Source organism: Phytohabitans kaempferiae (genome assembly GCF_042433955.1).
Lineage (GTDB): Bacteria > Actinomycetota > Actinomycetes > Mycobacteriales > Micromonosporaceae > Phytohabitans > Phytohabitans kaempferiae.
Genome location: NZ_JBHLUH010000077.1, coordinates 227479 through 283800, shown reverse-complemented (window position 1 = coordinate 283800; position 56322 = coordinate 227479). Strand labels below are relative to the sequence as shown.

At 70.5% G+C, this 56322-nt stretch carries 49 protein-coding genes, 3 tRNA genes and 2 pseudogenes (1 of these 54 only partly in view); 23 read left to right on the top strand and 31 right to left on the bottom strand.

What is annotated here, in order from left to right; translation table 11 throughout:
- The 4 genes in view from ACFFIA_RS36080 to ACFFIA_RS36065 are tightly spaced (each overlapping or abutting the next) and all read left to right on the top strand, a layout consistent with a single transcriptional unit that may run on beyond the window.
- On the top strand, positions 1-629 hold the 3' portion of the coding sequence (locus tag ACFFIA_RS36080; RefSeq protein ID WP_377260172.1) for an SWIM zinc finger family protein. 2230 nt of this gene lie to the left of the window's left edge; the window shows 629 of its 2859 coding nt (coding positions 2231-2859); the start codon falls outside the window, past its left edge; it ends in the stop codon at positions 627-629.
- Positions 626-1687, top strand: a complete 1062-nt coding sequence (locus tag ACFFIA_RS36075) for an ATP-binding protein (protein WP_377260170.1) — start codon at positions 626-628, stop codon at positions 1685-1687. Before ACFFIA_RS36080 ends, ACFFIA_RS36075 begins: the two co-directional genes overlap by 4 nt.
- Entirely contained in the window at positions 1680-4094 is a 2415-nt protein-coding gene (locus tag ACFFIA_RS36070) for a DUF5682 family protein (protein ID WP_377260168.1), read from the top strand. The genes ACFFIA_RS36075 and ACFFIA_RS36070 overlap by 8 nt, the downstream gene beginning before the upstream one ends.
- Positions 4087-5241 (top strand): VWA domain-containing protein, encoded by a 1155-nt coding sequence (locus ACFFIA_RS36065; RefSeq protein WP_377260166.1) that lies wholly within the window; start codon positions 4087-4089, stop codon positions 5239-5241. Before ACFFIA_RS36070 ends, ACFFIA_RS36065 begins: the two co-directional genes overlap by 8 nt.
- 169 nt (positions 5242-5410) lie before the next feature.
- Here the strand turns inward: ACFFIA_RS36065 and ACFFIA_RS36060 are convergent, their stop codons facing one another.
- Positions 5411-5878 (bottom strand): GNAT family N-acetyltransferase, encoded by a 468-nt coding sequence (locus tag ACFFIA_RS36060; RefSeq protein ID WP_377260164.1) that lies wholly within the window; start codon positions 5876-5878, stop codon positions 5411-5413.
- A gap of 41 nt (positions 5879-5919) precedes the next feature.
- On the opposite strand from ACFFIA_RS36060, the gene ACFFIA_RS36055 reads away from it, so the two are divergent.
- Positions 5920-6519, top strand: a complete 600-nt coding sequence (locus ACFFIA_RS36055; protein WP_377260162.1) for a TetR/AcrR family transcriptional regulator — start codon at positions 5920-5922, stop codon at positions 6517-6519.
- 15 nt (positions 6520-6534) lie between these two features.
- Positions 6535-7164 (top strand): alpha-ketoglutarate-dependent dioxygenase AlkB, encoded by a 630-nt coding sequence (locus tag ACFFIA_RS36050; RefSeq protein WP_377260160.1) that lies wholly within the window; start codon positions 6535-6537, stop codon positions 7162-7164.
- A gap of 66 nt (positions 7165-7230) precedes the next feature.
- On the opposite strand, the gene ACFFIA_RS36045 is transcribed toward ACFFIA_RS36050, so the two are convergent.
- Genes ACFFIA_RS36045 through ACFFIA_RS36020 form a run of 6 tightly spaced genes read right to left on the bottom strand, consistent with a single transcriptional unit; the run spans position 7231 to position 13796 of the window.
- On the bottom strand, positions 7231-7641 hold the full coding sequence (locus tag ACFFIA_RS36045; protein WP_377260158.1) for a VOC family protein: 411 nt from the start codon (positions 7639-7641) through the stop codon (positions 7231-7233).
- A gap of 35 nt (positions 7642-7676) precedes the next feature.
- Complete coding sequence (locus ACFFIA_RS36040) at positions 7677-8075, bottom strand: helix-turn-helix domain-containing protein (RefSeq protein ID WP_377260156.1); 399 nt, start codon at positions 8073-8075, stop codon at positions 7677-7679.
- Positions 8076-8109: 34 nt separating this feature from the next.
- Positions 8110-9468, bottom strand: coding sequence for a DUF4407 domain-containing protein (locus ACFFIA_RS36035; RefSeq protein WP_377260154.1), 1359 nt, complete (start codon positions 9466-9468; stop codon positions 8110-8112).
- Positions 9461-10960, bottom strand: coding sequence for a hypothetical protein (locus tag ACFFIA_RS36030; protein WP_377260152.1), 1500 nt, complete (start codon positions 10958-10960; stop codon positions 9461-9463). Before ACFFIA_RS36030 ends, ACFFIA_RS36035 begins: the two co-directional genes overlap by 8 nt.
- Positions 10957-13221 (bottom strand): hypothetical protein, encoded by a 2265-nt coding sequence (locus ACFFIA_RS36025; protein WP_377260150.1) that lies wholly within the window; start codon positions 13219-13221, stop codon positions 10957-10959. Before ACFFIA_RS36025 ends, ACFFIA_RS36030 begins: the two co-directional genes overlap by 4 nt.
- Positions 13222-13226: 5 nt before the next feature.
- Positions 13227-13796, bottom strand: a complete 570-nt coding sequence (locus ACFFIA_RS36020) for a toll/interleukin-1 receptor domain-containing protein (RefSeq protein ID WP_377260149.1) — start codon at positions 13794-13796, stop codon at positions 13227-13229.
- Between the two features lie 409 nt (positions 13797-14205).
- Between ACFFIA_RS36020 and ACFFIA_RS36015 the strand changes: the two genes are divergently transcribed.
- Positions 14206-15489 (top strand): helix-turn-helix domain-containing protein, encoded by a 1284-nt coding sequence (locus ACFFIA_RS36015; protein ID WP_377260148.1) that lies wholly within the window; start codon positions 14206-14208, stop codon positions 15487-15489.
- A 240-nt stretch (positions 15490-15729) separates the two neighbouring features.
- Here the strand turns inward: ACFFIA_RS36015 and ACFFIA_RS36010 are convergent, their stop codons facing one another.
- From ACFFIA_RS36010 to ACFFIA_RS35985, 6 genes are all read right to left on the bottom strand, one after another.
- On the bottom strand, positions 15730-16695 hold the full coding sequence (locus ACFFIA_RS36010) for a hypothetical protein (protein WP_377260147.1): 966 nt from the start codon (positions 16693-16695) through the stop codon (positions 15730-15732).
- A gap of 105 nt (positions 16696-16800) precedes the next feature.
- On the bottom strand, positions 16801-17226 hold the full coding sequence (locus ACFFIA_RS36005; protein ID WP_377260145.1) for a hypothetical protein: 426 nt from the start codon (positions 17224-17226) through the stop codon (positions 16801-16803).
- Positions 17227-17339: 113 nt separating this feature from the next.
- Complete coding sequence (locus ACFFIA_RS36000; protein ID WP_377260143.1) at positions 17340-18536, bottom strand: TIGR02679 family protein; 1197 nt, start codon at positions 18534-18536, stop codon at positions 17340-17342.
- On the bottom strand, positions 18533-22651 hold the full coding sequence (locus tag ACFFIA_RS35995; protein WP_377260141.1) for a TIGR02680 family protein: 4119 nt from the start codon (positions 22649-22651) through the stop codon (positions 18533-18535). Before ACFFIA_RS35995 ends, ACFFIA_RS36000 begins: the two co-directional genes overlap by 4 nt.
- Before the next feature lie 13 nt (positions 22652-22664).
- Positions 22665-24014: a DUF2398 family protein gene (locus tag ACFFIA_RS35990; protein WP_377260139.1), complete on the bottom strand. Its 1350-nt coding sequence runs from the start codon at positions 24012-24014 to the stop codon at positions 22665-22667.
- Complete coding sequence (locus tag ACFFIA_RS35985; protein ID WP_377260137.1) at positions 24011-25582, bottom strand: TIGR02677 family protein; 1572 nt, start codon at positions 25580-25582, stop codon at positions 24011-24013. Before ACFFIA_RS35985 ends, ACFFIA_RS35990 begins: the two co-directional genes overlap by 4 nt.
- Positions 25583-25681: 99 nt before the next feature.
- Here ACFFIA_RS35985 and ACFFIA_RS35980 point away from each other — a divergent pair, with 99 nt between their 5' ends.
- From ACFFIA_RS35980 to ACFFIA_RS35945, 8 genes are all read left to right on the top strand, one after another.
- Complete coding sequence (locus tag ACFFIA_RS35980) at positions 25682-26404, top strand: hypothetical protein (RefSeq protein WP_377260135.1); 723 nt, start codon at positions 25682-25684, stop codon at positions 26402-26404.
- A gap of 1368 nt (positions 26405-27772) precedes the next feature.
- A complete protein-coding gene (locus tag ACFFIA_RS35975) occupies positions 27773-28183 on the top strand; it encodes a colicin E3/pyocin S6 family cytotoxin (RefSeq protein WP_377260133.1) in 411 nt (136 codons plus the stop codon).
- A 73-nt stretch (positions 28184-28256) separates the two neighbouring features.
- Positions 28257-28562 (top strand): hypothetical protein, encoded by a 306-nt coding sequence (locus tag ACFFIA_RS35970; RefSeq protein WP_377260131.1) that lies wholly within the window; start codon positions 28257-28259, stop codon positions 28560-28562.
- A gap of 122 nt (positions 28563-28684) precedes the next feature.
- Entirely contained in the window at positions 28685-29593 is a 909-nt protein-coding gene (locus tag ACFFIA_RS35965; RefSeq protein WP_377260129.1) for an ImmA/IrrE family metallo-endopeptidase, read from the top strand.
- 117 nt (positions 29594-29710) lie between these two features.
- A complete protein-coding gene (locus tag ACFFIA_RS35960) occupies positions 29711-31024 on the top strand; it encodes a helix-turn-helix domain-containing protein (protein ID WP_377260127.1) in 1314 nt (437 codons plus the stop codon).
- Positions 31025-31279: 255 nt separating this feature from the next.
- Positions 31280-32965, top strand: coding sequence for a replication initiator (locus ACFFIA_RS35955; RefSeq protein WP_377260125.1), 1686 nt, complete (start codon positions 31280-31282; stop codon positions 32963-32965).
- 37 nt (positions 32966-33002) lie between these two features.
- The gene (locus ACFFIA_RS35950; RefSeq protein WP_377260123.1) at positions 33003-33164 is read left to right on the top strand and encodes a helix-turn-helix transcriptional regulator; all 162 of its coding nucleotides are present in this window, start codon (positions 33003-33005) and stop codon (positions 33162-33164) included.
- Positions 33164-34438, top strand: a complete 1275-nt coding sequence (locus ACFFIA_RS35945) for a tyrosine-type recombinase/integrase (protein ID WP_377260121.1) — start codon at positions 33164-33166, stop codon at positions 34436-34438. The genes ACFFIA_RS35950 and ACFFIA_RS35945 overlap by 1 nt, the downstream gene beginning before the upstream one ends.
- Before the next feature lie 76 nt (positions 34439-34514).
- Here ACFFIA_RS35945 and ACFFIA_RS35940 read toward each other — a convergent pair.
- Together ACFFIA_RS35940 and ACFFIA_RS35935 are read right to left on the bottom strand one after the other, a co-directional pair.
- Positions 34515-34587 (bottom strand) — tRNA-Arg (locus ACFFIA_RS35940).
- A 34-nt stretch (positions 34588-34621) separates the two neighbouring features.
- A tRNA-Ser gene (locus ACFFIA_RS35935) sits at positions 34622-34712 on the bottom strand.
- Between the two features lie 1643 nt (positions 34713-36355).
- On the opposite strand from ACFFIA_RS35935, the gene ACFFIA_RS35930 reads away from it, so the two are divergent.
- Complete coding sequence (locus ACFFIA_RS35930; RefSeq protein WP_377260119.1) at positions 36356-36775, top strand: hypothetical protein; 420 nt, start codon at positions 36356-36358, stop codon at positions 36773-36775.
- An 81-nt stretch (positions 36776-36856) separates the two neighbouring features.
- On the opposite strand, the gene ACFFIA_RS35925 is transcribed toward ACFFIA_RS35930, so the two are convergent.
- Positions 36857-37630: a CPBP family intramembrane glutamic endopeptidase gene (locus ACFFIA_RS35925; protein ID WP_377260117.1), complete on the bottom strand. Its 774-nt coding sequence runs from the start codon at positions 37628-37630 to the stop codon at positions 36857-36859.
- Between the two features lie 183 nt (positions 37631-37813).
- Between ACFFIA_RS35925 and ACFFIA_RS35920 the strand changes: the two genes are divergently transcribed.
- Positions 37814-38929 (top strand): globin domain-containing protein, encoded by a 1116-nt coding sequence (locus ACFFIA_RS35920; protein WP_377260115.1) that lies wholly within the window; start codon positions 37814-37816, stop codon positions 38927-38929.
- A gap of 20 nt (positions 38930-38949) precedes the next feature.
- Here the strand turns inward: ACFFIA_RS35920 and ACFFIA_RS35915 are convergent, their stop codons facing one another.
- Positions 38950-40470, bottom strand: a complete 1521-nt coding sequence (locus ACFFIA_RS35915; RefSeq protein ID WP_377260113.1) for a peptide deformylase — start codon at positions 40468-40470, stop codon at positions 38950-38952.
- A gap of 362 nt (positions 40471-40832) precedes the next feature.
- Here ACFFIA_RS35915 and ACFFIA_RS35910 point away from each other — a divergent pair, with 362 nt between their 5' ends.
- Positions 40833-41618 carry an IucA/IucC family C-terminal-domain containing protein gene (locus tag ACFFIA_RS35910; protein WP_377260309.1) on the top strand — a complete coding sequence of 262 codons (786 nt, stop codon included), beginning with the start codon at positions 40833-40835 and terminating at the stop codon, positions 41616-41618.
- On the opposite strand, the gene ACFFIA_RS35905 is transcribed toward ACFFIA_RS35910, so the two are convergent.
- The 6 genes from ACFFIA_RS35905 to ACFFIA_RS35880 all read right to left on the bottom strand — a co-directional run bounded on the left by ACFFIA_RS35905 (position 41608) and on the right by ACFFIA_RS35880 (position 45871).
- A complete protein-coding gene (locus ACFFIA_RS35905; protein WP_377260111.1) occupies positions 41608-42141 on the bottom strand; it encodes a YbhB/YbcL family Raf kinase inhibitor-like protein in 534 nt (177 codons plus the stop codon). The two genes, ACFFIA_RS35910 and ACFFIA_RS35905, sit on opposite strands and share 11 nt — an antisense overlap.
- Before the next feature lie 10 nt (positions 42142-42151).
- Positions 42152-43051, bottom strand: a complete 900-nt coding sequence (locus tag ACFFIA_RS35900) for an NAD-dependent epimerase/dehydratase family protein (RefSeq protein ID WP_377260109.1) — start codon at positions 43049-43051, stop codon at positions 42152-42154.
- 102 nt (positions 43052-43153) lie between these two features.
- Positions 43154-43780 (bottom strand): DUF6188 family protein, encoded by a 627-nt coding sequence (locus ACFFIA_RS35895; RefSeq protein ID WP_446686993.1) that lies wholly within the window; start codon positions 43778-43780, stop codon positions 43154-43156.
- Positions 43781-43953: 173 nt separating this feature from the next.
- Positions 43954-44679: a hypothetical protein gene (locus ACFFIA_RS35890; protein WP_377260107.1), complete on the bottom strand. Its 726-nt coding sequence runs from the start codon at positions 44677-44679 to the stop codon at positions 43954-43956.
- On the bottom strand, positions 44669-45223 hold the full coding sequence (locus ACFFIA_RS35885; protein ID WP_377260105.1) for a hypothetical protein: 555 nt from the start codon (positions 45221-45223) through the stop codon (positions 44669-44671). The genes ACFFIA_RS35890 and ACFFIA_RS35885 overlap by 11 nt, the downstream gene beginning before the upstream one ends.
- A 559-nt stretch (positions 45224-45782) precedes the next feature.
- Positions 45783-45871, bottom strand: a tRNA-Ser gene (locus ACFFIA_RS35880).
- A gap of 84 nt (positions 45872-45955) precedes the next feature.
- Between ACFFIA_RS35880 and ACFFIA_RS35875 the strand changes: the two genes are divergently transcribed.
- The 3 genes and pseudogenes from ACFFIA_RS35875 (at position 45956) to ACFFIA_RS35865 (ending at position 48299) form a co-directional block, all read left to right on the top strand.
- Positions 45956-46888, top strand: a complete 933-nt coding sequence (locus ACFFIA_RS35875; RefSeq protein WP_377260103.1) for an NAD(P)H-quinone oxidoreductase — start codon at positions 45956-45958, stop codon at positions 46886-46888.
- Between the two features lie 68 nt (positions 46889-46956).
- Positions 46957-47636 (top strand): annotated as a pseudogene (locus tag ACFFIA_RS35870) (thiamine pyrophosphate-binding protein).
- A 5-nt stretch (positions 47637-47641) separates the two neighbouring features.
- A pseudogene (locus tag ACFFIA_RS35865) lies at positions 47642-48299 on the top strand (transketolase family protein).
- Here the strand turns inward: ACFFIA_RS35865 and ACFFIA_RS35860 are convergent.
- The 6 genes from ACFFIA_RS35860 to ACFFIA_RS35835 form a co-directional block, all read right to left on the bottom strand.
- On the bottom strand, positions 48250-48951 hold the full coding sequence (locus ACFFIA_RS35860; RefSeq protein WP_377260101.1) for a glycosyltransferase family 2 protein: 702 nt from the start codon (positions 48949-48951) through the stop codon (positions 48250-48252). The pseudogene ACFFIA_RS35865 and the gene ACFFIA_RS35860 sit on opposite strands and share 50 nt — an antisense overlap.
- A gap of 128 nt (positions 48952-49079) precedes the next feature.
- The gene (locus ACFFIA_RS35855; protein WP_377260099.1) at positions 49080-49628 is read right to left on the bottom strand and encodes a hypothetical protein; all 549 of its coding nucleotides are present in this window, start codon (positions 49626-49628) and stop codon (positions 49080-49082) included.
- Positions 49629-49663: 35 nt separating this feature from the next.
- Positions 49664-51076 carry a sensor histidine kinase gene (locus ACFFIA_RS35850; RefSeq protein WP_377260097.1) on the bottom strand — a complete coding sequence of 471 codons (1413 nt, stop codon included), beginning with the start codon at positions 51074-51076 and terminating at the stop codon, positions 49664-49666.
- On the bottom strand, positions 51069-51782 hold the full coding sequence (locus ACFFIA_RS35845) for a response regulator (RefSeq protein WP_377260095.1): 714 nt from the start codon (positions 51780-51782) through the stop codon (positions 51069-51071). Before ACFFIA_RS35845 ends, ACFFIA_RS35850 begins: the two co-directional genes overlap by 8 nt.
- A gap of 136 nt (positions 51783-51918) precedes the next feature.
- Positions 51919-52413: a hypothetical protein gene (locus ACFFIA_RS35840; protein WP_377260093.1), complete on the bottom strand. Its 495-nt coding sequence runs from the start codon at positions 52411-52413 to the stop codon at positions 51919-51921.
- A gap of 45 nt (positions 52414-52458) precedes the next feature.
- Positions 52459-53589 carry a thiolase family protein gene (locus ACFFIA_RS35835; protein ID WP_377260307.1) on the bottom strand — a complete coding sequence of 377 codons (1131 nt, stop codon included), beginning with the start codon at positions 53587-53589 and terminating at the stop codon, positions 52459-52461.
- A gap of 70 nt (positions 53590-53659) precedes the next feature.
- Between ACFFIA_RS35835 and ACFFIA_RS35830 the strand changes: the two genes are divergently transcribed.
- On the top strand, positions 53660-54109 hold the full coding sequence (locus ACFFIA_RS35830; RefSeq protein WP_377260091.1) for a PH domain-containing protein: 450 nt from the start codon (positions 53660-53662) through the stop codon (positions 54107-54109).
- Here the strand turns inward: ACFFIA_RS35830 and ACFFIA_RS35825 are convergent.
- Both ACFFIA_RS35825 and ACFFIA_RS35820 read right to left on the bottom strand, forming a co-directional pair.
- Complete coding sequence (locus ACFFIA_RS35825) at positions 54102-55031, bottom strand: rhomboid family intramembrane serine protease (protein ID WP_377260089.1); 930 nt, start codon at positions 55029-55031, stop codon at positions 54102-54104. The genes ACFFIA_RS35830 and ACFFIA_RS35825 overlap by 8 nt on opposite strands.
- Positions 55032-55048: 17 nt before the next feature.
- Positions 55049-55585: a peptidylprolyl isomerase gene (locus tag ACFFIA_RS35820; RefSeq protein ID WP_377260087.1), complete on the bottom strand. Its 537-nt coding sequence runs from the start codon at positions 55583-55585 to the stop codon at positions 55049-55051.
- A 235-nt stretch (positions 55586-55820) separates the two neighbouring features.
- On the opposite strand from ACFFIA_RS35820, the gene ACFFIA_RS35815 reads away from it, so the two are divergent.
- Positions 55821-56285 (top strand): hypothetical protein, encoded by a 465-nt coding sequence (locus ACFFIA_RS35815; protein ID WP_377260085.1) that lies wholly within the window; start codon positions 55821-55823, stop codon positions 56283-56285.
- Positions 56286-56322 lie beyond the last annotated feature (37 nt).

The following is a 56322-nucleotide window of genomic DNA, read 5'->3' as shown; positions in this document are numbered from 1 at the left end:
AGCCCCGGCCGCCCCGGGGCGTCGGTCCGCAGGCATGGCTGCTGGAGGAGATCCTGGCCCGCACGCCGCTCGACGCCTGGAGCCACGCGTTCGAGCGCGGCGCCGACCGCGTGCTCGCCCTGCCGGTCGCCGACGACTGGGGCACCACGTTCCACAAGGGACTCGCGCGGGCCGCCGTGGTGCAGCGCGACCCGGAGTGGGTGACCAGGCTGGCCGACGAGATGTCCCGCCCGGTCAACAGAGACTTCGACGCCGCCGACGAGGCCCTGGCCGCCCAGCTTTACGAGGCGCTGCCCCCGGACGAGCTGGCCAGATACGCCGCGCGGGCGCTCAGGCGCGACCCGATCCGGGCACACCGGCTGATCGCCATGCAGATCGGTCCCTGGCCTGACGACCTGGCGGTGGCGGTGCTCGACGCGATCAAGGCGCTGGCCGCCGAGGGGCGCCACGCGTGGCACATCGGCGAGCTGTGCCGCAGCGCCGCGCCGTCGATGCCGGTGAGCTTCGCCGGCCGGGTCGCCACCCTCGCCGAGGCCCTGCAAGCAGCCGAGACCCGCCAGTCCATCGCGGTCGCGCAACTGGCCGCCGCACTGACCTTCCGCCGCGAGATGTACGAGGAGCTTCGATGACGGTAATGCGACCGCACGCCGAGCAGCTGTTCGCCGACGAGCTGGCCGCGCTCGCCGCCGATGACGACCGGCCCCGCCCGCCCGGCTGGCGGCTGTCGCCCCAGGCGGTGGTGACCTACCTGCTCGGCGACGGCGGCAAGATCACCCCTAAGTACGTGGGGCCGCGCCGGCTCATGGAGGTCGCGGTCGCCACGCTCGCCACCGACCGGGCGCTGCTGCTGCTCGGCGTGCCGGGCACCGCCAAGACCTGGGTCTCCGAGCACCTCGCCGCCGCGGTCTCCGGCGACTCGACGCTGCTCGTGCAGGGCACGGCCGGCACCGCCGAAGAGGCGATCCGATACGGCTGGAACTACGCCCGCCTGCTCGCCGAGGGCCCCTCGCCCGCGGCGCTGGTGCCGAGCCCGGTGATGCGGGCGATGGAGGCGGGCAGCATCGCCCGGGTCGAGGAGCTGACCCGCGTCCCCTCCGACGTGCAGGACACGCTCATCACGATCCTGTCCGAGAAGACGTTGCCCTGCCCCGAGCTGGGCAGCGAGGTGCAGGCGGTCAAGGGCTTCAACATCATCGCCACCGCCAACGACCGCGACCGGGGCGTCAACGAGCTTTCCAGCGCGCTGCGGCGGCGGTTCAACACGGTCGTACTTCCGGTGCCGGCCACCGCCGACGAGGAGGTCGACATCGTCGCCCGCCGAGTGGCGCAGCTCGGCCGCTCGCTGGAGCTGCCCGAGGTGCCGCCCGCGCTGGAGGAGATCCGCCGCGTGGTGACGGTCTTCCGCGAGCTGCGCACCGGGCTCACCGAAGACGGCCGCACAAAGCTCAAGTCGCCGACCGGCACGCTCTCCACCGCCGAGGCGATCTCGGTGATCACCAACGGCTGGGCGCTCGCCGCCCACTTCGGCGACGGCACGCTCCGCCCCCGCGACGTGGCCTCCGGCATCGTGGGCGCGGTCGTCAAGGACCCGTCGACCGACCCGGTGGTCTGGCGCGAATACCTCGAGACGGTCGTACGCGAGCGCGACGGCTGGACCGCCTTCTACCGCGCCGCCCGCGATGCCTGAGCAGTTCTACGGCGTACGCCACCACGGGCCCGGGTCGGCGAAGGCGGTGCTGCGCGCGCTCGACGAGCAGCGCCCCGACGTGCTGCTGATCGAGGGTCCGCCCGAGGCCGACGAGCTGGTGCGGTGGGTCGCCGACCAGCGGCTCGTACCTCCGGTGGCCCTGCTCGGCTACGCCGCCGACGATCCACGCCAGGCCGCGTACTGGCCGTTCGCCGTCTTCTCGCCGGAGTGGCAGGCGTTGCGGTGGGCGGGCGAGCACGGCATACCGGTGCGGTTTTTCGATCTTCCTTACGCCTACCGCCTGTCGCGTGACGAGGAGGCCAAGCGGCCCGAGCGCCCGGCCGACCCGATCGGCGACCTGGCCCGGGCCGCCGGCTACGACGACCCCGAGCGCTGGTGGGAAGACGTGGTCGAGCACCGGGGCGCCCCGGCCTTCGAGGCGATCACCGAGGCGATGGCGGCCATCCGCGCCGAGGCCGAGGAGGATCCGGAAGACCTGGTACGCGAGGCGTACATGCGCGGTGTCCTCCGCGAGGTGCGCAGGTCGCACGACAACGTGGCGGTGGTCTGCGGTGCGTGGCACGTGCCGGCGCTGACCGCCAAGGTCACCGCGGCCCACGACACCGCGCTGCTCAAGGGACGGAAGAAAGCCAAGGTCACGTTCACCTGGGTCCCGTGGACCTACGGCCGGCTCGCGTCCTGGCAGGGCTACGGTGCCGGGGTCCGCTCGCCGGGCTGGTACCACCACCTCTTCACCGCCCCCGACGAGGTGGTGACCCGGTGGCTGGTGGCCGCGGCCGGCATCCTCCGCGAGGAGGGCGTGCCGACCTCGTCCGCGCACGTCATCGAGGCCGTACGCCTCAGCGAAGCGCTCGCCACGCTCCGCGGCCGCCCGCTCGCCGGCCTCGCCGAGCTGACCGAGGCGACCCGCGCGGTGCTCTGCGACGGCGACGATCTGCGGGTCGAGCTGATCGGCCGCCGGCTGGTGGTGAGCGAGCGCCTCGGTGAGGTGCCCGACGACATGCCCGCGGTGCCACTCGCCCGCGACCTGGCCGCGCAACAGCGCAGCCTCCGGTTGAAGGCCGAGGCGCTCGAACGCACGCTCGACCTCGACCTCCGCCGCGACATCGACCTCGCCCGCAGCCGGCTGCTGCACCGCCTGCGGCTGCTCGGCATCCCGTGGGGCGAGCCGGTCGGCGGCCAGCGGGGCAAGGGGACGTTCCGCGAGGAGTGGCGGCTGCGGTGGCTGCCGGAGTTCGCGATCGCGGTGGTGGAGGCGGGCGGCTACGGCACGACCGTCTCCGCCGCGGCCACCGCCAAGGTCACCGAGGCTGCCCGCACGGCGGAGGCGCTGGCCGAGGTGACGCCGCTGGTCGAGGCATGCCTGCTCGCCGACCTGCCCGAGGCGACCCCGGCGGTGCTGCGCGCGCTCGACTCCCGGGCCGCGCTCGACACCGACGTGGCCCACCTGATGGGCGCCGTACCACCGCTGGCGCGCACGCTGCGCTACGGCGACGTGCGCGGCACCGACGTGAGCGCGCTCCGCGCGGTCACCGAGGGTCTGCTCGTACGCATCTGCGTCGGCCTGCCCGGCGCGGTCTCCTCCCTCTCCGACGAGGCGGCCGCCTCGCTGCGCACGCACATCGACGCGGTGCACAACGCTTTGGCGCTGTTGCCGATGGCCGACACGGACAGCGCCGCCACGACGAGCGCGGACGCCGCCACCACAGGCGCGGACGGTGCCGGCGGTGCGGGCGCAGACGGTGCGGGCGCAGGCGGTGCGGGCGCCGCGGGCGCGGGCGGTGCCGGCGGTGCGGGCGCAGACGGTGCCGGCGGTGCGGGCGCGGGCGGTGCAGGCGGTGCGGGCGCGGGCGGTGCAGGCGGTGCGGGCGCGGGCGCAGGCGGCGTGGCAGTACTCAAAAAGCGGGACATGCGTGAGCAGTGGCTCGACGCGCTGGGCGGCCTGGCCGGCTCCGACCAGATCCACGGGCTGATCACCGGACGGCTCAACCGCCTGCTGTACGACGCCGACCGCCTCGACGCGGCCGAGACGCGCCGCCGGATGGGGCTCGTTCTGACCGCGGGCACGCCGCCGGCACACGCCGCACACTGGATCGAGGGCTTCCTCGCCGGTGGCGGGCTGCTGCTCGTACACGACGCGCCGCTGCTGTCTCTTGTGGACGAGTGGCTGTCCGGCGTACCGGCCGACTCGTTCACCGACGTGCTGCCGTTGCTGCGCCGCACGTTCGGCACGTTCGCACCGCCCGAGCGGCGCTCGATCGGCGAGCGGGTCAAGGGCGGAGTGGCCGCCGCCGATCCGGTGATGGCACGGGTCGACCCCGAGCGGGCCGTGCTCGTCCTCCCCACACTGTCCACATTGCTCGGGCGGGAGATTCGTCATGGATGAGCGGCTGCGCCGGTGGCGGCTGGCGCTCGGCGGGCCGGCGGAGGATTCGCTCGGCGAGCTGACCGGTAACGAGGCGGCCATGGACGCCGCGCTCGCCGCCCTCTACGACGCCGGCGACGGCGATGGCGACGGGCCGCGCCGGCAGCGGTCGGCCGGGCTCGGCGCGTCGGCGCCCCAGGTCGCGCGCTGGCTGGGCGACATCCGCGAATACTTCCCCAGCACGGTCGTGCAGGTCATGCAGGCCGACGCGATCGAGCGGCTCAACCTCACCAGCCTCCTGCTGGAGCCGGAGATGCTCGACGCGGTCGAGCCCGACGTGCACCTGGTCGGAACGCTGCTCTCGCTCAACCGGGTCATGCCCGACGAGACGAAAGACATCGCCCGCCAGGTGGTGCGAAGGGTGGTCGACGACCTCGAACGCCGCATCGCCAACAAGACCAAGGCCGCCGTCACCGGCGCACTCAACCGGGCCACGCGGATCAACCGCCCGCGCCACGCCGACATCGACTGGGATCGCACGATCCGCGCCAACCTGAAGCACTACCAGCCGGAGTACCGCACGGTGGTGCCGGAGCGCCTGATCGGCTTCGGGCGGCGCACCACCGCGGTGCAGCGCGACGTGGTCCTCTGCGTCGACCAGTCCGGCTCGATGGCCGCCTCGGTGGTCTACTCCGGCGTGTTCGCGGCGGTGCTGGCGTCGATGCGTTCGCTGCGCACGTCGCTCGTGGTCTTCGACACCGCGGTCGTCGACCTCACCGACCAGTTGCACGACCCGGTGGAGGTGCTCTTCGGCACACAGCTCGGCGGGGGCACCGACATCAACCGGGCGATCGCCTATTGCCAAGGGCTTGTCACGCGCCCCCGAGACAGCATCTTCGTACTGATCAGCGACCTGTACGAGGGCGGCATCCGGGCGGAGATGCTGCGCCGCGTCGCCGCGCTGGTCGAGGCGGGCGTGCAGGTGGTGGTGCTGCTCGCGCTCTCCGACGAGGGCGCGCCGGCGTACGACCACGACAACGCCGCCGCGCTCGCCTCACTCGGCGTGCCGGCCTTCGCGTGTACGCCCGACGCGTTTCCGGAGCTGATGGCCGCCGCGATCGAGCGGCGCGACCTGCGAGCCTTCGCCGAGCGGTTCGCCTCGCGCTGACCTCCAGGCCGCGCGCGCCCAGCCGGAGGCGTCGCGTTGCCCTCCGGGTCAGCCTCGCGCGGACCTCCCGGGCAGCGCGGCCACGCCCAGGGCCGCGCGACCGCGTGCGGCACTCGGCGCGTTGCGCTTCGGGCCGGCCACGCGGCCGTGCCGGGCGGAGCGGCCGTGGTCAGGCCAGCGTTCGCTCGTAGCAGACGGAGAGGGTCGAGCCCACGTAGCTGCCGAAGAGGGGGATGCGGTGATAACCCTCGCGCTCGTAGAAGCGCTGGGCGTCCGGCTGCGCGGTACCGGTCTCGAGGCGGATCGTCGACCAGCCGCGCCGGAGTGCGGCCGCCTCGAGCACCTGGAGGAGGGCGGTCGCCAGGCCGGTGCCACGGGCTTCGGGCACCACGTACATCCGCTTGATCTCGGCGCTCCCCGAGTCGAGCCGCCGCAGCGCGCCGCAGCCGAGCGCCCCGCCGCTGTGCCGATCGAACGCCACGACGAAGTGGTCGATGTCCCCCGCCGAGGGCGCGGGTCCGGGCTCGTGGTTGCCGCCGCCGTAGCGGGCGTCCAGCTCGGCCCGCTGCTCCTTGCGGAGTGCCGCGCCCGCGGGATCGTCCCACGGCCGCACCTCGATGTCCCAGGTCTCGCTCATCACGAGCGTTACCGTAACATGCGTTACGGTAAGCTCCGCCCATGTCGCGTACGGCCGACCGCCCCGCCCAGGAGGCGCACCTCTCCCACGCGGTCTGGGACGTGCTCGCCCACCAGGGGATCGAGCGCCTGACCATCCGCGCGGTCGCCGCCGCCGCCGGATGCACCACGGGGCTCGTGATGCACCGCTTCCCGCACCGCCGCGCCCTGCTCCTGCACGCCCGGCGCCTGCTGCACGAGCGCACCAGGACCCGGGCCGAGCGACTGGAAGCCGAGGCGACCTCCCCGGGCGAGGCGCTGCGGGCCGTACTCGGCCAAGGGCTTGCGCTCGACGACGAACTGCGCGCCGAGAGCACGGTCTGGGTCGGCTTCCTCGCCGCCGCGGTGGCCGACGACGAGCTGATCGCCCAGCACCGCGCCAACAACCAGGCGTGGCGGCAGCGCATTTCCCGGCTGGTGGCCGCCACCGCGCCCGACTGGTCGCCGGGGCGGGCGGCGGCAGTCGCCTCGGCACTGATCGCGCTGGTCGAGGGGGCGGCCGTGCTCGCCTCGGGCGACCCCGCCGGCTATCCCCCGCAGGCCCAGGAGCGGATGCTGGACGACACGCTAGCCGCGTACGGATTAGCACGAGTGTGCGAATGAGCGTAGGGTGCCGGCATGGAAGTCGCGCACCAGCCCTCGATGCTCGACCTCGCCGAGCAGGTCAGCCTCGGTCCGCTCGCCGGCCAGGTCCGGCGGCACCAGCTGACCCGGGGCGCCTGGGTCGACCACCTGCCCGGCTGGGTTCGCGGCTCCGACCTGCTACTCGACACGCTCCTGCACAAGGTGCCCTGGCGCGCCGAGCGCCGGGAGATGTACGAGCGGGAGGTCGACGTGCCCCGCCTCCTGTGCTGGTACGGAGGCGGAGCCCCACTGCCCGACCCGCTGCTGGAGGAGGCGCGCGACCGGCTCACCGCCCACTACGCCCCCGAGCTCGGCGAGCCGTTCGTCACGGCGGGCATGTGCCTCTACCGCACCGGGCGCGACAGCGTCGCCTGGCACGGCGACACCACCGGCCGCTCGTCGCGCTTCGACACGATGGTCGCGATCGTCTCGTTTGGCGCGCCCCGCCCGCTGCTGCTGCGCCCTCGCGGCGGCGGTGCCAGCCTCCGCTTCCCGCTCGGCCACGGCGACCTGATCGTCATGGGCGGCTCGTGCCAGCGCACCTGGGAGCACGCCGTGCCCAAGACCGCCAGGCCGGTCGGCCCGCGCGTGAGCGTGCAGTTCCGCCCCGAGGGCGTCGCCTGACGCGCGGCGTCCGCCAGACCTTTCGCCAGGTCCAGTCGCCAGCGGCCAGCGGCCAGCGGCGTCAGGCTAGCCGCGCGGCTGCAAGATCCGGATCGCGTTGCCGAAGGGGTCGCGCAGGCCAAAGTCGATGCCGTACGGCTGCTCGGTCGGCTCGTCCGTAAACTCGACGCCCTTCGCCTTCAGCTCCTCGTACGTCTTGCGCGCGTCGTCGGTGGCGAAGCCGAGCCAGCCGCCGGCGGCACCTTTTGTCAGCAGCTCACGCGCCCGCTCCGCCGTCGCCTCGTCCATCGAGGGCGGGCCGGGCTTCTCCAGCAGGATGGTGCGTTCCGGGTCGCCGGGCACGTTGACGGTGAGCCAGCGCATGAAGCCCAGATCCTGGTCGGTGTTGACCTCCAGCCCCAGCGTGCCGACATAGAAATCCAGGGCCTCGTCCTGGTCGAGCACGAAAATCGAGGACATCCTCGTCGCGTTCAGCATGATGGCGACGCTAGCCGCCGGTGACCGTGGCGCGCTTATCCAAAACTGACAGGTCGCATCCAGGTCCGCGTGAAGCAGGTCGGCGCCGCGACGGTCACCGCGGTCCGGCGGTACGCCGAGGGCGACTGCCCCACGATTTCGCGAAATGTACGGCTGAACGTCCCCAGACTGGTGAAGCCCACCGCGAGGCAGATCTCGGTCACCGGCCGGTCGGTCGACCGGAGCAGGTGCATCGAGCGCTCCACTCGCCGCCGCTGGAGGTAGCGGTGTGGCGTCTCGCCGAAGGTGGCCCGGAACGTCCGGATGAAGTGCCCCTCGGAGGCGTGCGCGATGCGGGCGAGGGCCGGGATGTCGAGCGGCTGCGCGTACGCCCGGTCCATCGCGTCCCGGGCCCGCAGCATCCTCCGGTTGGTCTCCTCCACTGCCCGGCTCACCAGGACATCATCTCCCCTGGCCCGGCTCGCCCCGCTACCCCAGGCCGCCTCGCGGATCGTCGCGCAGTCGGGCCGCCAGCCGCTCGATCTGGTCGTCGAGCACCGCCTCCCGCTGCGCCCGCGCGTCGCGGTCGGCCTCGTCGATCTGCTCCATCTGCGCGCGCACGCGGTGCTCGTTCTCCAGGATCGACACGTCGATGCGGCCACCGTCGCGCTGCTCGCGCTCGGTCGTGTACTTCTCGTGCAGGCGCCCGCTGACGTCGAGCTGCCGGCCGAGCAGCACGTCGTACGTGGTGGTCCGGCTCATAAGCTTGGTGAGCACCGGCAGGCAGTCGATCGCGACGAGCAGGAGGCGCAGCAGCCAGGAGGCGGCCAGCACGAACCCGCTCTTGTGGGCGAGCGAGTCGAGGGCCTTGATCTCGTCCAGAATCCCGATCATGTCCTGGTTGTCGCGCTTGTCCGCGACCCGCTTGCTGATCTCGGTGTTGACCGCGCCCGCGTATGTGCCGCTCGCCGCCCCTTCCCGCGCGGTGAGAGCGTCGATCCGCCGGTCGAGCGCGGAGAGGTCGTCCCGCAGCTTGTCCACATTGCTCGATGCCTGGTATCGGTCGGCCTCGGCCCGGTTGCGCCGGCAGTTCGGCCCGACGCCGGGGCGTCCGGTCGTACCGTCGACCTTCGTGCCGTTGCACTCCAGACGGGCGAGCTGCTCGCGGCGGGCGATCTCCTTGTCGATCTGCCCGATGCGCCCCTCCAGCGTCGTGCGTTCGAGCTTGGCGTTTCGCAGCTCCTGGCGCGTGCTCTCCGGCGATTCCGGCACGTTCAGCAGGAAGGGACCGCAGCCGGCGGCGGCCGGCGCCGCCCCGGAGGTGGGATTGCACTCCTTGAGCCGGGCTTCGTACGTGGCCACGACGGCCTCGCGCTGATCACGTACCTCTGTCTCGATGGCCGGGCCGAAGACCCACAGCAGCAGCGGCTCCGCGATCACCACGCCCATCAGGATCGAGATCGCCATGCGCGGCAGGTACGTCCTCAGCTTGGCGAGGCCGAGGACGCCGTGCGTGCTGGCGACCAGCCAACCGTCGAAGCTCAGGATGAGGTAGCCCCACATCACCGCGATCGGCACTACGGCGACGAACGGCACGTCCACCTTGCTCAGCAGCACGGCCATCGACAGCATGGCCATGACTCCGGTGTTGAGCACGATCGCGCCGAGCCGCGTGTAGCGGGGGCGCTCCTCCGGTACCCAGTCGAGGATCGTCTCGTTGACGCCGGCGACCTGGCGGAGGGCACGCCCTGGGCCGTACTCGGGCCGCGCCGGGCGGTACGGCTGCCGGTCGTCCCGCGGGCGGTCGTCGTCGGCGCCGCGCGGCCGGAGGAGCAGGGTCTCAGTCATCCTCCTCACGCACCTGTCCGATCTTGTCCTCGTCGGCCTCCAGCTCGGCGACGGGCGGGTCGGGAGGCATCAGCCGCGGTGCGGTCGACGTGCCCACCTCCGGCTGCGGCGACAGGCCCATGACCTCGGTGTACAGCTTCTCCGCGTGCAGGTCGACCATGTTCATCTGACCCTGCGCGATGGACTGGCGCAGCAGCTCGACGCGCATCCGCAGCAGCTCCTTGCGGTCCTCCCGCTCGTCCTGCTCCTGCCGCACCCTGTCGTCGTAGGCGCGGTCCTCCCGGCGCCGCACGTCGGTCCGGTCCCGCTCCTCGCGCTCGCGCCTCTCGTCGCGCTCCTGCCGCTTCTCCTCGCGATCGAGTCGCCGCTCCTCCAACTCCATGGCCGCCCGCTCGCGCGCTCCCTCCCGCTCGTACTCCTGAAGCCGGCTCCGCTCCTCGCGCTCGATCGCCGCCTGCTCGCGCCGGCTATCCCGTTCGAACTCCAGCTCCCGGATGCGCTCCTGCCGGTCGCGGTCGTCGAGCACGCGCAGCTCCTCGGAGAGCGTCGAGGCGTCGATCCGCCCGCCGACGAAGGCCGCCATCAGCGCCCTGCGCGGGTCGCTCCCGATCAGCTCCATCCGGCGCTCGAACTGCTCGTACTCGAACTCGTTCCGCTCCCTGGCCAGTTGCTGGCTGTGCCGCGCGTCCGACGTCCGCACGTCCTGCTCGCGGTCGTGCGCCCGATCGGCCAGCCGGTGCTCGTGCCGCTGCCGTACGTCGGCCATCGTGTGATCGTGCTCTTGCCGCCCGGACGCGAGAGAGTGCTCGTGCTCCTGCCGCACGCTCGCCATGGACTGCTCGTAGCGCACCTCGCCGACCTTGAGCTGCTGCTGGTACTCCTGCTCCTGCCGGGCCAGGCGCTGCTCGAAGTCCTTGTCACGGTGCCGCGACTCGTACTTGGTGAGCACCTCCGGCGTGCTCACCTCGACCGACGCCATCGACACCGCCATGCCCAGCACCACCGGCGGCTTGATCGTCACGTACGCCGTGACCTGTGCCCCGATGACCCGCCGCACCTCGTTGACGTCCGAGAGCCGGTACCGCAGCCCCAGTTCGAAGAGCTTGTGGTGCGCCTTCAGGTGCGCCAGCAGCGCCTCCTGCGCCTGGACTCCGCCCCGCACGACCGCGATCGGGTCGTTGACGGTGCAGACGAACATCACCACCACCTCGAAGTACGACGCGTCGGCCGAGGGGATGTGCAGCGTCACCACCACGGGCGCGTCCCGCCGCATGTCCACCATGCTCACGTGCGTGGCGCTGACGACGCGGTCGTCCGCCGCCGGCATGCGGTCGTTGTCCAGCACGTACTGCCCGTCGACCCGGTACACCAGCACGTGGTGCGCGTCCGGCTTGAGAAGCTCGCTCTCCTTGCGCTTCCGCTTGCTGTACCAGTGCGCCTTGTCAGCGGGGTCGAGCTTGCGGCGGGCCGCGATCGGGTACGCGATGCTCACTTCACGCCCTCCAGCATGGTGGTCTCGGAAATCGCCTCCAGGCACGCCAGCAGCACCTCGGCGGGCGACTCTTTCTTCCCGCGGCGCAGTTGTTCGTCGATCATCAAAAAGTGCTCCTTGAAGCGAAGCCGTTCGTGTGGCGGAAGCGCGTCGTTCAGGGCGATGCCGAAGGCGCGCGCTTCCTCCCGCGCTTTCTCACTGATCTCGCGTAGGGCGTGCAGGGCCCGCCGCAGTGCGACAAGCGCCTCCCGGCGGTGTGGCCGGTAGCGGATGACGCCGGCCCAGATGCGCGCGGCGACCTGGATCCGTTCCGGATGCCGGTGCAGAAACTCGAAGATGGCTGGGCGGTTGGTGCGCGTACTCGGAAACGACACGAGCGCCAGCGCCGCCGTCATGGTGAGGTCGCGCAGGCGGATGCGGTCCTTCGTCTGGGTACGGTCGCCGCCGCTCCCCGTCGCGAACTTCTTCATGGTCCGGTCGAGCAGCCTCAGCACGACCTTGGCGTCTTCGTCGGTCTCGTCGGCGAGGATCGCGAAGAGGCAGGCCAGGGCGGCGCAGCCGGACCCGCTGACGTCGTCGCGCTGTGTGGTGAGCTGCCAGAGACGGTTGACCGCGTCGATGGGGTAGGAGATCCCCAACTCGCCGCTGAACGCGAGGATCGCCGTCCACCGGCGGTCGGCATCCCGGTCGTTCGCCCACCTGACCGCCGTCTGGAGGGCGATCGGTGCCAGCCCGTCGCGGCAGCACATGTGCCAGAGCACGTACGTCGCCGTGTACTGCCCGTATCCGCCGACCTCGCCCCACGACCAACGCTCCAGATAGGAGCGCTCCACCTCGTCGACGCTCGCGCACGCCAGCCAGGAGAGCCCGTACGCCACGTGGAGGCTGTCGCCCTCGCGGATCACGCCGTCGAGCCAGTCGCGTACGGCGTCCCAGAAGGCGACCGAGCGGGACCGCCACAGCTCGTCGAGTACGAAACGCACGTACGCCTCGTCCTTGAACACCATCACCCGCGTGTTGCCGGTGCGGAGCTGGAGGTCTCTGACCCCGATCAGGCCGCCGCCCTCGACCCGCGCGCCGCGGTCGCCGAAGACGTCGGTCGGCGCTTCGCTCTCGGTCTCCTTCTTCGGCATCCGCTTGGCCACCGACAGGCGGAGCCGTTCCAGCAGCGTCTCGAAGGTGCGCACGTCGGTGCCTTCGAGGAAGCAGAGCGCGGTGACCTCGAGGATCTCGTCGGGGCTGGGCCTCTCGGCGAACCAGCTCCGCACCTCGCGCCCGGCGCTCTCGTCCAGCTGGGTCAGTGCCTTCTCCGGTGCGACCCCCGCCTGGATGAGCCCGGCCAGCTCCACCAGGCGCGCGAGCGTGCACTCCTCCGGCAGCTCGGCCAGGAGCCGCGCCACCATCGCGTCCACATCGGACCGCGGATGGCCCCGGCCGACCAGTTGGGCACGGAGTACGTCAGCGTCGGGCGGCCGCTCCCAGGTGACGTGCCGCACCGCCCGGTTGGCCGCCCGGACCGCGACGGCGGCGCTGGTCACCACCAGGTAGGCACCGGCGTCGCGGACCTGGTCGAGCACGTTCGCCCAGGTGAAGTCCACGTCGGTCAGATCGCCGTCGGGCAGCCGGTCGACCACCAGGTAGCCGACGCCGGCCTCGTACTCACGCTTGGCGAGCGCCCGCAGGGTCAGCATCGGCGAGAGCACCAGGAGGTCCCTGGCGACCTCGTGCAGGAGGCTGATCGCGCCGGCACGGCGGCCGGTGCCGGGCTGTCCCTCGACGACGACCACTCGGCGTTCGCGGAGCACCGCCAGGGCCTCGGCGAAGCAGTCGGGCCGCGCGTACCGGCTGGCCACCGCGGCGACCTCGCCTTCGCCGAGCCGTCCCGTCTCCCGCCGCCGCCCCTCGCCGCCGCCCGGACCGCCGGCGGTGCCGAACGTGCTGCCGCTCGCGTAGACCTGGCTGTAGAAGTTGTTGACGACGTGGTTGACGTTCGCGCCGGTCGGCCGGTCTTGGGTCTCCCGGTCACGCCGGCGCTCCCGGCCACCGGCGACCTTCTCCTGCTCCGCGCGCGGCTCCGCTGGTGGGTCGGTGGCTTCCGGCGCCCCGGCGGGCCGCGTGCGGTCGGTGTCGTCGACGGCGTCCGCCAGGCCACCGTCGTCGGGCACCTCCGCCGTATCAGCGGGCTGGGCCGCCTCCTCCTGAACGTGTGGTGGTGTCGCTGGTCCCTCCCGGCGCTCCGGCTCGGGCTCCGCGTCCGTCATCGGTCCTACCTCGCGTTGTTGATGCCGAAGACCGAACGGCGGGCGTCGACCGGGCCGTGCATGTTGGTGACCACCACCTGCGTCGGCACCGCCCCCGCGGAGCCTGCCGGCGGTGGCGCGCCCACGATCCGCAGCAGCTCTTCGACCAGCCGCCGCACGTCGTGCGCCGCGTACCGCGTACGAAGCTCGAGGTACTGCCGGGTCACCAGCCCGGCCACGTCGGCGGGCAGCTCGGAAGCGCGCGGCAGCACAGCGCCGCCGACCAGCACCGGCACCACGCGGATATCCCGGCGCAGCGCCTCCGCGATCTCCATCCGGACGAAGTCCTGCGGGTCGTCGATGCGGCGCGCGCCGTGCCTGTCCTCGGCGAGCCAGCCCGTGCCGATGATCGCCAGCAGGACCCGGCACGCCTGGAGTGCCTGCCGGATCTCCGGTGGGAAGTGGGCCCCCAGCTCGATCGAGCGCGTGTCGCGGAAGACGCGGCCGGCATCGAGCCTCGCCGTCAATGCTTGGTCAATGATCAAGGCGGCGAGCGGCTCGTCGGAAGATCTGTAGTTGACAAAGATGTCCGTCATCCACGTCGCTTTCGAGGGGTAAGTGATCCGTGGGGACGCGAATGCCGCAATGCCTCCCCGCGGCGACAAGGTATTTCACAGTTGCAGGCGGCGACGGCCAGGGCAAGTTGTTTCCTGTCGCCTATTTGGCTAAGCCGAGAGAGTCTCAGCTATCCGACCGACGCGCCGCCGACCAACAGCCCAACTCGCGTAGTGCGAGCCGACTCGCCGTGCCGTGCAATGGTGCCCGCTGCGTACGCGGGATTTTGGCCTTCTTTCTGGCCACAATTTCTGCCATCCGATCATGCAGGCAGGACGGCACGATTGTCCGTCGAATGTACGCTTTCAGTCCACGAATAACGCGATGATCTGTCACACCACGTATCCAGCCGGTCACGAAAAACGATACGCGGAAAGGAGCGATCAGGCCATGTCGTTCGGCGCCGAACTCAGAAGAAGGCGACTCGCCTCCGGCTACACCCTCGGGCGTTTCGCCCAGAAACTCAATTACAGCAAAAGCCACCTCAGCAAGATCGAGACGGGCGCGAAGGCCCCCAGCCCCGACCTGGCGCGCCGCTGCGATGCCGCGCTGAAGGCAAACGGCGACCTCTCCGCGCTCGTACCCGAGCGCCAGCGGATCCGCCGGCCCAACGAGCGCGTGGTCAACACGCACCCCCTCTCGATCGACTCGGACAGCCACTGGTGGATCCGCCTCGACAAGGACGGCGGGGGCGAGTTCAGCACCGCGCAACGCCGCGACGGTCCACCACCGACCGTGCTGGAGACGCTCACCTGGGCGATGCCGCCGGCCGACCGGCTGCGCGGGCCGGGGACCGACGACTTCGAGCGCTACCGCTCGATGTTCGACGAGATTCGCCAGATGGGCCAGACGACCACACCGGCGATGCTGCTCCCCATCCTCATCCTCCAGACCCGCATGCTGAGCGGCATCGCGGCCTATGCCCAATCGCCGGTACGCGAGCAGCTCCTCGGCCTCGCCAGCCGGTACGCGGAACTCACCGGCTGGATGGCGCAGGAGGCCGGCGCACACGAGCGTGCCCTGTCGTGGACCAACCTGGCGGTCGAGTTGGCCGCGGAGCTCGGCGACCACGACCTGGCGGCGTACGCGCTGGTGCGGCGCGCGGACATCGCGATGTACGACCGCAACGCCCGAGACACCGTGGCGCTGGCCCAACTGGCGCAGGCGAGCAGCCGCACCGCCCGGGTACGCGGGCTGGCGGCCCAGCGGGAGGCGCAGGGGCACGCGCTCGCCGGCGACCACGACGCCTGCCTCGCCGCCCTCGACCGCGCCGCACGGTGGTTCGACCGCCCGCTCGACGAGGGGCCGCTACCTCCGCTCGGCAGCACCACGATCGAAAACCCGGTCGAGATGGCGGCCGGCTGGTGCCTCTACGACCTGGGCCTCCCCCAGCAGGCGGCCGACCGCCTCCGCACGCAGCTCGACCGTACGCCGATCACCGCCCAGCGGATGCGGGCCCGTCTCGGCGCCCGGCTGGCGCTGTCGCTCGTGGCCGCCGGCGAGCTGGAGGAGGGCTGCGACGAGGCGCACGCGGCGCTCGACTCGTTTGGCCGGGCGCACTCGGCGACGGTCAGCACCGACCTGCGGCGACTCGGCTACGAGCTGAACCGCTGGCCGACCCACCCCTCCGTCCGCGACGTCATGCCCCGGCTCGCCGAGGCGCTCGCACCGTAGAGATGTTCTTTCGGGCGCGGCTTGGTCGGCGAGTGCGCGCCCGGCATCGCGACACACACTGTTCGCCGTTGTCTGGGCGATGGACAACGGACAACATCTGGGCTCCTCACAGATGCGCCGGCACGCTGATACCGGGGTTTCCGGCGACATCACGAGAGGAGATTTCATACGTGGAGTCGCACTGATTCGTCCAACCAACGCAGTTTGCGGACGGCTGGGGAGGCGCCGCTCACACCCTCCTCAGCCGTCCTCTTTGTCTGTCCACTTGAGTCCGTACGCCCGGCCCTGCCGCAGCCCCTGGAACGAGACGCGCAGCTCGCCGAATCGGTCGGGGCGGAGCAGTGAACCGATCGGCTGGTCGCGGTCGACGAGCCGGGGCGCGACGCCGTCGAGCTGCCAGATCCGGCCGGGGAGCCGATCTGGCGGGAAGCGGATCGTCAGGTCGAACGAGTCGCACGGGTTGAGCGGCTGCATCACGTAGTGGTTGGCCATCGGCTGACCGGGCGGGATCTGGAAGCGCAGTCCGTACTCGTGGATCTCGCCCACGCGAAACCGCCTCGGCAGGTCGAGCCGGTAGACGAAGTGGTCGTCGGACGGGCGGTCGCGAACCTTGATGCGCGCGCCGTGCATCACCTCGCACTGGAGGTCGTGCGTCGGGGAGCCTGCCCGGCGGGCGACCGGCACGCTCATCCGGTGGATGATCTCGCCGACCTCGCCGCCGGTCACCATGATCGTGCGCCGCTCGATGAGCTGAGGACTGGCGGCGTCGAGCCGGAGCACCGCGTCGAGCGAGCGCACCCGCCAGTCTTCGCCGTCGACCACCTCCGCCTGGTGCCGGCCGATACCCGCGGTCATCTCGGCGAGGAGCAGGATGCCGTCGTCGACCCGCCGGCGCGCGGTGCGCTCATGCACGTGTAGCCGCTGCGCCAGCCACGCCTCGCGGGCGTGGAGCGTGCGGTGCTCGGTCTCGGGATGCAGCGCCAGGGCGGCGAGCACCGCGAGGCGGGTCTCCTGCGGCTGGTGGGCGAGCAGACGCTGGGCGGCGGCCATCAACTTGGCGCGGCACTCGGCCGACGTGTCGGTGTCAGCGATCGCGCACAGCCGGCGCACCTGCGGACCGAGGCGACGCGAAAGCGCCGGATGTCGGGCCGCCCGGCCCTTCCGGAGGGACTTGAGCTCATCGGCGAGCGCGTCGGAATCGATCATCTGACCCGGGCCTTCCGATGCGAACGACTACCTCACCCTGGGGCCTTGCCCAATGAGGGTAAATAGTCGATGCACGCAGCGTCCATCCACGAACACCGCTTGTATTCAGAGCACCCAGAGCCGCGCGGCGATGAGAAGCAGGTCAACGGCCGCGAGCGCGCCGTAGAAGGGCAGCAGAGTCATCGAGGTCACCGTGTGCCACCAGCCAACATTCTCCCGGTACCGGCTGACGTCCATCGACAGCACCTCGACCGGGCTGTCGGGCGTACGCGCGTCCTCGTAGAGCCGCCGGAAGAGTCGCTCCTGGCGGAGAAAAGCGGCATCCAGCCCCCAGAAGACAAGCAGAGGCACCAATCCGACCACGGCGGTGGACCATCCCTGACGATTGGCGATCAACGCGAAAAACGCGGCCGCGACCGTGAGGGTCCACCCCTTGATCAGGAACGAATTGTTGGCGAGCCGCGCCACAACCGACTGGATGAGCTCCAGGTGCTTGATCCGCTCGGCACTCAGTCCGGTCCCCTCATCCACAGCAGTTGATCCCCCATCCACGAGCGGCCGAGCGCCTGTGTCCACTGGGGAGGGTACGCCACAAGATCCAGGCATCCCCGACGTCACCAGCGGCGAGGGCGTCGGGCGGGACCCTACCTCCGTGTAGGCGCCAGATCGGCCAAGAGGTCGTCCAGCAGTCGCTCCTCCATCACGGCCCGCCCGACGCGGCTCAACGCCTCTGACAGCGACGGCTCCCAGGGACTCTCCGCCCGTGCGCCGAGCAACGTCGGGCCGGAGCCAGCCGCACGCAGGTAGTCCTCGCCGGTCATGCGCCAGGGGACGGCGCGCGGGTAGCGGGCCAACGCGGCGGCGGTCAAGCGTAGACCGACCCAATCGAAGTCGTTGCGCCACCGGATCCGAACGTTCGCCGCGTATCCCAGGAGTTGGTGTGCGGCGGCCGAAGGTGTGCCTTCGGTGCAGATCAGTGGCCGGGCGTGCCCGCCGAACGTGGCGGCGGCGGCGCGGAGCACCGCCGGATTCTCGCAGACGAACACCTCATCGCAGTCGAGCCGCAGGGGCGCGAGCCGTAGCTGGTGAAGGGTGACGCGCATCGGTACGCCGGCCTCCCTCGCCTGGTCGAGCCAGGAGCCCACCAGCCCGCCGGAGGCAGGCAGGTTGAGGACGAGGATCTGGCTGGCCAGGTCGTCCGGCACGACGCCCACCGACTCCCAGAGCGCTCGCTCCTGTTCGGTGTTGGTCGGCGCGGGGACCTGTTGCCAGGCAGCCAGCGCCCGCAGGACGAGGCCGCGCAGGGTCCCGTCGCCAAGGGCCTTCGTGTCGTCGAGGATCCGTTCAGCGAAGATCGGCATCGGTTCGTCGGCCGCCGGAAGCGCATCCAGAACCCTGATGACATCGGTGAACGGGAGCCCAGCCCGGATCACTCGGGTCAACGTGCCGTCGCGGCGCAGGCCCTCCAGCCACTCCTCGTACCAGCCGGCGGCGGCGTGGCGTCCTTCCCTGGCTGCGGCGAATAGCGCGTCCCGGGCGACAGCCTCCCGCTTCTGCTCACCGGGCCGGTCGCGCAACGGCTTGGCCACCGACAGGACGTCGGCGAGGCCGGCGCCGTACGCGTTGCGGAGAAAGGCGTCGAGCTCGGCCAGGGGTACGGTCAACCGCTGGGCGGCCGCCGACCGGTGCGTGCCGGTGACCCCGATGACCACCAACCGCTCCGCCTCGGTCGGCGCGGCCACGGAGACGATGCCGTCGAGTGACCCGCCGCTGCGCTCGAGGCTGCGCCGCGCCGCCGCGAGCAGCCTTGCCCATCCTGGGTCGTCGAGCAGATCCGTCATTCGTCGATGCCGTCGAGGGCCAGTTGCGGTAGCGCGACCTCGGCGGCTGGCGCGCGGCGCGTCTCGGGCGAGCCGAGGGCACGGGCGAGGCTGCCGTCGAAGTCGGCGACGTTGGCCGAGCCGTCCCAGACCAGCAGGATGGTGGAGACCGTGTGCTCCACCGCCGAGTGCGACAGGTCGTAGTGCGCGGCACCACTCACCGCCGGGTGCGCGGCCCAGAGGTCGTACCCGGTCATGAACAGATCCAGGTCGAACTGTTTGGCCAACGACATGAGCTCGCCCCGGCCGTTGTCGTCGACGCCGGCGAACGCCTCGTCAAGCCCGAGCAGCCGGGGCGCGTCCGGACGGGCGGAGCCGAAGAGAGCGTTGGCGGCGGCGAAGAGCGGCAGGTGGAGGGAGACCGACTGTTCTCCGCCGGAAAGCTGACTGTGCCGCGCCCGAGTGAGGGCCTCGGTGCCGCCGCCGGGGCGGTGGAGCGTGAACGCGAAGATCCGCCACCGCCGATAGTCGAGCACCTCGGCCAGCAGGTCGCGGTACGGCTGCTCCGGTGCGGTCGCGCGAGCGACCTTGATCCGGGCGGCGAAATGCCGGCGGAGCGTGGTGAGCTGGGTCGGTCCGAGGCGCGCCGGGTCACGCTCCAGCAGCTTGCACACTTCGCGCTGCTCCGGGTCGAGGTCGTCGGAGAGCCGCCAGCCCACGCCGACGGTCAGCCCGGACGACATCCGGCGGGCCCGCATCTGGGTGTCCATGCCTTCGACCAGGTCGCGGGCTTCGATGGTGCGGCGGTGGATCTGCCGGGCGAGCTGGCCCAACAGGGCATCTTCCAAGATTCGCTGCTCAGCGTCGGTGAGGAGCTGTTCCTGGTCGGCCCGCTCCCGGCCGATCCGCTCGGCGAAGCGGGCGACCGGGCTGAGTCCATGCTCGTCGGCGACCCGTACGACGATCACGCCGTCGTCGGTGTCCCACTCCGGCCGGTGGTCGAGACCGGATGCGGGGAGCTGCGCCTGTAGCTCGGAAAGGGCGGTGGTAAGCCGGGTCGCGCTCTGCTTCAGTGAGGTCTCGGTCGGGCTCAGCTCGCGAGTGGCGGCGAGGATCGCGTCGTGCAGCGCCACAATCTGTGGATCCAGGGCCGCGTCGGCTGATCCAGCCTGTGCCGGCCAGCGCAGATCGGTCGGGCAGCGCAGCAGGCCCAGCAGGTCAGGATGCGAGTACGGCCGCAGCCGCAACGCCTCGTGGTGCGCCTCCTGGACGGCATCGGCCAGTGCCTGCTCGCTCAACTCCACGCGAGTACGGGCAGAGGAGCAGCGCTCGCGAGCGGCCGTGACCTCCTCGCGTGCGCGGGACAGCGCCGCCTCGGCCTCGGTGATCTGGCCCTGGACCTGTGCCACCTCGGCGAGGACCTGCTCGGCCTCGGCCCCGATGGTGGCCCGCAACGTCTGGTACGCCTCGTTCTTCTCCTCGTGCCGGAGGGTCGCCTCGTGCTGCGCGGCCTGTGCCTCGGCGAGCCGGTCATACGCCTCCTCGTGGCGACCCCTCGCCTCTCCCTCGGCCTCCGCGGCCCGGGTAGCGGCCGGACCGGCCGTATCGAGACGTACGCCCAGCTTCTCGAACCTGGCGGTGGCGTCGCTGATCTCGTCGACCTGATCGGGCGAGAGCGAACGGTCGGCGGTGGTGCGCCGCAGTGCCGCGCCGGCCGCCGCCTTTTCGGCGAGTGCCTGGTCGAGGCGTTGCGCGGCGGCGGCCGAGGCGTCCTGGCGGGTTCGGAAGGTCGCGGCGGCCCGGTCCAGCTCCCGTAGTGCGGTGTGGATGGGAGCCAGGGGCGGCAGGTCACCACCGGCGGTGTCGATCGCGGAGAGCACACCTTCGAGCGCCGTTCGCTCGCGCTCCAGGTCGGCGATTTCGGCGTCGAGTGTGGACAGTGTCCGGTCGCAGTCGGCGATCCGCGCCGCTCGGCGGGCCGCCCGCGCGGTCGCACCGATGTACTCCGGTGCCGGCTTGCGGTACGCGCCGAGGGTGACGTCCTGCGAGTACTGGCCGGACCGGCCGATCGTCGTGGCGGCATCCGCGCCGGGCCCGACGGTGTCGGCAAGCGCGATAGACGCCAGCACCTCGCGGATCCGGTCGGCCGTGACCTCGTCCTGCTCCTCCGACAGCAGTACGTCGGCGAGCGTCCGCCCCGCGGGCCGGCGCTCCTCCGGCAACGCGACCAGGTAGCCGTCCTGCTCCCCGCTGGCCAGCGCGGTCGCGGTGGCCGGCGTGCCGGGATGCAGCCAGGCGTCCAGCAGCCCCGCGGCCTGCAACGCCGCCTCGATCGCGGCCGCCTCAGTGTCGTCGACGGTGTCGGCGAACCGGACCAGCCGCCACAGCGGTGCGCCGGACCGGCCATCACGGGACGCCGGCCGGGTGAGTGCGGCCGGCGGCGCGTCGTCGTGCTCGGCGGCGATCCGCGCGCGCTCCGCCGCCACCTCCGCCCGCCGCTCCCGCAGCGACGAGCAGCGCGACCGCAGCGTGGCGAGCGCGTCGCGCCGGGTGGTGACGGCCGGCGCCACCGCCTCGACGTATGCCTCCCTGAGCGTCTGCGCGCCGGCCTCACCGGCCTGGTCGACGGCCGCGCGCAACGCTGGTGTGAGCGCTGCCAGGTCGAGGTCGGCCAGCAGGTCCGCGTGCAGGCGCTCCCACCGCTCGACGGCCGCGCCGGCCTGGCGCCGTGCCTCACCGACCGCAGCCTCGGCGCTCCGCTCGGCCCGCTCAGCTTCCTCAGCCGACAGCGCGGCGGCGGCCGACTCGTCCGCCGCGCGCACGTGGTCGCGTTCGGCCTGCAGCAGCCGGGCGGCCTGCTCGCGGACCGCTCGTACGTCGTCGCGCCGGGCGCTGACCCGGGCACTGATCCGCACGGCCAGGCCCTCGCCCCGGGAGTCATCCACCGTCCAGGGGATCCCGGCGGCCTCGGCGTCGAGTAACAGGTCGGCCGCGAGACGCTGTACCGCCGTTTCCGCGTCGCGGGCGGCCGCCCCGGCACGCTCCCACTCCTCGCGCCGCCGCGCGACCGCCGCCCGCTCCACCCGCACCGCCTCGGTGGATCGCTGGGCGGCGGTGGCCAGGTCGCGTAGGTGCCGCTCGAGGTCGGCGAGCTGCTCGTGCGAACGGTACGCCGCCGAGCTCTTCAGGCTGTCCAGATGGGCACGGAGCCGCCCCGGCTCGCCGTCGATAGTGAGGAGCCGGCCGGCAGCCGCCTCCTCGGCAGCGGTCGCCGCGGACAGCCCGTCCCTCGCGGCTGCCGACGCCGCACGGCGGTCGTCCGCTGTCGCGCGCCGGGTACTCAGGGCGTCAGCCGCCGCTCGCGCGTGCGTTCGCAGGTAGGTCGAGTACACGGAGAGGAAGGCGGCGGTGGCGGCGTCGGCCGCGACCAGACCCTCCAGGGTCCGGGCCACCGCCTCCATGTCGTCGAACGAGGCGGCCGCCTCCACCAGCAGGTGATCGTCGACGGGTCGAAGGCCGCGTTGCAACGTGCGGGACAGCTCGACCGGATTGAGGTCCTTGGCGAGCTGCGGCTTGCGCAGGGTCAGCACGAGGTCGAGCATCTGCTCGTAGCGAGCCGGGCCGAGCCCGAAGAGCCGGGCGTCGACCAGGTGGCGGTACTCCTCGGGCGAGTCGCGCACAGAGTCGGCGCCGAGTTGCGCGATCAGGTCGCGGCGGCTCATCGGCCGGTCATCAGCGTCGAGCAGCGAGAAGTCGACGCCTACGCGGCCCTCGGTGACGAAGTGCCATCGCGTGACCCGGTCTACGTGCCGGTGCGCCCGCAGGCCGATACCGATCGTGACGTACTGGCCACCGCGACCGAACTCCATCCAGACGTACGAATGCGCAACCTCTTGCCCGCGATAGAGGAGGTTGGACTTCATCGTGCGGTCTTCGCTGGCGAACGGGTTGAGCCGGCGTGGCTCGATCCGCCCGTCCAGCAGGAACGGAAACAGCACCTCCAGCGCCTTGGTCTTTCCCGAGCCGTTCGGCCCGCGCAGCACCAGCCAGCCATCGACGAAAAGAAACTCCTCGTCGCGGTAGTCCCAGAGGTTGACGATGCCGGCACGACTGGGCGCGAAGCGGCGTTCGGACATAGCGTTCCTCGCGTTACAGAAGGGCCTGTTGCACGGGTCGTTTCTTGATCGTCGCCACGGTGTTGCGGTAGCGCCCCACCAGGGGACGGACCAGCACCCCGCCGGGCACGATGGTGATCGCGTCGAAGCGGGCCAGCAGGCCGACCGCCTCGGTGCGCAGCCGCTCCGGGTCCGCGTGCCACTGCGCGCCAAACGCCGAACCGTACCGCTGGAGGATCTCCGCGACGGCGGTGCGGAGGAAGCTGTCGGTGACGAACGGCAGCTTCGCCGGATCTTCCGCGCCGTCGTCCGGCTCCGCCACGACGGGGGATTCGACCTCTTCGATGGGTATCAGTGTGGCGGTCGGTAGTCCCGCGTCGATCTCGGCGATCATGGCCTGCTGCTGGTCGCGTGGGTCTGGCGGTGTCATCCGCTTGACCCGCCGACCGTCCGGGTCAACCACCCGGTCGGCCATCTCTGTCGCGAGCAGGACGGCTGCCTGGGCCACCGAGCCCGTGCCGGGGAACCGCTCGATCGAGAGGTTGGCGGTGTCGACGAGCAGCACGCCCTCGGCACGGCGCTCCACCCTCAGCCCGGTCAGGCGGTGCAGGTCGGCGGCGAGCGCCGATCCGCGCAGGTGGTTGGCGACTGGATCGTCCACATCGGAGTAGTAGACGACCGGGCGTTCTACGACGGCCCGGCGGGCAGCTTGCGCGGCGGCGCGCCGCTCGGCGTTTCCGCTGTTGGCGATCGAACGCGTCAGCAGCGCGGACACCGAGTCGACATGCTGCAGCACGCGGCTCGGCCGGAACAGCGCGAACACCACGTCCCGCGCCACGTCGTACAGAGCTTCGCCGGCTCCCGGATCACTCGCCCACGCCGCGCTGGACCCATCGGCGAGCCGTAACGCGCCCCGATCCTCCAGCCAGCCGACCGCGTCGACGAACGCGCGCCGGTCAGCGCCCCGATCCGGGTCCAGACCCAGCCCGCTGATCCGGCCGGCGTCGGCGGCGACCCACTCGGCCAGCTCGCTCAACGCGATCTGCATGCCGGCTCGGCCCAGTACCGCCAGGCACAACGCCAGGTAGGCGTACCGCTGGCGGTCGAAGGGTCGATCGGTGCGGGAGACCGCCCGCTGCGTCGCGTCGATCTGGTCCAGCGCGCGGACCAGCCGGGCCGTCGAACCGTGGAGCTCCAGCCGGTATCCGAACGCGTCGGCGAGGTCTTGCCGGAGCGCGGCACCAAACCTGCGTACCCGTGAAAGGGCCTTGTCGTCGGGCCAGCTCGCCGTAATCAGCGGGTGGCGGAGGACGAGCCGCACGGCTCGCTGGTAGTCACCGAGCTCCAACTCGGAGACGTCCCTGGCGAACCTGCCGTCACTCATACCCCGACCAGCTCCCGCTCGCGCGCGGCGGTGTGGTCGGCGGTGTCGATCGAAAGGACGAATCCGTCGAGGTACAACGTGCCACCCGCGGCCGGCACCGCGGTGAACCGACCGGGGGCCGGGGTCAGGGTGAGCCGGATGCCGTACGCCGCGGCGGCCAGCGCCACCGCCGTGCGCCCGGATACCCGGGCCGCCAACGCGATGTCGAGCATCCGGAGCAGAACCGCCGTCTGGGCCTCGTCGAGCGGCTGGTCGCCCAGCGCCAGGCCGACAAGGCCAGCCGCCGCCTCCGCCGACCGCCGCTCCCGCGCGAGCTGGTCCTGGCGCAGCCGGGCCCGCGACTCCGACGACCTCTCCACGCGCGCAGGACGGCCATTGCCCTGACCGGGCGCGCGGCCGGCCTCGACCAGCGTGCGGGACAGCTCCACCGCCGGCGCATCCCACCAGGACTGGCGGGTCGGGATCGCCTCGGGATCGCCATGGGCCACGCTCACGTGCCGCGGACCGCCAAGACCGAAGGTCGCGTCGAACAGCGCGTGCGCGGCCTCCTGGCTACTCACCGCCGTGAACCACGCGGCCAAATGCCGAAGCTGCGACTCCCGGCTCACGCCACCTCGGCGCGCCTCGGTCACCCGCCGCAGCAACGCCAGCACGTCACCGATCGCGGAGATGGTGGCGTCGGCCAACCGGTCGGCCTCACTGAGCTGGTCGGAGCCGGGCGGCGCCAGCCAGGATCGGAGCCCATCCCAGCGGCGCTGCCAGTCCGCCAGGCGCTCCGCTGGCGTACGGAAGATCCGCTCATCCGCCTCAGCGGCCGCCTCGATCAGCCGCTCCAGCCCGGTGGCCTCGACCGCATGCACGGCCTCACGCAGCCGAGGCGTGTAACGCTGGAGCTCGTCGTGGAAATCGCGCAGGTGGGCCAGCAGGGCGTCCTTGTGCGCCAGGAACGTCTCCGGACGGCTGTCATTGGTGCGGCTCAGGTCGCCAAGCATGTGATAGAACCGCGCGGCCCGCTCGGCGATGTCGGCCAGCGCCCGGTCAAGCCGGTTGAGCTTGCGGTAGACATCCTCCGCGTCGCCCGCCGCGTTGGCAGACGCGAGCGCCGCCAGGTCGGCGAGCAGGTCGGCGAAGACCAGGCGGGAGAGGGTCGTGTCATCCATGGTCGCGGCCAGCACGCTCTCGACCGCGCGGTGTGCGCGGAAGCCCGCCTCGGTGAACTGGTACACCGAATGCCGATTGCGGTATTCGGCCAGTGTGGTCGCGCGGGTGCCATCCTGGCTGCGGTCGAGCACGCCCCACTCCACCAGCGCGTCGAGCAGTCGGGGCAGCTCCAGGTCGGCGGGGTCTGGGCACTCATCGTGCGTGTCGTGCAGGCCGGAGAGCGCCGCTCCGACATCAGATGTGTGCAGGAGCACGTGGTAGTTGGCCCGGGCGGCGTCAAAGGCGCGCAACACCCACAGATACGCCAGCCGGTTGTCAGCCGTCACGTATCCGAAAAGCCGCATCCGATCGTCGAGACCGAAGACATCGAGACCGAATGCCGGGCGAGGTGTCCGCGTCTGCTCCATGACGCCGCCCACCCTACCGAGCGGGACCGACAACCCGCCGCACCCGGTCGGGTGACCACACCTTTGACACCGTCTGCGACAGCCATGAGGATCCTCGGCGTGAACGCCGAGGATCTGAAGACCCGAGCACAGGCTCTCCGCGCGGCCGGTAACACACCCAAACAAATCGCCCGCGCCCTCGGCGTACCTCGAGCCAAGGTCACCGCCCTGGTCCGCGGTGTCCGCGCCGAGCGTCCCGACCGCGCCGCGGCCGAGCCAAAGCCCCTGGTCGGCTGCTGGATCACCCGCCAGTGGAGCAACGGGCTCACCATCCAGGACAGGCCCACAGACTGGATCGACGACAAGGAGTTGCCACCGCTCGCACACGGTGCCGGCCTGGCCAGCATCGCGGTCGTCCGCGAACACGACCACACCGACGTAAGCGTCTGCGGCTACCTCGTCGACACCTACTGCCTCGGCGTCAAGAACGCCGTCGCCCCCACCGTGGTCGGCCGCCGCCACCTGCCCGAGTTCCTCGCCGACTTCTTCGCCGCCTACCCGACCGCCCCCCTGGCCGCCCCGCTCTCGCTCGCCCAAGACCTCGTCTTCGGCGCTGTGGAGTACGCCCGCAGGCTCGGCTTCGACCCCCACCACGACTTTCGCCAGGCCACGCCGCACCTCGACACCTGGGAGCCACCCAGCCGGATCACCTTCGGCAACCACGGCACGCCAGACTTCCAGCAAGGCCCCTACGACAACCCCACCCGCATCCTGCGCACACTCGACCGCATGGCCGGACCCGGCAACTACCGCCACACGACGGTCACCGTCGGCGGTTCATAGAGTCGGCCCTGAAACTGCTCGATCCACTGTCACTGGGCTGCGCAAGCTATTGCCCCCGTGTTCCACTCGGATGGCTGCGCGAGTCGCACGAGTAGCGAGGTCGCAGGGACGGCCACCGTTTGAAGTGGCGCCGGCTGTGATCCTCCGGTGCCCGAGGCGTGCGAGGCTCATCGGAGCACAGCGCGATCACCGGCCCGTCTGGAGCGAGTCCGAGCCCCGGAACCGACGATCAACGCATCCGCCGTACCAGGGCAGGCACGGCCGCTCGCCGCTGCCTGGAACTGCGTGGGCGCGGACGGAGCCCGCACACGATCACCTCCGGGACCTACGCGATCAGGGCCTGACCCACGTTTCCCGCAGGTCAGGCCCTGATGACATTGCGCGCCCGAAGGGACTCGAACCCCTAACCTTCTGATCCGTAGGCGAGTCTCTGTCACGTTCGACCGGGGCTCGCCTTCGCTCCACATCGGACCGGCGGTGCATTCGTCGGCCCGATGGAGCGGCTTGCTGGGGTCAAGGTGGGGTCAGTGGGCGTCGGCCTCTGGTCCGTGGTCTGAGCAGTGCGCGGTTGTCCGGCGTTCGGGTGGGTTACCGCCCCGGGCCGTAGGTCCGGGGCGGCTTGCCGGCGCGGCGGCTTACCGCGTACACGCCCTGCGCCTGTTCGTCCCGTCTGCCGTCGACCCACCCATTGGGGAGCGGGCCGGCGCCGGGGCCGCCGTTACGAGACGAGCGGAAGTGGATCGATCAAGGCTGGCGGTCCCGGCGCCGGTCTGCTCGGCTTGCCTGGGTCGATGGTGGGCGGGACGAACAGGCTCTCAACCTTCACACCTACGGACCGCAACCTGCGGATGGTCCTCGGCTGTCCCGGAGCCAAAGCGCCCGCTCTTACGCTCCTCGGGCGCGTCAGCGCCCGCCGCGCGTGGGGCTGGGTCAGGAGTCCCCCTACGACTCCACAGCCAACCTGATACAGGCTCGTGAGCAGACTCGTCGCGGTCCTACGCACCTTGGCTACCATCGGCCGCTCCCTTCCCCCGGCCGTCGGACTCACCGAGCGCTTACCGCTCGTGGGACCGCCGGTCAGATACCTCTGAACGGACAGCAGGACGAAAATGGAGCACGCTACGACTGTGGCGTCGGTACCTGAGTCGAACAGGCCCCCGACCCACTCCGCACGCGGCGGACGCTGTGCAGTTGTCCGTCAAGCATGGCATCCTGCCGTCCTCGGATCGCAGCCCCAGGTGCGGCCCGCCGCGGGCGCCCGAGGACGGGCCGGAGGTCCGCCCGCAGGGCGATCCGCGAGCGGGCACGGTGCGCCGCGCTCGCGCGGCGCCTTGATCCAGAAGAGACGAAATCGGCAGCGTCTCCGCCGTGCTTGACGCCTCCACGACAGGCTGCGGGCATTCCGGGATCCAAACCCAAAGAGCGCTTGTCAGTGATGTTGGGCACAAACTCTCCGGGAGGTTACACTCTGGTGCCGCGCGATCACCCCGTTCACCGTCCTCGTCGGCGCGCCTCTACCGCCGTGGTGCGATCGGAGCCATACTGACGTTGTCGTATACACCCCTACCCCGACCGAGTTACGTTGATCAACTTGACTACCTCGGCGCCCGTAACGGGGAGCGTCGCTGGCGGAGCCGAGACGGCAACCTGTACACGTACGACGGGCAACACTGCGAGTTAGAAGTCTTCAACTCTCGAGGTCGCCACATCGGTGTGGCGGACGTGTACACTGGGGCGTTTATCAAGCCAGCTCGCAGGGGAAGGAGGATAGATGTCTAAGCTGGTACGCCGGTCCAGGAGGGGCCTGCCTAGATCATCCTTCGTTGACGACGTCTTGGCCGGACGTGTCCTGATGACGGACATACACGACTATATCGAACGTTGGCATGACGCTCCCCCTGAGTCTGTAGAAGCCTCGATGGAGCTGCATGACTTCTTAGGTATGTCCTGGGACGAATATCGTCTATGGGGCGAGCAGCCTTCGTCATTGCGCTTTATCCTCGCCGCCCGACGTGCCGAACAATCGGTTTCCGAGGTATTGCGCCAGGCTAAGACCGTGGGTGCGGCAGCGCGCTCACGCGACTCCTCGGATGCTGAACGCGTGCTTTCATGGCTTGCTAAGCGGGGTCAGATCGAGGCGTCCCAGCGTAACCTATGACACTCACTAATCTCGGCGCCTGGGCTCTGCGCTGCGCGGAAGAACCTGCCTCCTCCTTGGCAGCTACCATAGTAGAGCGCTTAAATCTCGTCCCGCCCATCGATATTGCAGGCATAGTGTCTATGTACGCTGACATCGTTGAAGAGGACTGGCCCTATACGGACTGCGACGCTGTGGTCGTCGGGCTTTTGAGGGAGCGGCCAACAATCTTTCTTCGCGCGAAGCTGCATTCGAGGCGCCAGCGTTTTACGCTGGCTCACGAACTAGGTCACATTCAAATGGGATGGCACATCGGCGTCGTGGGATGCAATCCTGACGCCAGCCAATTCGAGGTTGAACCCCTTCGGCCAGTTGTCGGAACCGAGCGAGTCAGCTCCCCTCGCCGCCTTGAGGAGCAGGAGGCGGAAGCGACACGATTTGCATCATATCTCTTGATTCCGGATAGGTTCATCACTCCACTGCTCACGCAGATGGATATGCCAACCATTCTCCATGGGTTGGACGACACCAACGTCTCTACCTCAGCCGCACTGATGAGGCTCCGACGCCTTCTCCAACCCGGCTTCTGTTTCTCTTTCCGCGAAGGTAACGAGCGACGCGTATTTACGTCATCCGGGACCGCGCTCCCAACGATGCAAGGTGACTTTGACTTCCGAGCGATTGCAGCGATCGCGGAAGATCATGGGCGCACTAGGCTTGCTGGTCGTATGGTTGAATGGTTCAGGCTCTCAGACTTTGGCCGCTTTGAGCCATCCAACGATCCGAGGACAGCGACGACTCTTCTCCGATCTGCGATCGCGGATCATGAACATGACTCCGCAGGCCAAAGGAGCCACTTCCTAAGCATCAACGGCGTCGTGGGCGGTAGTCTCTCAGTAGAAAGAGCCGAGACGCCAGAACAAGCCCTTTCAATCTTGAGACACAAATTCAAGTCAAAATCGCAGTACGGTGCGATATCGACCCACCCCAACTTTGATCTTTATCTTCGCAAGAAGGTCGAGGAATGGGCGCAGAAACGTGGATTGCTGTAGGGTCGCTAGCACATTAGGCGCCCCACAGGTCTGTTACCAGACTTCATAGGCACCGGGTACCCTGACTGTTGGCGAGGCCGATCCAGCGGGCGAAAGTCGATGGCCTGGGGGTGATCGATGGGCGGCAGGGCGTTCGAGCCGTTGCGTATACCGGCTGGCTTCTGGGGCCGCGACGACGTTGGCCAAGCGCTCCGTCAGCGGGATTTCGGTGCATTGCTCCGCTTGGTCGCGAAGTACGCGGGTGCCAGCCAGACGCAGATCGCGATCGCTGTGGGCGCTACCCAGGGCCAGGTCAGCACCATCATGAGCGGGTCTCGACAGATCACCGCGCTCGACGTGACCGAGCGGATTCTCGATGGCCTCGGGGCGCCAGACGACGCGCGGATGACGTTCGGCCTGGCCCCACGCGTGCTACCGGGCGACCTTGATGGCGAGCTCGTCACTGCCGCCGCGTTCCCCTCGGCGATCGATGAGGACGGCCTAGATGCCGTCGAGCTGGCCAATCGTGTCATGGCTACCGATGTCGGGGCCGAGACGCTGGAACGGCTGGAGGCCGCGGTGGATGGCCTCGCGATGGCCTACGCGACCACTCCGCCGGAGCAGCTTGTCCCTCGCACTCAGCGGCAGCTTCAGTACGTCGTCCGCCTTCTCGACGGACGTACGACGCTCGACCAGCACCGTCGCCTCCTGGTGGCCGGCGGGTGGCTGGCCCTGCTCGCTGCGACGCTTCGGATCGACCTGCGCCATCGGGTGGCGGCTGGGGCGTACCTCGGCACAGCGCGGCAGATGGCTGAGCACGCCGAGCACGCCGAGATCCAGGCGTGGATCCTCGAAACCCGGGCCTGGGAGGTGTTGACCGTGGGGGACTACCGCCGCGCGGTTGACCTCTCGCGACAGGCCCAGGCGACCGCGCCGCGCGGCAGTTCGGCGCACATCCAGGCGACTGCTCAGGAGGGCCGCGCCTGGGCGCGTATGGGCAAGGCGTCGGAGACGCGCGACGCGCTGATGCGCGTGGAGCACCTGGTGTCACCCCTGGCGCGCCCGGAACGGCCGGAGCATCACTACCAGTACGACCCGGCGAAGGCGCTGTCATACACGGCTACAACCCTTGCGTGGGTGGGTGATCCGGGCGCGGAGGAGTACGCCCGTGCTGTCATCGCGGAGTTGGAGTCCGCTCCAGATGGTGTGGTTCGGCCTCGCCGCGCGGCCACTGCGCGCCTCGACCTAGGCGTCGCGCTTCTCGCGGCCGACAAGCCGGACGAGGCGGCGGCTGCCGCTACTGCGGCGATCACCTCTGGCCGTGTGGTGCCGTCTACCTGGTGGCGGGCGGCCGAGATCCTGGCGGGCGTAGAGCAGGCGGGCATCGCCGAGGCACGCGCCCTACGGGATGCGTTCGAGACCTACCGTCCAAAGGTCAGTACGGGTCGCTGACCACTCGACGGCTGGGACCTCGTAACACGCTGACCAGGCACGATCAGGGACGACCGGGGGCGGCGATAGAAATTCCTCGACGTTTGGCGATCCGCAGCTATGCTTGTTGACAACTCGACAAGTCAAGTGACCGCTATAGCAATCAGCTAGGAGGTCAAGCGTGATTCGCAATGCCACGGCTACCACCGGAGGTGATCAGTGACCCAACCTGCTCCGCACCCGGTGGATCCACGGCCGGGTTCTCGGGCCGCTCGGATGCGTCAACCCCTCGCCAAAGACGCCCTGCGGCTCCTCGCCGAACAGCACGGCGTCTGTGTCCGCCCGCTTGCCATGCGGCGCACCGACACGCAGACCGGCCTCACTGAGGCCGTGGAGGTGCCGTGCGGTGCCCGGCTGGCGACCAAGTGCAAGCCCTGCGCCGAACGCAACCGGCGACTTCGCATCCAGCAGATCCGCGAGGGGTGGCACCTGGCCGACGAACCGGCCGTCCAACCCGACCGGCCTACCGGTGAGGCGTTGGAGCTGGTGCGCTACCGGGCGCATCTGGAGTTCGCCCGCGAACAGCTCATGTACGAGCCGATGGCACTCGATGAGCGGGCCGCCCAACTCGCTGACATCGACGGTGGGATCGCCGAGGTAGACGAACACCTGGCACAGTCCAGCCTGCGCGGGCACCTGACTCCGCGCGACCGGGACGACCACCGACCGCGCCGGAAGCGATCCACCAGGCGGCGGCAGGACAGCCCAGATCTGCCTCGGCTGCCGGTCGACGCGCGCACCGTGGGCCGCGTCTTCGCCGGCAAGGCGGGCAAGACCTACCGGCCGTCGATGCTGGTCACGCTCACCCTCGACTCGCATGGATCGGTGCACCAGCACATCCGGCGCGGCGCCTACGTCCTGCCCTGCGAATGCGGCACCCGGCACAGCCAGCGAGACGATGTGCTCGGCACGCCGATCGACCCCGCAGGCTACGACTATCGGCGGGCCGCGCTCGACGCCATCCACTTCGCCCGCGTGCTGGATCGCTGGTGGCAGAACCTACGCCGGGCGGCCGGGTGGAACGTCCAGTACGCCGGTGCGGTGGAACTCCAACGCCGGCTCGCACCGCACGCGCACTTCGCGATCCGCGGCACTCTTCCCCGACGACTGCTCAGGCAGGTAGCCGCAGCGACCTATCACCAAGTTTGGTGGCCAGCCTTCGACCAACCGATGTACACGGTGGACTGCCCTCCGGTCTGGGACACCGACCAGGGCGCCTACATCGACCCGCGCACGAAGGAACCACTGCGGACCTGGGCTGAGGCGCTGGACGACCTGGAAGAGCCGGACGCTGAGCCGGCGTACGTCGCGCACCTCGGCCGGATCGACGCGCGCGGCATCGAGGCAGGTGGCAAGGACAGCGAACGCGCGATCCGGTACGTGACGAAGTACGTCACGAAGGATCTGACCGAGCACGCTGCTCCACACTCGGACGCGCAGCGAGCGCACTTCGACCGGCTCCACACAGAGCTGTCCACGCTCCCCTGCTCGCCGACGTGCGCCAACTGGCTGCTCTACGGCGTTCAGCCGGATGGTGTCAAGGCGGGCCTGACGCCCGGGCGCTGTTCCGGCAAGGTGCACCAGCGGACCACCCTCGGCTTCACCGGACGGCGAGTGCTCGTCTCACGGCAGTGGTCCGGCAAGACCCTGGCTGATCACAGGGCGGACAACCGCGCGTGGATCCGGACCATCCTCGGCGGCGGCCTAGCCGACACCGAGGAACAGCCTCCGGCGGACAGGTACGCCTTCGAGCTGGCGCGGCCAGACGACCCGGACATCCCTCCGCTTGAACACCGGATCCTCCGGGCCGTCTCCGCACGCATCCGATGGCGAACAGAGCTGCGCCAAGCCAGACAACACCTTTCGGCAACTGCTCACGACATCACCCCACAAGCGGCATGACGGAGAGAGGAGCCCAGAGATCGAGAAGCTGCTGACCTTGGAAGAGGCCGCGCGCCTCTTGGCTGTGTCGCGCTGGACGGTGTTCCGGCTGGTCAAACAGCGACGCCTCGTGTCGGTGGTCGTTGCGACGCGTTGCCGTCGCATCCCTGCCTCCTCGGTGGAGGCGTACATCGCGGAACGAATCGAGGAGGCTGCCTGATGCGTACAACCGTGGGAACACCTGACGACCCAGGGGCGGGGCGTCGTGGGCGCAACCGCCGCAACGGCGAGGGATCGATCCGCCAGCGCAAGGACGGCCGTTGGGAGGCGCGGGTCTGGCTCTTCACGACCGATGGCGGCGAAATTCGCAAGAGCGTTTACGGCGCCACGTGGGAGGAAGCCCATGAGCTGATGACGAAGCTCAAGGCTGACAACATGGGCGGCGTGCGGCTTCCTGTGGCCAACCAGTCCATAGAGGAGTACCTGAGGTACTGGCTCGTTGAGATCGCCCAGCATCGCGTGCGACCGTCCACAATGGCCAGCTACCGTTGGCTGGCAGAGTCCTACGTGATCCCATACCTCGGGTCGAAGAAGCTCGCCAAGCTGCGGCCGTCCGACGTGCGGACGTTCCTCAACCGGCTCAAGAGCGTTTGCCAGTGCTGCGCGCTGAAGAAGGACGCCCGACGCGTCGAGCAGGGGCGGGCCGCGCGCTGCTGTGCGAAGAAGCCTCGGGAGTGCTGCGACTCCCAACTGTCCGACGGGTCAGTGCGCTACGCGCATCGGCTGATCCGGGCGGCGCTCCAGGATGCGGTCGTGGAGGAGCTGGTCGCATCCAACGCCGCGAAGAATCTGCGCATCTCGCACCGGTACCGGCCGAAGTTCACGCCCTGGACCTCGGATGAGGCGAAGAGGTTCCTCAAGGCGGCCCGTGAGGATCGGTGGTACGCGCTCTACTCGGTGGCGCTCGCGATCGGGCTCCGGCGCGGTGAGGCGCTGGCGCTGCGTTGGGCGGACCTCGACCTGGTCGACGGCGTGCTGAGGATCGAGCGCACGCTCCAGCGGATTGATGGGCAGCTCACGGTTGGGCCGGTGAAGACGGACGGGTCCGATCGCAAGATCGCGTTGCCGCCGGCGCTGGTCGACGTCTTTCGGCAACACCGCGCTCGGCAGGCCGGCGAGCGCCAAGCGGCCGGCGACCGGTGGAAGGAGCACGGGCTGATCTTCACGACGGGCATCGGCACGCCGGTCGAGCCTCGGAACATGAACCGGCACTTCGACCGGTTGTGCGAGCGGGCCGGCGTGCCGCGCATCCGGTTTCATGATCTGCGGCACTCATGCGCGACGCTGCTCTACGACCAGGGCGTGCCGATCGAGAACATCCAGGACGTGCTCGGGCACAGTTCGCCCACCGTGACCAAGACCATTTACATCGAGGCGACCCGCAAGATCCAGCGCGGGGCGGTCGACCGGCTTGGGTTCCTCTTCGATGAGTAGCGCTGGGGTCAAACCTGGGGGTCAACGTGATCAAGGGCCGGCCCTCAGAAGCGAGGATCCGGCCCTTGACCTGCTGCGCGCCCGAAGGGACTCGAACCCCTAACCTTCTGATCCGTAGTCAGATGCTCTATCCATTGAGCTACGGGCGCTCGTGCTCGACCAGCATACACACCAGCCTTGGCGCGGAGACTCCGGGATTCGAACCCGGGAGGGGCGGTAAAACCCCAACCGCATTAGCAGTGCGGCGCCATAGACCAGACTAGGCGAAGTCTCCCAGGTGGCCGTCGTAGACCACCGCCCGCCGAGGATACCGTGCGGCTGGTTCTTGCGCCAAAGCGGCGCGGGCTCTTGGTGGCTGGGTTTCCGGGAGGTGAAGCGGGCCCATCCGGACTAGGCTCCGTCGTCATGGAGGAGGAGCAGCGCAAGGGCGGCCGGCGGGAGCGCCCGCGCCCGTCCAAGGCTGCCTTCACCCCACCCGAGGAGGAGCCGGCATCCGCGCCGCCACCTCGGCGCCCACCTGCGAAGCGGCCGGCGCCTTCGGTGCTCTTCCAGGCGCCCACCGACCTGGCAGATCCGCCCGGCGAGCCGCCGAGGCACGCCCGGCCGGCGCGGAAGGCGGCCCCGGCAGATCCGCCGGCGTCGGCACCTTCCGAAGCGAAGGTGAGGCCGGGAGAGTCCGCGGGCGAGGCGCCTCTCCGGGAGCGCCCGGCTCAGCCAGCCGGCGCGGATGAGCCGCCGGAGCCGGCGCGCGGGCGATCCACCAAGCGCCCAGACGCGGACGCGCCCGCACGAGCCCGGGTAACAAAGCGCTCGGAGGCGGACGAGCCTCCCCGATCCCGCGCGACAAAGCGCACAAAGGCGGCCACGCCGTCTCGACCTCAGGTCGCGGCGCTCTCAAGCCCGGGCGCGACGGGCTCTGCTACGGATGAGTCGCCGCGAGCCGGTAACGCGGCGCCCTCTGACGCTGACAAGCTGCCGCAGACGCACTCTGATGCCGCCGAGCCGCCACATGCTGGGGCGATCGGTCGGGCCAGCGCAGAAGCACCGGCCGAGCCGCCGCGACAGCGTGCCGGCGCGGAGGAGCTGCAGGCACCGGTCGAGGCGCGCACTCCAGCCGGCACACCACCTGCCACAGACGAGAGCGCTGACCCACCGGTCGCTCGGTCTGCCAAGCGGGCCAGCGCAGGCGACCCAGGCGAGGCCGTCGGCGCGTCGGGCGGCGCCCGGCCTGCCAAGCGGGCCAGCAAGGAGGCATCGGCGGCGGCGCCGCGAGCGCGCGCGGCCAAGCGGACCGGTGCGGGCGCGCCGGCGAAGGCAACGCGCGCTCGCCCGGCCAAGGCAGCCAGCACGACCAAGGCAACCCGCGCCCCCAAGCCAACGAACGCCGCCGAGCCCGCGACCGCCGACGCCACGACGCCTACCAGCGCCACCGAGCCCACCGAGCCCACCGAGCCCACCGAGCCCACCGAGCCCACCGAGCCCACCGGCGAAGCTACCGACAAGGCGAGCACCGTTGAGCCACCGGACACCGGTACCTCGCCAGACCCGGTAGCCGTACCGGCCAGTGCGGACGGGCCCGCGGACAGTGGCGACGACGCGGGGGCGGCAGCGCCGGATGTGGTCGGGGTTACCGGCGACCGGCACACCGCCGAGACGGCACGAGCGGCAGTCGCTCTGGTTGAGGGGTCGGTTGTAGCTCGTACCAAGACGGGAGATGGACCGGTGACCAGGCCGCGGCTGCTCGATCGGCCTGGACATGCCCCGGAGCTCCTGGCTCTTGGGGCCGTGCGGGCCCTCGGGCCGCGGGCGCGCGACTGGGCGGCGCAGACGCGGGCGGCGTATCCGGCGGCTACCGACGATGGGCTGGCGCGGCTGGCCACGCGGCGGTTTGTCCGGATGGCGGGAGCTGGTGGGGCGGTGGCCACCGCGTTTGGGCTGCTGACGCCGGTGACCGAGCTGGCGGCGATCGGATGGGCGCAGGCGGGGTTGGTGCTGCACCTGGCGGCGGCCTACGGGCACGATCCGCTTGACGACGAGCGGGCGGTCGACCTGTTGGTGCTGGTCGGGGTGCATCCGTCGGCGGAGATGGCGCGGGCGGCGCTGGCCCGGGCGACCGACGCCGACATCGAGGCGGAGGGGCCGCCGATGTTGCGGGCGGCCGAGGCGGCCTGGCGGTTGGCGATGCCGCTCTCCAACCAGGCACGCGGATGGCTCGCGGTGCGGACGTTGGTGCGGCGGCGGCTGCCAGGGGTGGTGCCGGTGACGGCCGCGGTGGGGGCCGCCGCGACGGTGGAGCGGCTCGCCTACCGGGCCCGCGCGCACTACCGCCACGCCTGACGGGGCCAGCCGCGACCGCGCAGCCGTCCGCCACCAACGCGCGTGCCCGGACCGGCCGCCGCGTGGGGACAAAGCGACAGGCTAGAGCCAGCTCACGTGGTCGCGTACCAGTGTGTAGCCGATGAAGGCGACCACATCCAGCAGCGTGTGCGCGATGACCAGGGGCAGCACGCGCTTCGTTCGCAGGTAGAAGAAGGCGAATATCACGCCCATCACCGCATTACCGACAAAGCCGCCGAATCCCTGGTACAGGTGGTACGAGCCGCGGAGTAGGGCACTCGTTGCGATGATGGCGCGTACCCGCCAACCAAGCTCCTCTAGGCGAGTCATCAGATATCCGACAACCACCACTTCTTCGAGGATCGCGTTCTGGGCGGCGGCGAGGATCAGCACCGGCACGGCCCACCACAGTTCGGGGAGGGCGGCTGGCACGACCGTCGCGTTGACGCCGAGTTCGCGGGCGCCAACGTAGAGGCCGATGCCGGGCAGGCCAATCACCAGCGCCAATGCCGCGCCCCAGGCCAGGTCGAACCCGGGTCGCCGGGCGTCCAGGCCGAGTGTGCCGCGCGCGTCGCGGTCGCGGTTGAGCAGGTGTATCGCCAGCAGCACCGGGACCAGCGCGAAGAAGATCCCGAGCAGCTGGTACGTGAGGTCGAGATAGGGCCGCGGCGACTGCGAGGCATTGAGCGTGGCCGTCTGCTGGGAGAGCGGGCGGCTGGCGGTCAGCTTGGCCGTGATGGAGACGAGCGCATAGACGGCCGACTGTCCAAGAGAGACGCCGAGGACGAGCAGCACCTCGTTTCGGCGAGTGGTGTAGGCGCGGCCGGTGGGCGGCGGGGCTAGCTCAACCTTCACCCGATAACTGTGCCCGACGCGCCGCGAAAGACGGGCCTACCGCCACCAAGATCAACCAAATCGCACAAGATGTGCGACCTTCAGCAACGCTCAGTGCGCAGTCTGAACACTCTCGCGCAACTTCCACGTCATCCCTCAGACGCGTGACCGCTATCCGCGCCGCGCACCACGGAGAGAGGGTCTATGGGAAACCTTTCGCGGCTCCTGAAGGAAAGCTGGATTCTCGTCGAGGAGCACCAGGACAAGGTCGCCAGCTATTTCTACGCCCGCATGTTCCTCTCGAACCCCGAGTTGCGGTCTCTCTTCCCGGTTCATATGGACGTACAGCGCGCCAGACTACTCGGTGCGATCGTGACGGCGGTGCAGACACTGGACGATCCGGAACGATTCGACGACTACCTGCGCGCGCTCGGCCGGGACCACCGCAAGTTCCACGTCGGCCCCGAGCACTACAAGGTGGTGGGCGAGGCGCTGATCGAGGCGCTGCGCACGTTCGCGGGCGAGCAGTGGGGCGTGGAGTACGAGCAGGCGTGGAGCGACGCGTACGCGGTGATCGCCAAGAAGATGATGGCCGGCGCCGAGGCCGACACCAACCCGCCCTTCTGGCACGCCGAGGTGGTCTCCCACGAGCGGCGGTCGCGCGACATCGCCGTCTTCACGCTCCGCCCGCTACAGCATCCGCTGAACTACCGCGCGGGGCAGTACGTGAGCGTGGAGGCGCCCCGCTACCGCCCGCGGCTGTGGCGCACGTACTCGATCGCGAACGCCCCCCGCAAGGACGGCACACTCGACTTCCACGTGCGAGCGCTCGGCGCCGGCTGGGTCTCCAGCGCGCTGGTACGCCGAGTACAGCCGGGCGACCTGCTGCGCATCGCGGCGCCGATGGGCACGATGACGCTCGACCGCAAGTCCAGCCGGGACATCGTGTGCGTGGCCGGCGGCACCGGGCTGGCGCCGATCAAGGCACTGGTCGAAGAGCTGGCCCGCTTCAACCGCAACCGCTGGGTACACATCTTCTACGGTGCCAAGGACCGCGACGACCTGTACGACCTGCCCGACCTGGAGAAGCTCGCCACGCGCTACCCCTGGCTCTCGGTGGTGCCGGCATGCAGCGAGGACGCGGACTACGCGGGCGAGCGGGGCAACGTCAGCGAGGTGGTGGCCCGCTACGGCCCCTGGATCGACCACGACTTCTACGTCTCCGGCTCACCCACCATGGTCAAGTCGACCCTGCGCGCGCTCGCCGAACTCCAGGTGCCGCCGCTGCGCATCCGGTACGACACGCTCGGCGAGCCCTAGCAGGGCCCGCCGGCACGACCTCAGTACCGCCAGGGGTTCCCAGCCTCGCGGTACTCCTCGACCGGCACCAGCGGGACGCCCGGCGCCATGCGGTCGACGTACAGCCGCCCCTCCAAGTGGTCGATTTCGTGCGCCACCAGCCGGGCCATGCCCAGCTCGAACGACGTGATCACCCGCCCGCCGTCCCACTTCGCGTGCTCGACCTGGAGCGCGAGTGGGCGTGACACCAGCCCGCGCACATCGAAGAAGGAGAGGCAGCCCTCGTACTGCTCGTCGGTCTCCGGCGACGACTCGACCACGCGCGGGTTGAGCAGCACCACCGGCTCGGCCGTGCGGTCGGCGGGCCGCACCACCGCGGCCGCCCACGGCAGCCCGATCTGGGGCGCGGCCAGACCCACCCCCTTGGTGAACGTGTGCAGCTCCTCGACCCGGTCGAGCGCCGCCACCAGCCGGTCGACGACATCGCGGGCGTCCGCCTCGTCGCGCGGGAGGTCGAACTGCCGGGCCGCCTGCCGCAGTGAGTCGGCGCCCCGCTGCACGATCCCCACCGCGCGCATGCGGTCGCTGGCGCGTACGGCGATCGCGAGCCCGGACGGTGGCGGACCATTGTGCCCCCGGAAGCGCCACTCGAGGCGGTAGCGGGCGTTGAGTGGGGGCGACTCGGTCGTCCACTCGAACGTCGTACGCTTGCCCTCCGCCCGCCGGCTGACCGGCGTGCGCAGCGGCGCCTCCTCGGCCGACAACGACGTCTCCACGCCCCACACCTGCGCGTCGAGCCAGTTGGGGAAGTCGAGCCGCACCGTCAGCCGCCGGGTCGGCAGCCGCACCGCGCGCTGGAACCACTGGCCCCACTTGTCGTGGCTGACCGTGTAGGCGTACTCGATCACGGTGCGCTGCCCTGGGTAGAGAGGAAAACGGCCCTCAGAGTTTTCGAAGAGAAGCCAGACCTCCTTGAACGCGTCGCGATCGTGCTTCTTCCGGTATTCCATCGCCTCCCGAGCCGGCTCCTCGCCACACCACGCCTGTAGATCGAGCTCGGCGAAGCTGAGGGGGTGGTCGCGGTGGTGCCGGTTGGACTTCTCCGGATCATGGGGGTACCGGTCGACCGCTACCCGGATCAGGTAGCGCGTGACCGGCTCGGTGCCCGCGTTGTAGAGCGCGCGCCGGATGACGCACCGGTAGGAGCCCTCCCGGTAGGAGAGCGTCGCCACCTCCTGCTCCACGATCAGGCCGGTGCCAGGCGGCAACCACTGCTCGGGTACGGGCGGGTCGCGGTGGCTCGGCGAGGACCGGGCGTGCCGCAACTCGTCGTACTCCTGGTAGCGCTGCCAGATCGCGCCGCCCGCGCCAAGCACCGCCTCGGCACGTCGGGCGAAGTCCTCGGTCGGACGGTGGCGACGTCCTTCCACATGGCTGACATAAGACGGGTCGAAGCCCATGCGGGCCGCGAGCTGCTTCTTGCTCATGCTGCGCTCGACCCGCCATCGGGCTAGCTCGGCCGCGAACGTGTCCGCGGCCCGCTCGATGGGCGATGTCGTCATCTGTTGGGTACCTCGGGCCGGGACTTTCAGTCTGCTTTCCGGACCGTGTGGGCCAACGTCAACTGGCGCGTTACCGACAAAAGCCTTGACAGACCGCACCAATGGCTACTCAGGCGAATCGCACCACTACTTAAAGTGACGTCACACGGAGTGTGACTGTAGACATCTTGTGAGGAGAAAGAGAGACGCAGAGCCGATTCTCTGGTTAGCCTAGCCTTAGTACGCTAGATTGATCCGTCGGCTTTGAGAGCAAAGGGATGTGGCGTAGTGGACACGTTTACGCGGCGAGGCACCGGGCACCTTCCGGGCTTGACCGCGTACGTCGCGCTCCGTGAGGGAGGCGACGCAAAGTGACGACGATCATGCCACACCGCATAGCCGGTGCCGACCTCCTCGCTCCGATCACATCGACGCTGCGGGCGATGTTCGGCACAGACGACCTGCCGGGCCTGGCCCCCGGTCTCCTCGTGCCCGAAATATCCGACGCCCGGTGGGTCCCCACCACCCGGCTGATCGACGGCACTCACCTGCCCGACCTGCTCGACTCCGCCAAGCACCGGTGGAGCGCGTCGCCGCACGCCGCCGCGGCGCTGGCCTGGAAGGCGTACACCTACTGGCTCTCGCTGCCGGTCGTGCTCGGCTGGGCCTCGGCGCGGCGCGTGCCCCTGCTCCACCCCGACGACGTGCTGATGCACTTCGAAGACCAGCGACCGCTGCTGACCCTCGGCTTCCGCCGCTCGGTCGCCGTCGCGGTGCTCCCCTCCGACCCGCTGGCCCTCTCCGGCCTCCCCGAGGTGCGGGTCGTCCGCGACGAGGCAGCCCTGCTGGCCGCGCTGCGCTCCTCGCTCCTCGACGCCCACCTCACGCCGCTGCTGGACGCGATCCACGGCCAGGTGCGGGTCGGCCCGCGCACTCTGCTCGGCTCGGTCAGCTCCGGCATCGCCCACGGCATCCTGCGCGCCGCCGATGTGCTCCCCGGGTCGACCGCGGAGCACATCGACACGCTGCTCACCACGCTGGGCGTCGAAGACCTGATCGAGCTGGTGCCCGGCCCGAGCGGCGAGCTGACGGTGCAGCGCAAGACCTGCTGTCTCGCGTTCACCCTCCCTCAGCCCAAGATCTGCGCGGGCTGCTGCATCAAGCCTTGACTTCGTAGGTCACCAGCAGGATCGCCCGGGCCAGCGTGTGGAAGGCCAGGTTGAAGCCGACCACCGCGTTGGAGGCGTCGGGCGTCACGTCGAGCGCGTCGACATCGACCGCGTGGACGGCGAAGTAGTAGCGGTGTGGGCGGTCACCTGCGGGCGGCGCGGCCCCGCCGTACGCCCGCACGCCGTAGTCGCTGCGCACATGGAAGCCACCGTGCACGTCGCTGGCGCCGGCGCCGCGCTCCAGCTCGGTGACCGAGGCGGGCAGGTTGACCAGGTTCCAGTGCCAGAAGCCGCTGACGACCGGCGCGTCTGGGTCGAAGCAGCTCACCACGAAGCTGCGGGTCTCGCTTGGAAAGCCGGACCAGGCCAGGTGCGGGGAGAGGTTCTGACCACCGACACTGTCGTGGGCGAAGGTCACATCGAGCGGTTGACCTTCGATCAGGTCGTTGCTGACGACTGTGAACGAGGGGACAGCCGGAAGCAGCTCGTAGGGGTCCGGCGCAATGGGACGATCAAGACTCATATCGTCATCCTTACACCTGCTGCGTGTGATGCCATGCCGCCCAGGCGTCGGTGAGGATGCCATCCACGCGTGACCGGTGCGGCTCCCACTCCAGGCCCACGCGCGCCCGGGACACGTCGGCGACGAGGCGGAGCGGCTCGGGCTTGGGCGGATTGTGGCGTACGGGCACGCTCCGGCCGGTGACCTCCTCGGCACACTTGATGATCTCGGCCATGCTCACGCCGGTGCCGCTGCCCACGTTGTACGTCCGGTGCTCGCCCAGCCGCGCGCCCTCCACCGCCTTGACCATGGCATCCGCCGCGTCGGCCACGTGCACGAAGTCTCTGGTCGCCGACCCGTCGCCATTGATCGTCACGTGTGGCAGCTCGCCGGTGATCGCCCGGAACACGTTCGGGATGATCCGCGTGGTGTCGGTGTCGCCGCGCCCGTCGACCGCACCGGAGACGTTGAAGTAACGCAGCACGACCGCGCCGACCGCACCGGTGGCCGCGCACGCGGTGACCATCTGCTCCGCGGTGGCCTTGGAGGCCGCGTACGGGCCCTCGGGGCGGGGGTCGAGGTCCTCGGAGAGCGCGCCGGCGTGCCTACCGCCGTAGACGACGCTGCTGGACGCGAGGACGAACGGGACCGGGCGGCGCAGCGCCAGCAGGAGGTTGAGGGTGCCGCCCGCGTTGACGTCGAAGTAGGCCAGCGGCTCGACGGCCGAGTCGCGGGTCCGCGTGGCCGCGGCGAGGTGGCAGACGGCGTCGAAGTCGCCCTCCCGCACGTACGCGGCCACCGCGCCCCGGTCGCGGATGTCGATGCCGGCCCCCGTGCGGCTGAGCACGCTGACGCTGTGGCCAGCCATGCGGAGGGCACGGCAGACGGCACTGCCGAGGTATCCGTGGCCGCCGGTGACGAGCACATGCACGCGCCAAGTCTGCCGGTCGCGCTGCTGTCAGGTGCGAACGGGCGTCGACCGCGCCCAACTCCTTCGCCCGGCGCACGAGGCTCTTCACCGACACACCCCCGCTTAACCTCGAAGAGCCGACATGAGCCGGTCGAGCTGCGTGACGATCCACTGCGGGTCGAACCGTGCGGCGACCTCATCACCAGACCCCGACGGTGCCGGTGCCAGGTCAAGCCCACCGGTTTGTACGTCAACAAGGACGGCCCCAGCGGCACGCAGGACGTTCAGGTTTCCGCCCAGGCCGGATGTCCCCACAGCCGGGTACTCACAGTTGGCACCATCACGAGCGGCAGTCTCGTCGCCAACGCCTCGCAAATCGTGGCCGCCGCGTAGGTGTCGGCGATGCCCGCCGCCGCTTTGTTGACCGTGTTGAATACTGCGAGTGTGGGCTGACGTGCAGCTGGACACCTTCGTCGAAGGTGAGATGCAGGGCGCCTTTGGCGCGGATTTCGACGGCGGCGACGGTTCGGCGGAAGAGGTCCAGGGCGGGCGCGAGGGCGGTGCCGGTGCCGGGTCGAGTTCGTGCCATTCGCCGTCGCGATCGCAGAGCAGGAATGGTGTCTCGATGACGAGCTCGGCGTCGACCCGGTAGCCCTCGTCGCGATCGAGAGCCGAGAGGCTAAGGCGTACCTGATAGTCGAACGGGGTCCGGTCGATGTGGCAACCAATCAGCGCTGTGGGGATCTTCATTGCACCTGTCCTGTGCGATCGATCGCGGCTGTTCGACGACACGGCAGTTCCGGTTTACGGACCTTGAATCTAGCGATGTTCTTGGTGGTGGTACGGGCGGCTTCGGTGAGCAACTCGTCGCGGTAGTAGACCCGCCAGGTGGTGTCGGCGGTCTCGACGCACTCGGCGCCCGGTCAGGACAGTGACGCGTCGCGACGGGGGATCCGCCGACGCGACTCTTGGAGGTGAGCCGTCGACAGCAGTTCGAATGGCCGGAGATGCCACGCGGCCGAGCGGTTGGTCCAGACCTGTGGTCGTTCCACGTCAGGCGTAGCCTCCTGGATCCGTTCCTTGAGCCAGGCGTAGCTCACACAGTCCGGATTTCGCCGGCCGCCCGGCGACACCGCCTGCTCGAGCCTCTCGACGAATTCGGTCCGTGGCCGATCGAGCATCACCTGGTGTTCGGCACAGGCGGCCAGGATCACCAGCGTGCACGACACCTTGGCGAACCTGGCCAGGGCGGCCGCGTAGCAGGTGTCGGCGACGACGATGGCCCCGGCGGTGCCGGGGAGGGCGGTCAGGGAGTTGCCCACGTCGGCGAGGGGCAGCACGCCGTCGTACAGGCACCAGCCGGCATCGCGAGGGCCGCGTTCGCTGTGCCCGGCGAAGGTCAACACAAGCAGCCCGTACGGATCGAGGCCGGCGATCGACGCCGCGAGCGTGGCGCGAACGTTGGCGCGGGTCGCCCGGGCGCCGACGAGTTCGTGCTGTGCGGTTATCCCGGAAGCGGCGCAGAGCCTGCCGATCCGGGCGATGGTGTCACGGTAGGAGCGGGCCGGCGGCCAGTCGCGGTGTTCCGGGGCGGACAAGACGCCCGCCCCGATCTGCACCGCCACCGCAGGAAGACCGTCAGCGGTCATGGCCGTAGCGCACGGTCAGCGCGGGAACCCGGTCCGGGCGACCGGAACCCTTCGCGGCGAACGCGACGGCGTGTTCGGCCCACAAGTCACTCGGGAACCCGTCCACCACCCGCGGCGGCGGCTCCGGCCACTTGTCCTTATCCGTCACCTCGACCGGCAGGGCCGATGGGTCGTCCAGGAGACTCTTGACCACCCGCGGCGGCGGATCCGGCCACTGGTCCCTGTCCCGCTGGACGGACGGGACCATGGTCCGCACCGTGACCGCGCCCGCCGGGTCCACCCGCAACCCGGCATCGTGCCCAGTCCGGAAGTGGTAGACCCCCTTCTCCAGGCGCAGGGCCGTCGTGCCAGGCTGGAGCAGATCGCCGTGCCGTTCGGCGACGAACCCGCTCTCGGCCGAGTACGCCAGCCGGTCCAGCCGCACCGTCTCCTCGGCGGTGAACTCGACGTCGGACGCTTCATAGACGTACAGGGCCACCATCAGGTAGGCGCAGACCACCGCCGCAGACCTTCCGTGGTTGACCATACGCGCGCTGAGCAGCATCGTTTTTCCCTTCCTCGGTGAGGTACAGCGTGCCGCCGACCACTGATACGCCCCTGACGCTGCGCTGAAACGGTCGGGGCCCGGACATCCGCGGACGGCACCGGCTGTTGAGACAGCGCGCAGTCGGGGGCGAGGCCGACCGGGAGAACCGGCGATCAGCCATCGCCACCAGGTCCGCTCTGGCAGACGACCTGAGGACCCGAAGTACTGCAGAGAAGTACAGCAACGCCAGCAGCCGAACCCACCCGACCGGACTGGATCAAGCCACCTGACCTCGTACCGCCCCCGCATGGGTCCGTCCCGCGCGGAGTTCGGGACGAAGAGGCCGCGCCGCGACGATCGCGACGGTGGTCGACCGCCATCGGGGTTGGGGCGATCGGCTGCCGCGCCGGCAAGCCGGCTTGCCACCGAGCCACCGCGAGGACCTGGCCGTCGAGGCCGCCCGGGCTTCCCCCCGATGCGCCCCCGAACAGCGAGCGACGGCGAGATCCAGCGAGACACCGTGAGACCCCGGCCGGACAGCCGAGCGCCGGGTTTGTGCTGGTCAGAGGGACGAAAGCGGAGGGTGTGGGATTCGAACCCACGATGAGTGTCACCACCCATAGCGGTTTTCAAGACCGCCGCCATCGGCCACTAGGCGAACCCTCCCGGACCGCGGCCTCAACCGGCGCCGAGTCCGCAGCCGTGCCTAGTGTGCCATGGGTCCAACTGGGCTGGTGGGACACTGGGTCCGTGCATGCGATCACCATCCCCAGTGCCGGCGGACCAGAGGTGCTCACCTGGGCGGAGGTGCCCGACCCGCAGCCCGGCGCCGGCGAGGTGCTGATCCGCACCGTGGCGTCGGCCGTCAACCGGGCGGATCTGCTTCAGCGGCAGGGGCACTACAACCCGCCGCCGGGGGCTTCGCCGTACCCCGGCCTGGAGGTCAGTGGGGTCGACACCGCGACCGGGGCGGCGGTCTGCGCGCTGCTCGGCGGCGGTGGCTACGCGGAGCTGGTGGCGGTGCCGGCGGAGCACACGTTGCCGATACCCGCTGGTCTCACGGTGGAGGAGGCGGCGGCGCTGCCGGAAGTGGCGTGCACGGTCTGGTCCAACATCGGCGCCGACCTGGCGGGCAAGACGCTGCTGGTGCACGGTGGTGGAAGTGGGATCGGCACGTTCGCGATCCAGTTCGCCGTGGCGCTGGGCGCGACGGTCATCACGACCGCGCGGCGGGCGAAGCACGAGGCGCTGCGGGAGTTGGGCGCGCACCACACGATCGACTACACCGAGCAGGACTTCGTCGCCGAGGTTCACAAGATCGGCAAGGCGGACGTCATCCTCGACATCGTCGGCGCGCGCTACCTGGCCCGAAACATCGACGCGCTCGCCACCAACGGGCGGCTGGCGATCATCGGGATGCAGGGCGGGGCGAAGGCGGAGCTCGACCTGCGCGCGCTGTTGGCCAAGCGGGGGTCGATCTCCGCGACCGCGCTGCGGGCGCGCGGCCACGACGAGAAGGCCGCGATCGTACGCGGGGTGCGCGACGACGTCTGGCCGCTGGTCGAGTCGGGCGCGATCCGTCCGGTGATCGACCGCCGGATACCGATGCGGGACGCGGCGGAGGCCCACCGGGTCGTCGAGGTGAGCGACCACGTGGGAAAGGTCCTGCTCACCATCGACTGAGCCACCGCGTGAGGCGTCGGTCATAGCGGGTTTGAACTCAAGTTCACTTGAACTTGCACCCTGGCACTATGACCGCACTGACGACGACCACCAGGCTCGGTGAGCTGATCCAGAGGCTCACGGGCGACGAGAAACACGCGCCCAGCGCGCACTCGACCCTGGATGTGCTGTGGGTCCTCTACGACCGCGTCCTGCACGTCACGCCGGATCGCATGGACGACCCCGACCGCGACCGCTTCCTGCTCTCCAAGGGGCACGGGCCGGCCGCGTACTACGCCGTGCTGGCGGCCAAGGGCTTCATCCCAGAGGAGTGGCTGGACGACCTCGCCGGCCCGGACAGCCGGCTGGGGCACCACCCCGACCGCCTGCTCGTGCCCGGCGTCGAGATCGGCTCCGGCTCGCTCGGCCACGGCCTGGGACTCGGCGTGGGCACCGCGTTGGGGCTGCGGGCCCAGGGCCTCCTCCACCCCAGGTGTACGTCCTCATCGGCGACGCCGAGCTGGACGAGGGGTCGAACCACGAGGCGATCACCTACGCGGGCGCGACCGGCCTGGACAGCCTCACCGCGATCGTCATCGACAACCGGTCGTCCACGCACGGTTGGCCGGGCGGGATCGCCGGCCGCTTCCACGACTGGACGTCATCCACAGTAGACGGCCGCGATCACGACGCCATCGAGGTGGGATTGCTGGCACACACCGGCACCGCGCCGCACGTCGTCGTCGCGGTCGTGGAGAAGAAGGGATGAGCGCGATGCGTACCACCTTTGTGGACACTGCCACCGCACTGCTGGACGACGACCCGCGTACCGCCCTGGTGCTCGCCGACATCTCCGGCGACGCCTTCGCACCGGCCGCCCGCCGCCACCCCGACCGGGTCGTCAACGTGGGCATCCGGGAGCAGCTCATGCTCGGCGTGGCGGGCGGGCTGGCGCTGACCGGGCTGCGGCCGATCGTGCACTCGTACGCGCCGTTCGTGGTGGACCGGGCGTACGAGCAGATCAAGCTCGACCTCGACCACCAGGGCGCGGGCGCGGTGCTGGTGAGCCGCGGTGGTGGCGGTGGGGCCGATGCTCGACACGGTGCTGGCGGCGGTGGAAGGGCTGGACGTGACGGTGGCGTACACCAACACGCCGCGCCCCTTTGACGTCTAAGGGCTGCGGGCGCTCGGCCACACCGACGTGGTGCTGGTCGAGCCGTATCTGGCCGGCACGTCGAGCGCGGTGGTGTCAGATGCGCTGCGCGACCTGCCGCACCGCCTGCTCAGCCTCGGCGTCGGGCGCACGGACCTGCACCGCTACGGCAGCCCCAAGGACCACGCGCGGTGGCACGGGCTGGACCCGGTAGGGCTGCGGGGCTCGATCAGCTCCTTCGTGACGCGGGGCGGCGGGCCCGCTCACGACCGAGGATGAACAGCGCCTCGACGCCGTCCTTCCACGTGATCTTCTTGCCCTCCTCGCGACCGCGCGCGCGGTAGCTGATCGGCACCTCGTAGGGGCGGATGCGGCGGCGCAGCAGCTTGCCGGTCACCTCGGCCTCCATCCCGAAGCCGCGGGAGTGGATGTCGAGCGAGCGGTAGAGCGCGACCGGCATCAGCTTGAAGCAGGTCTCGAGATCGCCGATGTAGGAATTGAACAGCACATTGGCAGCCGTGGTGACCGCTTTGTTTCCCATCACGTACCAAAAGCTGTATGCGCTGTGGCTCCCGAAGGTGCGATTGCCGTAGACCACGGTGGCCCGGCCGTCGAGCACGGGGGCGAGGAGCTTCGGGATGTCCTGCGGGTCGTATTCGAGATCGGCGTCGAGGATGACCATGTATTCGCCCTCGGCGTTACGCACCGCCGTCTTGATCGCCGCGCCCTTGCCCGCGTTACGCTGGTGGCTGATCACCCGCACGCGCGCGTCGTCGGCGCGGGCGAGGATCTCGCCGGTGCCGTCACGGCTGCCGTCGTCGACCACCACAAGCTCGATCTCGCACGGATAGTCGACGGCGAGGGCCTGCTTGAGGGCATCCGCGACGCGTTCTTCCTCGTTGTAGACCGGCATGAGGATCGAGAGCTTCACGGGGTGTCTCCAGGGGCCGCTGGCGATAACCCGATCAGCCTAGCTTGGTTGGGTTCTGCGCGCGTGTATGGGCGCCAAAACGGACACCCCGGTGTGGTAACCGGGCGCCGTAAGGGCTTTGCCGCAGGTCAGGAGCGCGACACCACGATCAGGCGGGCCACGTAGCCGTCCCCCTCCCGGGCTCCCGCGACGCCGACGCGCGTGCCCGCCGTGATCTCTTCGGGCCGCACGGTCCTGGAGTGCCGTACGACGTGCAGGTCGGTGGCGAAGCTCCAGGTGGCCGTGTATCCATCGGTGGATTTCACAGTCACCGACGAGTCGTCGATCCCGGTCACCTCGCCGCGCTGCACCGCGACCGTCCTCGTGCCGTCCTTGGTCCGCACGACCACCTCGCCGTGCAGAACGTTCTTCCGGAGCAGGACCCGCGCCTTACGCCGTTCCCGCCGGTCCTTGCCGTCGGCCGAGACGGAGGGGGAGGCCGACGCGGACGGCGACGCCGACGCGGCGGCCGGCGGCGACGGGTCCAGGCCGAGCGCGGCGAGCGCCTGCCCCTCGGCGCCCATCACGGCCGCCACCTCCACCGCGTGCTCCCCGACCTCCGGCACCGGCCCGCCGCCGCACCCGGCCAGCCCGACCGCCAACACTCCGCTCGCCACAACCAGTCCGAGATGTTTCATGTGGAACAGCGTCCGCGAGGCCGGCGAGGGGAGCGTCAGGTTTGTGTACGAGGTGCGTAAGGAGGCAGCGTCACGGTGAAACGGGCGCCGCCCTCCGGCGCGTGGCCCGCCTCGATCGCCCCGTCCAGCCGGCGTACGAGCCCGGCGGCGAGCGCCAGCCCCAGGCCGCTGCCGACCTTGCGCACCCCCTCGTACCGCTGCCGCAGCGCCCCGCGCTCGAACGCCACGGCGAGGTCGTCGTCGGTGAGCCCGGGCCCGCCGTCCCGCACCTCCACGACCGCGCCGGCGGCTTCGGAGCGGGCGGCCAGCACGAGCGGCGCGCCGGCCGGGAGGACGCGCAGGGCGTTTTCCAGCAGGCCGTCGACCACCTGCCGGATCCGCCCCGGGTCGGTGAACGCGGGCACCTCGGCCGCGGGCAGCTCCACGCGGAGCACCACGCCGGCGGTGGCGCACCGCCCGCCCCAAGCCTCGGCCGCGTCCCGTACGAGCGCGGCCAGGTCGACCGGCGCCGGCGCGAGCGGGAAGTCGGCCGCCTCCAGCCGGGCCAGCGCGAGCAGGTCGCTCACGAGGCGGTCCAGGTGTTCGGCCTCGGCGAGCATGGTCTGCCCGGCCCGCTGCGCCCCCTCGCCCGCCACCACGCCGTCGGCGAGCGCCTCGGCGTATCCCCGGATGGCAGTCAGCGGCGTGCGCAGCTCGTGCGAGACGGAGAGCAGGAACTCGCGCTGCCGCCCCTCGCTGGTCGCCAGGGCGGCGGCGAGGTCGTTGAGCGCGTACGCCAGGTCGGCCGCCTCCTGCGGCGACTCCACTGGTACGCGTACCCGCCGGTCGCCGGCGCGCAACCGGGCGGCCGCGGTGGCGGCGTTCCGGATCGGGCGGACCAGCCGGCGGGCGAGCAGCACTCCCGCGCCCACGCCGGCGGCGAGCCCGGCCAGCAGCGGCAGCCACACGATGGCCATCACCTCCCGCCACAGCCCTCTGGAGCGGGGCGAGGCGAGCACGACGCCGTTGCCGTTCGGCAGCGCACGTCCGGCCACAATGGAGGAACGGCCGGCCACCACGCGCCGGCCGTTGACGTTCTCCCCCGCGGCCACGCGCGCGACGACCTGCGGCGGCAGCCCGGGGCGGTCGGGCTCGCCGGCCCGGATCAGGTACACGTCGACATCCCGCGTACGCAGCTGGCGGATCAGCCGCTCCTCGTCGGCCGTCCGGCCCCGGTCGAGGCGCGGCCGCAGCAGGTCGGCGGCGACCCGGGCCTGCTGGCCCAGCGACTCGCGCGCCTGCCGGTCGACCGACCGCAGTGCGATCGGCACCGCGATCAGCGCGGTCACGAGCACCGACACCACGGCCACCGCGCAGGCGGAGAGGACCGCGCGGGCGGTGAGGGTACGGCCGAGGGGGCGCCGCCGCACCACCGGCAGCAACTGGGTCAGCTCGCGGCGGTCAGGCATCGACGGCGTATCCGACGCCCCGATGGGTACGCAGCACGCTCGCGCCGGCGCCGAGCTTGGCTCGTACCTGCGCCACGTGCACGTCGACCGTGCGCGTGCCGGTGTGCGCCGCGTACCCCCAGACGCTGGCCAGCAGCTCCTCCCGCGTGAAGACCCGGCCGGGGCGCCCCATCAGGTGTGCCAGCAGGTCGAACTCGGTGGAGGTCAGCTGCACCGGCGCGCCGCCGACCGTGACCGCGCGGCGACCGGGGTCGAGCGTGACCGGGCCGACGGTCTGCGGCCGCCCCTCCGGCGTCCCGGCAGTGCGGCGGAGCACCGCGCGGACCCGGGCGACCCGCTCGCGCGGGCTGAACGGCTTGGTCACGTAGTCGTCGGCGCCCAGTTCGAGCCCCACGATGCGGTCGACCTCGTCGTCGCGCGCGGTGAGGAAGATGACCGGCGTCCAGTCGCCGTCCTCGCGCAGGCGGCGGCACACCTCGGTGCCGGAGAGCCCGGGCAGCGCGATGTCGAGTACGCAGGCCACCGGCCGCATCCGGCGGGCCGCCGCCAGCCCAGCGCCGCCGTCGTGCTCGACGTGCACGCCGAAGCCGTCCCGGGCCAGGTACATCCGGACCAGGTCGGCGATGGCCCGCTCGTCCTCGACGACGAGCACCAGGCCCTTCTGCTCCACGGCCCCATCATGTCCGAACGCCAGCGGCCCGGACATCAACGCAATGTTCGAGGAAGGTACGGATCGGGGCACCCCATACGGGGAGTAGGGGCGCCCCGATCCGCTGAACCTCTCTTCGACCCGCCTGCGGCCCCTTGTGGTCGCAGGTGCGGACCGGTCGAAAAGGGTTCAGTCAGGCGGCAGCCGGCACGCGCAGCGCTTCTGGCGCTGTTACGCGGGATGCCTGCTGGGCGCGCTCAGCCACCACACGGGGACGGAAGGCGTGGCTGAGCAGGGCGTCCAGGTGCCAGACCTGCTTCTGGTGACCGGTCTTGATCCAGAACCGCTCTCGGACGCCGTCGACCGCCGTGGCGGCGAACTCGACCGCGCCGATGCGGGGGTCCGGGTTCCAGGTGACGTTGCTGAGATGGCGGATCTCGGTGTTGAGGTGCAGGCGAAGCCGGTGCAGTACGCGGGTCTCCTGAGTTACCACCAGCCGGCGGTACGTCAGCAGGAGCAGGAACTCGCCATGCATCGGCCGATCCGTGCGGACGCAGCGGGCGACCAGGACCGTCGCGTCATCAGCCTCCACGCACCGCCGGAAGACGGGCATGTGGCGACTCACCGTCGAGATGGCCACACCGGCTTCAGCGGCGGCGGGCAAGAACGTTCGTGAGAACACGTCCATGCCACGTTTAACGAAGTGCTAACGGCTTATGTCGCGGGTTGCCGGCTATAGAACTTCCAGGATCGTGGCATTGGCCATGCCGCCGCCCTCGCACATCGTCTGAAGGCCGTAGCGGATGCCGTTGTCGCGCATGTGCTGGAGCATCGTCGTCATGATGCGGGCACCGGAACCGCCGAGCGGATGCCCCAGCGCGATCGCGCCGCCGCGGGGGTTGAGCCGCTCGGGGTCCGCCTCGGTCTCCGCGAGCCAGGCCAGCGGCACCGGGGCGAACGCCTCGTTCACCTCGTACACCCCGATCTCCTCGATGCCCAGCCCGGCGCGGCGCAGCGCCTTCGCGGTGGCCGGGATCGGCGCGGTGAGCATGATGACCGGGTCGTCGGCGGCGACCACGGCGGTGTGGATGCGCGCGAGCGGCCGCAGGCCGTGCTCGCGGGCCCAGTCGGAGGTGGTGATCGCGAGCGCGGCGGCGCCGTCGGAGATCTGCGACGCGGAGCCGGCGGTCACCACGCCGTCCGCCTTGAACGGGGTGGCCAGCTCGGCCAGCTTCGCCAGCGAGGTGTCCCGGCGGATGCCCTCGTCGGCGTCGATCGGCCCGACCGGCGAGATCTCCTCCTTGAACGCGCCCGCGTCCTGCGCGGCTGCCGCCTTCTGGTGGCTGGCCAGCGAGTACTCGTCGAGCTGTGCGCGCGAGAAGCCCCACCGCGCGGCGATCATCTCGGCGCCGATGCCCTGGCTGAAGCCGGCGTCGCCGTAGCGCTCGCGCACGCCGTCGCCGAACGCCCACTGCCCCGCCGCGCTGGAGCCCATCGGCACGCGTGTCATCGACTCGACACCGCCGGCCACCACGACGTCGGCCTGCCCGGAGAGCACCGCGGCGGCCGCGAAGTGCACCGCCTGCTGGCTCGAACCGCACTGGCGGTCGAGGGTGGTGCCGGGCACCGACTCTGGCCAGCCGGCGCCGAGGACGGCGTTGCGGCCGATGTTCCACGACTGCTCGCCAATCTGCGAGACACAGCCCCACACCACGTCGTCGACGTGCCGGGGATCGAGACCGGTGCGCTCGCTCAGCGCGCGCAGCACGTGCGCCGACAGGTCGACGGGATGGAGCTCGGACAGCCCGCCCTTGCGCCGCCCTACCGGTGTGCGTACCGCGCCGACGATGACCGCGTCCCTCATACTCATCGACATTACTCTCCAGTAGCGCCCGATCCGTAGACGGATCGACCGCACGGACCAGAATTGGCGGATGGACGCTCTCAGCTGGCGAGTGCCGTGGAAGGTGCCGGCCGCGAAGCTCGGTGTGGCCGCCGGCATCCTGGCGATCGGCCTCCTCTTCGCCGACGGTGACGTGGTCCGCCTGGTACTCGCCGCCGTGGTCGCCGCGGCACTCGCCGTCTGGGCGGCCCGCGACCTGCTCGCGCCGGTGCGGCTCGCCGCCGACCCCGCCGGGGTCACCCTGGTCGCGGGCTTCGCCGGCCGCCGCCGCGTGGCCTGGTCGCGGATCGAGCGGGTACGAGTCGACAGCCGACCCCGCCTCGGCATCCGCAGCGAGATGCTGGAGATCGACGCGGGTGAGTCGCTGCACCTGTTCAGCGAGTACGACCTCGGTGCGCCGCCGGCCGACGTGGCCGCCGCGCTGGAGTCGCTGTCGGGCGCCGCGCCTCCCCAGGGGAGCGCGGGCGACGACCTCAGGTGAGGGCGGCTGTCTGCAAAAGGGTCAGCGCCGCGAGGAAGACCAGCACCGCGGCGCTCCCGCCCACCTGGATGAGGGTGCGGCGAGGGCGTGGCGCGTACGCCAGGATGGCTCCCACCAGCGCACCGGTAACCAGGCCGCCCAGGTGGCCGGCGATCGAGATGCCCGGCACGGCGAAGGTCAGCACGATGTTGATCACCAGGATGCCGATCACGGCGGACGTGTCTCGCCCGAGCTTGCGCAGGATGATGAAGAACGCCGCGAAGAGCCCGAAGACCGCGGTCGAGGCACCGGCGGCGAGGCTGTCCGGGCTGAGCAGGTAGCAGGCGACGTTGCCGCCGAGCCCGGCCAGGAGATAAAGGCCGAGGAAGCGGAGCGGCCCGAGCACGGCCTCCAGGTTGCGGCCCAGCACCCACAGCGCCCACATGTTCATGGCCAGGTGCAGGATGCCGTAGTGGATGAACATCGCCGTGAACAGCCGGTAGTATGCACCGTCGGCGATGCCCGGATACACGTCGCCGAAGCCTGGGATCTCGCCGATCCACACGCCCTGGCTGTTGACGGTGATCGCGTGGCCGACCACGCCGCCGATCGCCTGTAGCCGCGTGGCGTTGGCGAAGAGGCCGCCACTGAAGAGCGAGCTGCCGCCGGCCAGGGCCACGCCGAGGAGGGCGACCAGCACGTTGAGGCCGATCAGCGCCTTGGTGACGTAGCCCTCGCGGCCGGCGGCACTGCCACCGAAGGCGGTGCGCGCCGGCCGCTGGGTGCGTCGTCCCTCGGCCACACAATCCGGGCACTGGTGCCCGACGGAAGCCGCCTGCATGCAGTCCGGGCAAATCGGCCGCTCACACCGGACGCACCGGACATAAGTCTCCTTCGACGGGTGGCGGTAGCAGACCGGCACGGTCACGGGAGACTCACTCATGAAGGCAAAGGTACCTGTCAGCCCTCGATTTCCACGCGCTCGATCACGACGTCCTTGATCGGACGGTCGCCGGGCGCGGTCGGCGTGGTCGCGATCGAGTCGACGACCTTCGCCGACGCCTCGTCCGCCACCTGCCCGAAGATCGTGTGCTTACGGTTGAGGTGCGGGGTCGGGCTCACCGTGATGAAGAACTGCGAGCCGTTGGTGCCCTCGTTGTTGTAGCCGGGCCCGGCGTTCGCCATGGCCAGCAGGTACGGGCGGTCGAAGCTCAGCTCCGGGTGGATCTCGTCGGCGAACGTGAAGCCCGGCCCGCCGCGACCGGTGGCCGTCGGGTCACCCATCTGAATCATGAAGCCGCTGATCACGCGATGCGACTGCGTGCCGTCGTAGTACGGCCCAGAGCCCGGCTGACCCGTCCGCGGGTCGGTGTAGGGCTTGGTACCACGAGCCAGCCCCACGAAGTTTTCCACCGTCTTTGGGGCGTGGTTGGGGAAGAGTTCCAACCGGATAGGGCCGTGGTTGGTGTGCAAGGTGGCGTAGGAAGCGTCAGCCACGGGTACTCCTCAGTTGTTGGTCAGTTCCATGCGGATCCTCCCATGTGCCCGATCCGGCAGTGCGAAGGCATCCGAAGAGGCAGGATGACGGGGTAGAAAGGCGAGGAGGTGGGTACCGGTGCTCGGAATGGCGCGGCGTAAGACGCGTAGCCAGCTGGTCAAGGCTGAGCTGGGCGAGAGTTTCGATCACTTCATGCAGGCCGCTACACATGCTGCGGGCGGAGTCGGTGCGACAATGGGCCCCCGTGCGGCTGACGGCGTGCACCGGGTCAAGGAGGGCGCGACCCACGGTTGGGAGTCCACGATGGCGGCGCTCGCGCCGCTGGCCGCCGCGGCGGCCGAGGGCGCCCGTGAGGCCAGCCGCACCACCAAGCGGGCCGGGAGCAAGGCACGCCAGGCCGGTGCCACGAAAATGCGGGCGGTCACGCCCAAGAGGGAGTCGCAGATGTCCCGCAAGCGTTGGCCGATGTTGGCCGGGCTGCTCGCCGCCGGCGCCGCCGTGGGCGCTGCGGGAGCGCTGGTCATGCGCCGCCGCAAGCAGCAGCAGTGGCAGGAGTACGACGCCAACCAGGCGATCGAGCCGGTCGCGGCCGACACCGGCGACAAGGGCGACTCGGCCAGCCCGAGCATGAACGGGACCGGCAAGGTCGACTCCGGCACGCTCGACGGCGTGGTCGACTCGACCAAGGGCCGCCACTGACGGATACCGGCGGGGCCCCGGGGCCCCGCCGGTCCGC

Coding starts and splice junctions, on each gene's coding strand:
- ACFFIA_RS35825 (WP_377260089.1), bottom strand. CDS start 55,031: ATGAGTGAGTCTCCCGTGACCGTGCCGGTCTGCTACCGCCACCCGTCG.
- ACFFIA_RS35910 (WP_377260309.1), top strand. CDS start 40,833: ATGCCACACCGCATAGCCGGTGCCGACCTCCTCGCTCCGATCACATCG.
- ACFFIA_RS35960 (WP_377260127.1), top strand. CDS start 29,711: ATGGGCGGCAGGGCGTTCGAGCCGTTGCGTATACCGGCTGGCTTCTGG.
- ACFFIA_RS35985 (WP_377260137.1), bottom strand. CDS start 25,582: ATGGAGCAGACGCGGACACCTCGCCCGGCATTCGGTCTCGATGTCTTC.
- ACFFIA_RS36075 (WP_377260170.1), top strand. CDS start 626: ATGACGGTAATGCGACCGCACGCCGAGCAGCTGTTCGCCGACGAGCTG.
- ACFFIA_RS36035 (WP_377260154.1), bottom strand. CDS start 9,468: ATGACTGAGACCCTGCTCCTCCGGCCGCGCGGCGCCGACGACGACCGC.
- ACFFIA_RS35990 (WP_377260139.1), bottom strand. CDS start 24,014: ATGAGTGACGGCAGGTTCGCCAGGGACGTCTCCGAGTTGGAGCTCGGT.
- ACFFIA_RS35955 (WP_377260125.1), top strand. CDS start 31,280: ATGCGTCAACCCCTCGCCAAAGACGCCCTGCGGCTCCTCGCCGAACAG.
- ACFFIA_RS36020 (WP_377260149.1), bottom strand. CDS start 13,796: ATGACGGACATCTTTGTCAACTACAGATCTTCCGACGAGCCGCTCGCC.
- ACFFIA_RS35840 (WP_377260093.1), bottom strand. CDS start 52,413: ATGGACGTGTTCTCACGAACGTTCTTGCCCGCCGCCGCTGAAGCCGGT.
- ACFFIA_RS35895 (WP_446686993.1), bottom strand. CDS start 43,780: ATGAAGATCCCCACAGCGCTGATTGGTTGCCACATCGACCGGACCCCG.
- ACFFIA_RS35835 (WP_377260307.1), bottom strand. CDS start 53,589: ATGAGGGACGCGGTCATCGTCGGCGCGGTACGCACACCGGTAGGGCGG.
- ACFFIA_RS35855 (WP_377260099.1), bottom strand. CDS start 49,628: ATGAAACATCTCGGACTGGTTGTGGCGAGCGGAGTGTTGGCGGTCGGG.
- ACFFIA_RS35815 (WP_377260085.1), top strand. CDS start 55,821: ATGGGCCCCCGTGCGGCTGACGGCGTGCACCGGGTCAAGGAGGGCGCG.
- ACFFIA_RS36065 (WP_377260166.1), top strand. CDS start 4,087: ATGGATGAGCGGCTGCGCCGGTGGCGGCTGGCGCTCGGCGGGCCGGCG.
- ACFFIA_RS36070 (WP_377260168.1), top strand. CDS start 1,680: ATGCCTGAGCAGTTCTACGGCGTACGCCACCACGGGCCCGGGTCGGCG.
- ACFFIA_RS36000 (WP_377260143.1), bottom strand. CDS start 18,536: ATGACGGATCTGCTCGACGACCCAGGATGGGCAAGGCTGCTCGCGGCG.
- ACFFIA_RS35920 (WP_377260115.1), top strand. CDS start 37,814: ATGGGAAACCTTTCGCGGCTCCTGAAGGAAAGCTGGATTCTCGTCGAG.
- ACFFIA_RS35965 (WP_377260129.1), top strand. CDS start 28,685: ATGTACGCTGACATCGTTGAAGAGGACTGGCCCTATACGGACTGCGAC.
- ACFFIA_RS35915 (WP_377260113.1), bottom strand. CDS start 40,470: ATGACGACATCGCCCATCGAGCGGGCCGCGGACACGTTCGCGGCCGAG.
- ACFFIA_RS36015 (WP_377260148.1), top strand. CDS start 14,206: ATGTCGTTCGGCGCCGAACTCAGAAGAAGGCGACTCGCCTCCGGCTAC.
- ACFFIA_RS35945 (WP_377260121.1), top strand. CDS start 33,164: ATGCGTACAACCGTGGGAACACCTGACGACCCAGGGGCGGGGCGTCGT.
- ACFFIA_RS35885 (WP_377260105.1), bottom strand. CDS start 45,223: ATGCTGCTCAGCGCGCGTATGGTCAACCACGGAAGGTCTGCGGCGGTG.
- ACFFIA_RS35845 (WP_377260095.1), bottom strand. CDS start 51,782: ATGTCCGGGCCGCTGGCGTTCGGACATGATGGGGCCGTGGAGCAGAAG.
- ACFFIA_RS36025 (WP_377260150.1), bottom strand. CDS start 13,221: ATGACGGACGCGGAGCCCGAGCCGGAGCGCCGGGAGGGACCAGCGACA.
- ACFFIA_RS35905 (WP_377260111.1), bottom strand. CDS start 42,141: ATGAGTCTTGATCGTCCCATTGCGCCGGACCCCTACGAGCTGCTTCCG.
- ACFFIA_RS36010 (WP_377260147.1), bottom strand. CDS start 16,695: ATGATCGATTCCGACGCGCTCGCCGATGAGCTCAAGTCCCTCCGGAAG.
- ACFFIA_RS35850 (WP_377260097.1), bottom strand. CDS start 51,076: ATGCCTGACCGCCGCGAGCTGACCCAGTTGCTGCCGGTGGTGCGGCGG.
- ACFFIA_RS36050 (WP_377260160.1), top strand. CDS start 6,535: ATGGAAGTCGCGCACCAGCCCTCGATGCTCGACCTCGCCGAGCAGGTC.
- ACFFIA_RS35830 (WP_377260091.1), top strand. CDS start 53,660: ATGGACGCTCTCAGCTGGCGAGTGCCGTGGAAGGTGCCGGCCGCGAAG.
- ACFFIA_RS35970 (WP_377260131.1), top strand. CDS start 28,257: ATGACGGACATACACGACTATATCGAACGTTGGCATGACGCTCCCCCT.
- ACFFIA_RS35995 (WP_377260141.1), bottom strand. CDS start 22,651: ATGTCCGAACGCCGCTTCGCGCCCAGTCGTGCCGGCATCGTCAACCTC.
- ACFFIA_RS36045 (WP_377260158.1), bottom strand. CDS start 7,641: ATGCTGAACGCGACGAGGATGTCCTCGATTTTCGTGCTCGACCAGGAC.
- ACFFIA_RS35890 (WP_377260107.1), bottom strand. CDS start 44,679: ATGACCGCTGACGGTCTTCCTGCGGTGGCGGTGCAGATCGGGGCGGGC.
- ACFFIA_RS36060 (WP_377260164.1), bottom strand. CDS start 5,878: ATGAGCGAGACCTGGGACATCGAGGTGCGGCCGTGGGACGATCCCGCG.
- ACFFIA_RS36055 (WP_377260162.1), top strand. CDS start 5,920: ATGTCGCGTACGGCCGACCGCCCCGCCCAGGAGGCGCACCTCTCCCAC.